This window comes from Vibrio ezurae NBRC 102218 (assembly GCF_000467185.1).
GTDB classification, from domain to species: domain Bacteria; phylum Pseudomonadota; class Gammaproteobacteria; order Enterobacterales; family Vibrionaceae; genus Vibrio; species Vibrio ezurae.
Map to the genome: position 1 here is coordinate 1 of NZ_BATM01000007.1, position 57,671 is coordinate 57,671.

50 protein-coding genes, 1 tRNA gene and 1 riboswitch are annotated in these 57,671 nt (G+C 44.0%); of the genes, 36 read left to right on the forward strand and 15 right to left on the reverse strand.

What is annotated here, in order from left to right:
- Both VEZ01S_RS03055 and VEZ01S_RS03060 read right to left on the reverse strand, forming a co-directional pair.
- The coding region (locus VEZ01S_RS03055; RefSeq protein WP_021712537.1) for a type II toxin-antitoxin system RelE family toxin at positions 1 to 275 on the reverse strand (275 nt) is incomplete at its 3' end.
- A complete protein-coding gene (locus VEZ01S_RS03060) occupies positions 265 to 516 on the reverse strand; it encodes a type II toxin-antitoxin system Phd/YefM family antitoxin (RefSeq protein ID WP_021712538.1) in 252 nt (83 codons plus the stop codon). The genes VEZ01S_RS03055 and VEZ01S_RS03060, both read right to left, overlap by 11 nt.
- A gap of 354 nt (positions 517 to 870) precedes the next feature.
- Between VEZ01S_RS03060 and VEZ01S_RS16310 the strand changes: the two genes are divergently transcribed.
- The 5 genes from VEZ01S_RS16310 to VEZ01S_RS03085 all read left to right on the forward strand — a co-directional run bounded on the left by VEZ01S_RS16310 (position 871) and on the right by VEZ01S_RS03085 (position 8,583).
- A complete protein-coding gene (locus VEZ01S_RS16310; protein WP_021712539.1) occupies positions 871 to 1,482 on the forward strand; it encodes an HNH endonuclease in 612 nt (203 codons plus the stop codon).
- A gap of 348 nt (positions 1,483 to 1,830) precedes the next feature.
- Positions 1,831 to 3,657 carry a GAF domain-containing protein gene (locus VEZ01S_RS03070; RefSeq protein WP_021712540.1) on the forward strand — a complete coding sequence of 609 codons (1,827 nt, stop codon included), beginning with the start codon at positions 1,831 to 1,833 and terminating at the stop codon, positions 3,655 to 3,657.
- A 6-nt stretch (positions 3,658 to 3,663) separates the two neighbouring features.
- Positions 3,664 to 5,805 carry an efflux RND transporter periplasmic adaptor subunit gene (locus VEZ01S_RS03075; RefSeq protein ID WP_021712541.1) on the forward strand — a complete coding sequence of 714 codons (2,142 nt, stop codon included), beginning with the start codon at positions 3,664 to 3,666 and terminating at the stop codon, positions 5,803 to 5,805.
- A complete protein-coding gene (locus VEZ01S_RS03080) occupies positions 5,798 to 7,795 on the forward strand; it encodes a preprotein translocase subunit SecA (protein WP_021712542.1) in 1,998 nt (665 codons plus the stop codon). The genes VEZ01S_RS03075 and VEZ01S_RS03080 overlap by 8 nt, the downstream gene beginning before the upstream one ends.
- A gap of 2 nt (positions 7,796 to 7,797) precedes the next feature.
- Complete coding sequence (locus VEZ01S_RS03085) at positions 7,798 to 8,583, forward strand: efflux RND transporter periplasmic adaptor subunit (RefSeq protein ID WP_021712543.1); 786 nt, start codon at positions 7,798 to 7,800, stop codon at positions 8,581 to 8,583.
- A 14-nt stretch (positions 8,584 to 8,597) separates the two neighbouring features.
- Here VEZ01S_RS03085 and rlmF read toward each other — a convergent pair whose 3' ends face one another.
- Positions 8,598 to 9,569, reverse strand: coding sequence for a 23S rRNA (adenine(1618)-N(6))-methyltransferase RlmF (rlmF, locus tag VEZ01S_RS03090; RefSeq protein WP_174371944.1), 972 nt, complete (start codon positions 9,567 to 9,569; stop codon positions 8,598 to 8,600).
- A gap of 156 nt (positions 9,570 to 9,725) precedes the next feature.
- Between rlmF and VEZ01S_RS03095 the strand changes: the two genes are divergently transcribed.
- Positions 9,726 to 10,598 carry a DMT family transporter gene (locus tag VEZ01S_RS03095; RefSeq protein ID WP_021712545.1) on the forward strand — a complete coding sequence of 291 codons (873 nt, stop codon included), beginning with the start codon at positions 9,726 to 9,728 and terminating at the stop codon, positions 10,596 to 10,598.
- 72 nt (positions 10,599 to 10,670) lie between these two features.
- Here VEZ01S_RS03095 and VEZ01S_RS03100 read toward each other — a convergent pair whose 3' ends face one another.
- Together VEZ01S_RS03100 and VEZ01S_RS03105 are read right to left on the reverse strand one after the other, a co-directional pair.
- Positions 10,671 to 11,561, reverse strand: a complete 891-nt coding sequence (locus VEZ01S_RS03100) for a hypothetical protein (RefSeq protein ID WP_021712546.1) — start codon at positions 11,559 to 11,561, stop codon at positions 10,671 to 10,673.
- A 60-nt stretch (positions 11,562 to 11,621) separates the two neighbouring features.
- A complete protein-coding gene (locus VEZ01S_RS03105) occupies positions 11,622 to 12,674 on the reverse strand; it encodes an aldo/keto reductase (protein WP_021712547.1) in 1,053 nt (350 codons plus the stop codon).
- Positions 12,675 to 12,775: 101 nt separating this feature from the next.
- Between VEZ01S_RS03105 and VEZ01S_RS03110 the strand changes: the two genes are divergently transcribed.
- The 5 genes from VEZ01S_RS03110 (at position 12,776) to VEZ01S_RS03130 (ending at position 18,383) form a co-directional block, all read left to right on the forward strand.
- The gene (locus tag VEZ01S_RS03110) at positions 12,776 to 13,750 is read left to right on the forward strand and encodes an endonuclease/exonuclease/phosphatase family protein (RefSeq protein ID WP_040890054.1); all 975 of its coding nucleotides are present in this window, start codon (positions 12,776 to 12,778) and stop codon (positions 13,748 to 13,750) included.
- A 172-nt stretch (positions 13,751 to 13,922) separates the two neighbouring features.
- A riboswitch (Fluoride riboswitch) is annotated at positions 13,923 to 13,990 on the forward strand.
- A 145-nt stretch (positions 13,991 to 14,135) separates the two neighbouring features.
- Positions 14,136 to 14,828 carry an iron-sulfur cluster assembly scaffold protein gene (locus VEZ01S_RS03115; RefSeq protein WP_021712549.1) on the forward strand — a complete coding sequence of 231 codons (693 nt, stop codon included), beginning with the start codon at positions 14,136 to 14,138 and terminating at the stop codon, positions 14,826 to 14,828.
- Positions 14,829 to 14,845: 17 nt separating this feature from the next.
- Complete coding sequence (locus VEZ01S_RS03120) at positions 14,846 to 15,829, forward strand: GGGtGRT protein (protein ID WP_021712550.1); 984 nt, start codon at positions 14,846 to 14,848, stop codon at positions 15,827 to 15,829.
- A gap of 389 nt (positions 15,830 to 16,218) precedes the next feature.
- Positions 16,219 to 16,818, forward strand: coding sequence for a LysE/ArgO family amino acid transporter (locus VEZ01S_RS03125; protein ID WP_021712551.1), 600 nt, complete (start codon positions 16,219 to 16,221; stop codon positions 16,816 to 16,818).
- 92 nt (positions 16,819 to 16,910) lie between these two features.
- Positions 16,911 to 18,383 carry an MATE family efflux transporter gene (locus VEZ01S_RS03130; protein ID WP_021712552.1) on the forward strand — a complete coding sequence of 491 codons (1,473 nt, stop codon included), beginning with the start codon at positions 16,911 to 16,913 and terminating at the stop codon, positions 18,381 to 18,383.
- Positions 18,384 to 18,447: 64 nt separating this feature from the next.
- On the opposite strand, the gene VEZ01S_RS03135 is transcribed toward VEZ01S_RS03130, so the two are convergent.
- Positions 18,448 to 20,007, reverse strand: coding sequence for a SulP family inorganic anion transporter (locus VEZ01S_RS03135; protein ID WP_021712553.1), 1,560 nt, complete (start codon positions 20,005 to 20,007; stop codon positions 18,448 to 18,450).
- Positions 20,008 to 20,305: 298 nt separating this feature from the next.
- Positions 20,306 to 23,365 carry a ribonuclease E gene (gene rne / locus VEZ01S_RS03140; protein WP_021712554.1) on the reverse strand — a complete coding sequence of 1,020 codons (3,060 nt, stop codon included), beginning with the start codon at positions 23,363 to 23,365 and terminating at the stop codon, positions 20,306 to 20,308.
- Between the two features lie 602 nt (positions 23,366 to 23,967).
- Here rne and rluC point away from each other — a divergent pair.
- Positions 23,968 to 24,909, forward strand: a complete 942-nt coding sequence (gene rluC, locus VEZ01S_RS03145; RefSeq protein WP_021712555.1) for a 23S rRNA pseudouridine(955/2504/2580) synthase RluC — start codon at positions 23,968 to 23,970, stop codon at positions 24,907 to 24,909.
- 25 nt (positions 24,910 to 24,934) lie between these two features.
- On the opposite strand, the gene VEZ01S_RS03150 is transcribed toward rluC, so the two are convergent.
- Positions 24,935 to 25,522 (reverse strand): Maf family protein, encoded by a 588-nt coding sequence (locus tag VEZ01S_RS03150; protein WP_040890057.1) that lies wholly within the window; start codon positions 25,520 to 25,522, stop codon positions 24,935 to 24,937.
- A 117-nt stretch (positions 25,523 to 25,639) separates the two neighbouring features.
- Between VEZ01S_RS03150 and yceD the strand changes: the two genes are divergently transcribed.
- The 15 genes from yceD (at position 25,640) to VEZ01S_RS03230 (ending at position 38,799) form a co-directional block, all read left to right on the forward strand.
- Positions 25,640 to 26,176, forward strand: coding sequence for a 23S rRNA accumulation protein YceD (gene yceD / locus VEZ01S_RS03155; protein ID WP_021712557.1), 537 nt, complete (start codon positions 25,640 to 25,642; stop codon positions 26,174 to 26,176).
- A gap of 5 nt (positions 26,177 to 26,181) precedes the next feature.
- Positions 26,182 to 26,352: a 50S ribosomal protein L32 gene (gene rpmF / locus VEZ01S_RS03160; RefSeq protein WP_004414666.1), complete on the forward strand. Its 171-nt coding sequence runs from the start codon at positions 26,182 to 26,184 to the stop codon at positions 26,350 to 26,352.
- Between the two features lie 9 nt (positions 26,353 to 26,361).
- Complete coding sequence (plsX, locus tag VEZ01S_RS03165) at positions 26,362 to 27,387, forward strand: phosphate acyltransferase PlsX (protein ID WP_021712558.1); 1,026 nt, start codon at positions 26,362 to 26,364, stop codon at positions 27,385 to 27,387.
- Positions 27,388 to 27,392: 5 nt separating this feature from the next.
- Positions 27,393 to 28,343, forward strand: a complete 951-nt coding sequence (locus VEZ01S_RS03170; protein WP_021712559.1) for a beta-ketoacyl-ACP synthase III — start codon at positions 27,393 to 27,395, stop codon at positions 28,341 to 28,343.
- Between the two features lie 66 nt (positions 28,344 to 28,409).
- Positions 28,410 to 29,333 (forward strand): ACP S-malonyltransferase, encoded by a 924-nt coding sequence (gene fabD, locus VEZ01S_RS03175; protein WP_021712560.1) that lies wholly within the window; start codon positions 28,410 to 28,412, stop codon positions 29,331 to 29,333.
- A gap of 24 nt (positions 29,334 to 29,357) precedes the next feature.
- Positions 29,358 to 30,092 (forward strand): 3-oxoacyl-ACP reductase FabG, encoded by a 735-nt coding sequence (gene fabG / locus VEZ01S_RS03180; protein ID WP_021712561.1) that lies wholly within the window; start codon positions 29,358 to 29,360, stop codon positions 30,090 to 30,092.
- Between the two features lie 161 nt (positions 30,093 to 30,253).
- Positions 30,254 to 30,487, forward strand: a complete 234-nt coding sequence (gene acpP / locus VEZ01S_RS03185) for an acyl carrier protein (protein WP_017051317.1) — start codon at positions 30,254 to 30,256, stop codon at positions 30,485 to 30,487.
- 101 nt (positions 30,488 to 30,588) lie between these two features.
- Positions 30,589 to 31,839, forward strand: a complete 1,251-nt coding sequence (gene fabF / locus VEZ01S_RS03190) for a beta-ketoacyl-ACP synthase II (protein WP_021712562.1) — start codon at positions 30,589 to 30,591, stop codon at positions 31,837 to 31,839.
- Positions 31,840 to 31,942: 103 nt separating this feature from the next.
- Positions 31,943 to 32,749, forward strand: coding sequence for an aminodeoxychorismate lyase (pabC, locus tag VEZ01S_RS03195; RefSeq protein WP_021712563.1), 807 nt, complete (start codon positions 31,943 to 31,945; stop codon positions 32,747 to 32,749).
- Positions 32,742 to 33,758 (forward strand): endolytic transglycosylase MltG, encoded by a 1,017-nt coding sequence (mltG, locus tag VEZ01S_RS03200; protein WP_021712564.1) that lies wholly within the window; start codon positions 32,742 to 32,744, stop codon positions 33,756 to 33,758. Before pabC ends, mltG begins: the two co-directional genes overlap by 8 nt.
- Positions 33,758 to 34,390: a dTMP kinase gene (gene tmk, locus VEZ01S_RS03205; protein WP_021712565.1), complete on the forward strand. Its 633-nt coding sequence runs from the start codon at positions 33,758 to 33,760 to the stop codon at positions 34,388 to 34,390. The genes mltG and tmk overlap by 1 nt, the downstream gene beginning before the upstream one ends.
- A 2-nt stretch (positions 34,391 to 34,392) precedes the next feature.
- Positions 34,393 to 35,355: a DNA polymerase III subunit delta' gene (holB, locus tag VEZ01S_RS03210; protein WP_021712566.1), complete on the forward strand. Its 963-nt coding sequence runs from the start codon at positions 34,393 to 34,395 to the stop codon at positions 35,353 to 35,355.
- 114 nt (positions 35,356 to 35,469) lie between these two features.
- On the forward strand, positions 35,470 to 36,240 hold the full coding sequence (locus VEZ01S_RS03215; RefSeq protein WP_021712567.1) for a TatD family hydrolase: 771 nt from the start codon (positions 35,470 to 35,472) through the stop codon (positions 36,238 to 36,240).
- 438 nt (positions 36,241 to 36,678) lie between these two features.
- Positions 36,679 to 38,115, forward strand: a complete 1,437-nt coding sequence (gene ptsG, locus VEZ01S_RS03225; protein WP_021712568.1) for a PTS glucose transporter subunit IIBC — start codon at positions 36,679 to 36,681, stop codon at positions 38,113 to 38,115.
- A 258-nt stretch (positions 38,116 to 38,373) separates the two neighbouring features.
- Positions 38,374 to 38,799, forward strand: a complete 426-nt coding sequence (locus tag VEZ01S_RS03230; RefSeq protein WP_021712569.1) for a hypothetical protein — start codon at positions 38,374 to 38,376, stop codon at positions 38,797 to 38,799.
- 207 nt (positions 38,800 to 39,006) lie between these two features.
- On the opposite strand, the gene VEZ01S_RS16710 is transcribed toward VEZ01S_RS03230, so the two are convergent.
- The 3 genes from VEZ01S_RS16710 to VEZ01S_RS03240 all read right to left on the reverse strand — a co-directional run bounded on the left by VEZ01S_RS16710 (position 39,007) and on the right by VEZ01S_RS03240 (position 41,635).
- On the reverse strand, positions 39,007 to 39,105 hold the full coding sequence (locus tag VEZ01S_RS16710) for a MetS family NSS transporter small subunit (RefSeq protein ID WP_017027744.1): 99 nt from the start codon (positions 39,103 to 39,105) through the stop codon (positions 39,007 to 39,009).
- A gap of 2 nt (positions 39,106 to 39,107) precedes the next feature.
- The gene (locus VEZ01S_RS03235; RefSeq protein ID WP_021712570.1) at positions 39,108 to 40,577 is read right to left on the reverse strand and encodes a sodium-dependent transporter; all 1,470 of its coding nucleotides are present in this window, start codon (positions 40,575 to 40,577) and stop codon (positions 39,108 to 39,110) included.
- A 473-nt stretch (positions 40,578 to 41,050) separates the two neighbouring features.
- The gene (locus VEZ01S_RS03240; protein ID WP_021712571.1) at positions 41,051 to 41,635 is read right to left on the reverse strand and encodes an outer membrane beta-barrel protein; all 585 of its coding nucleotides are present in this window, start codon (positions 41,633 to 41,635) and stop codon (positions 41,051 to 41,053) included.
- A gap of 231 nt (positions 41,636 to 41,866) precedes the next feature.
- Here VEZ01S_RS03240 and cydH point away from each other — a divergent pair, with 231 nt between their 5' ends.
- From cydH to mlc, 3 genes are all read left to right on the forward strand, one after another.
- A complete protein-coding gene (cydH, locus tag VEZ01S_RS16715) occupies positions 41,867 to 41,956 on the forward strand; it encodes a cytochrome bd-I oxidase subunit CydH (RefSeq protein ID WP_119005694.1) in 90 nt (29 codons plus the stop codon).
- A 21-nt stretch (positions 41,957 to 41,977) separates the two neighbouring features.
- On the forward strand, positions 41,978 to 43,132 hold the full coding sequence (locus VEZ01S_RS03245; protein ID WP_021712572.1) for a patatin-like phospholipase family protein: 1,155 nt from the start codon (positions 41,978 to 41,980) through the stop codon (positions 43,130 to 43,132).
- Between the two features lie 107 nt (positions 43,133 to 43,239).
- Entirely contained in the window at positions 43,240 to 44,454 is a 1,215-nt protein-coding gene (gene mlc / locus VEZ01S_RS03250; protein WP_021712573.1) for a sugar metabolism global transcriptional regulator Mlc, read from the forward strand.
- Between the two features lie 88 nt (positions 44,455 to 44,542).
- Here the strand turns inward: mlc and metG are convergent, their stop codons facing one another.
- Positions 44,543 to 46,594, reverse strand: coding sequence for a methionine--tRNA ligase (gene metG, locus VEZ01S_RS03255; protein ID WP_021712574.1), 2,052 nt, complete (start codon positions 46,592 to 46,594; stop codon positions 44,543 to 44,545).
- Between the two features lie 238 nt (positions 46,595 to 46,832).
- On the opposite strand from metG, the gene apbC reads away from it, so the two are divergent.
- The 3 genes from apbC (at position 46,833) to VEZ01S_RS03270 (ending at position 51,195) form a co-directional block, all read left to right on the forward strand.
- A complete protein-coding gene (apbC, locus tag VEZ01S_RS03260) occupies positions 46,833 to 47,897 on the forward strand; it encodes an iron-sulfur cluster carrier protein ApbC (protein WP_021712575.1) in 1,065 nt (354 codons plus the stop codon).
- Between the two features lie 142 nt (positions 47,898 to 48,039).
- Positions 48,040 to 48,681 carry a uridine kinase gene (gene udk / locus VEZ01S_RS03265; RefSeq protein ID WP_021712576.1) on the forward strand — a complete coding sequence of 214 codons (642 nt, stop codon included), beginning with the start codon at positions 48,040 to 48,042 and terminating at the stop codon, positions 48,679 to 48,681.
- Positions 48,682 to 48,843: 162 nt separating this feature from the next.
- Positions 48,844 to 51,195, forward strand: coding sequence for an AsmA family protein (locus VEZ01S_RS03270; RefSeq protein WP_021712577.1), 2,352 nt, complete (start codon positions 48,844 to 48,846; stop codon positions 51,193 to 51,195).
- Between the two features lie 96 nt (positions 51,196 to 51,291).
- Here the strand turns inward: VEZ01S_RS03270 and cobO are convergent, their stop codons facing one another.
- Positions 51,292 to 51,888 (reverse strand): cob(I)yrinic acid a,c-diamide adenosyltransferase, encoded by a 597-nt coding sequence (gene cobO, locus VEZ01S_RS03275; protein WP_021712578.1) that lies wholly within the window; start codon positions 51,886 to 51,888, stop codon positions 51,292 to 51,294.
- A 480-nt stretch (positions 51,889 to 52,368) separates the two neighbouring features.
- Between cobO and dcuC the strand changes: the two genes are divergently transcribed.
- Together dcuC and VEZ01S_RS03285 are read left to right on the forward strand one after the other, a co-directional pair.
- Positions 52,369 to 53,736: an anaerobic C4-dicarboxylate transporter DcuC gene (gene dcuC / locus VEZ01S_RS03280; protein ID WP_021712579.1), complete on the forward strand. Its 1,368-nt coding sequence runs from the start codon at positions 52,369 to 52,371 to the stop codon at positions 53,734 to 53,736.
- 59 nt (positions 53,737 to 53,795) lie between these two features.
- Positions 53,796 to 54,920: a M20 family metallopeptidase gene (locus tag VEZ01S_RS03285; RefSeq protein WP_021712580.1), complete on the forward strand. Its 1,125-nt coding sequence runs from the start codon at positions 53,796 to 53,798 to the stop codon at positions 54,918 to 54,920.
- Positions 54,921 to 55,063: 143 nt separating this feature from the next.
- On the opposite strand, the gene VEZ01S_RS03290 is transcribed toward VEZ01S_RS03285, so the two are convergent.
- Together VEZ01S_RS03290 and VEZ01S_RS03295 are read right to left on the reverse strand one after the other, a co-directional pair.
- Positions 55,064 to 56,161, reverse strand: a complete 1,098-nt coding sequence (locus VEZ01S_RS03290) for an alkene reductase (RefSeq protein ID WP_021712581.1) — start codon at positions 56,159 to 56,161, stop codon at positions 55,064 to 55,066.
- Positions 56,162 to 56,309: 148 nt separating this feature from the next.
- On the reverse strand, positions 56,310 to 56,897 hold the full coding sequence (locus VEZ01S_RS03295; RefSeq protein ID WP_021712582.1) for a YhgN family NAAT transporter: 588 nt from the start codon (positions 56,895 to 56,897) through the stop codon (positions 56,310 to 56,312).
- A 239-nt stretch (positions 56,898 to 57,136) separates the two neighbouring features.
- On the opposite strand from VEZ01S_RS03295, the gene VEZ01S_RS03300 reads away from it, so the two are divergent.
- Positions 57,137 to 57,212 (forward strand) — tRNA-Arg (locus VEZ01S_RS03300).
- Positions 57,213 to 57,671 lie beyond the last annotated feature (459 nt).

Sequence of the window (57,671 nt, forward strand, 5' to 3'; positions counted from 1 at the left end):
TTGATCGCTGTTTTGTAAACCTCATTCCGCTCTCGTTTACCGACAGCAACAACGGATACAATAATTTGCTCATCACGCACTTCATAGACCAGTCGGTAGCCCGCACTACGTAATTTTATCTTGTAACAGTTAGGCATGCCGTTCAGTTTTGCCGATGGTACGTGTGGATTTTCCAAGCGAGATGCGAGCTTTTTCTTAAACTGATCTTTTACTGTTGAGTCGAGTTTTTTCCATTCCTTTTGTGCCTCAACTTTAAACGTCAGCTTATAGCTCATCTAGCGTCACCTCAATCTCAGGTGAGTTCAGTCGCTCCTTAACAATCTGCGCAAGCTCTATATCTTCCAGTTTATCCATCAAAAGCTCATAAGCTTCTGCTGGGACACAATAAAAAGCAGGTTGATTACGATTTAATACAGCAACAGGAAAGCCATCTGCGCCTTCCACAACAGCCATCGGATTTTTCTTTAGTTCACTGATACTCGTAGAATTATCAGCAAGAATAGGTCGAATACTCATAACAATCACATCTCACATAACCTAGTAACAGTACCAATTATAGGTCACATGATTGCAGTGCTCAACTAAAAAGACCTGTTAAATGGTCTTTTGTCGTTATTAGATTAAAAGAGGGCAAAACAGAACAATCTGGGAAAATTCGACTGTTTGGTGTGATTTATTCTTAATAAGGTGCACTGTGAAAAATGATAACACGCGAACTCATTTTCATGTGATGGCAGAACGTAGATTATGATGTATATGCTTTATTTTTTATTGACTTATGGTAGGTTAATTGAAGCTTAGATCGTCAGGGAAAAGGGCTTGGCAATTATTTTTACCGCTTAACAAGACGTTGTTGTCTGTGAGGATTCGATGATAAAATTTGAAAAAGAGTTTATAGAATACCTAATGAGCAGGCATAAGGCTGTAAAAATAGATACGGCTTGTAGTTACCTTAGTTATTTAAGAAGAGTTGATAAGCAACTATACGGCATAAATTTCCATACAGAAGTTACGTGCTTAGATGATATTAAAAACTTGGTTTTGGGTTTGCGTGCTACTGGCATGCCTGAACGTTCAATAAATAATTGTGATGTTGCAATGCGAGCTTACCTGAATTTCATCGATGTGGTTATAAATAGTGAGAAACTGTTTCCTGAAGAATCAAATATCTATGTGGAGGGAACAACGGTAAGTGTAAAAGTAAATCGCTTTGAGCGAAACTTGAAAGCTAGGGTCGCATGTATTGGTCACCATGGAGTAACTTGTAAAGTATGTGATATTAACTTTAATTACACTTACGGTAGGATCGGAACTGGTTTTATACATGTCCATCACGTTAAACCGTTAAGTGAAATTAATCAGGAGTACATTGTTGACCCAGTAAATGATCTCGTGCCTGTATGCCCAAATTGTCATTCAATGCTTCATCGAAAAACACCGCCATATACGATATTGGAATTGAAGAAAATCATGGCGAAATAGGCAATTAACAAACGTGCATGCCTTTAAGATCTAAATATTGGCAATATTTCCTATCCTTGAAATATTTTGAAGTAGGATGTTTTTAGCGTGATATCTAGGGCAAGAGCAGTGACACTCACAACACATTTTTAAGAAGATACTTGAGTATCTAAAGCCGCACTCTAGCCCCAACCCACAGTAAAGCCTAATACCTTACATCATTTCCCCATCCACCTAGACACTTTTAATAAACAAGACTAACTTTATCAATGGGTTGGCGTCTGTGGGCGCGATATGTTTATTACCGTTTGAGCGAAGAGCACTGACTATCGGAATGGTCGACGCTGTGTGCTGACAAGGATGTACTGTATGACGCAACAAGTCGAAGCTGCGCCAGAGCAAACGCCGCACGATGCGGCAACGCAACAAAATGATTATTATCAGGAGTGGCTTGCCAAGCACAAAGCGGTGATTCCCGGTTTGCAGTCGGCGGTGATTTACCTTCCAATCAATGGCGAGTTAGTGCCTATTGCGGATTTTGAGCCGCAGCAAGCGGCTTTTAATCAGCTTAATGAATTGCTCGATAATCATAAAACCATCATCCAACCGCAAGTCACTCGACTGGCCACTATTTCTCCTGAGGGGGAAGCGTTTGGTCTGATTTATCCTATGTTAGATAAGCAAGGTGAGCTGATTGCTCTGGCTGGATTTGCGGTGCAGGTGAAAACGCAAACCGAACTTACCCAAGCTTTAACTGTATTGCAGTGGAGCGCCGCGGGAATTGAAGTGGCGGAGCATCAACTGCGTGCTCAGCAAGCGTTAGATGAACAAGAATCCTATTCCACTCGGGTTGAGCTTTTAGCGCGAGTATTGTCTGAATCCAGTTATGGCGCATCCGCTACCCGCGCCGTCACCGAAATTGCAGTACTGCTTAACTGTGACCGAGTTAGTCTTGGGCAGTATCAAAAAAATCGTTGCCGCCTAAAACACCTTTCGCACAGCGCCCAATTTGGCAAGAAAATGAACCATGTGCGCCAGATTGAACGGGTGATGGATGAGTGTATTGATCAAGGTAAGATCATCCACTTCCCTGAAAGTGATATCGATGAACACGCCATTACCCAAGCACACCAAACTTTATCTGAGTCGCAAGGCGATATTGGAGTGATGTCGGTGCCTTTGTATCTGCGCGGAGAAATTTATGGGGCTTTAGTGGTGGAAGGTAAGCCCGACCAAGTGTGGAGTAAATCAGAGTCGGAGTTTTGCCAAAGCATCTTTAGCCTGATTTTGCCCACGCTAGAAGATAAACGCCTCAACGATAGACCTTGGTATCGTAAATTATTTGATGGCACGCGACGTCAATTAGCTCGATTGTTTGGGCCTAATTACCTAGGCAGGAAACTGTTTATTCTTGGCGCGCTGATCATCGGCTATTTACTTGCCACCGTGACGGGCGAATATAAATTATCTGCCAATGCTCAAATAGAAAGTGCGGTGCAGCGAGCCATTGTTGCCCCTTATGACGGCTATATAAATCAAGCTTTGGTAAGGGCAGGCGATCGAGTGGCCCAAGGCGAGTTATTAGTACAGATGGACGACCGAGATTTACGTCTAGAGCGTCTTAAATGGCTCAGTGAAGAGAGCAAATTAGTGCGCCAGCGTCTAGAGGCATTATCGATTCGTGACCGCGCCAAAATCAATATCTTAAATGCCCAAGAAAAGCAGGTGCAAGTACAGCTGTCCTTGGTTGAAAGTCAGCTTCAGCGCGGTCAATTACTGGCCCCTTACGATGGTGTGGTGGTCAATGGCGACCTTAGCCAACGCTTGGGCAGTGCGGTCAGTAAAGGTGAATTATTACTTGAAGTGGCGCCCCTTGATAGTCATCGCATTAAACTGCAAGTGGCGGAAGACCAGATCGCGGAGCTTAAATTAGGACAGGCAGGCACCTTGTATTTATCGGCACTTCCAGAGCAAGGTTTTGAGTTTGTGATTAGCAAATTAACGCCCGTGACCGAAGCGGTCGATGGCGCCAGTTATTTTATTGTAGAGGCGCAATTACAGACGTTTTCTCAACAATTGCAACCGGGCATGGAAGGCATAGGTAAAGTCGCCATTAATGAGCAATTGCTGTTTCATATTTGGACTCGCGAAATGGCGCAGTGGTTAAGATTGCAGGCGTGGTCTTGGTGGGGGTAGCGGACTATGTCGCAAACGCTATTTAGCCCCGCTTGGTATAAAGTCGCTGACCTTAAGGTGCGCATTCGTAAACACGCTGATATTCATCGGCATGTGTACCGAGGCAAAGTGTGGTACGTATTGCAAGACCATGTCACAGGGCAGTTTCAGCGTTTTACTCCGCAGGCGTATCAATTAATTGGTTTAATGAATGGCGAGCGCACCCTACAACAAATTTGGGATATTGCCTGTCAGCAGTTAAAAGAAGAGTTACCAAGCCAAGATGAGGTGATCAATTTGGTTGGGCAACTCAACAAAGCCAACGTCATGCAAACCGATGTATTGCCGAGCATCAAGCATTTGTATCGTCGCGGTGAAACCGAGCAAAAAAAGAAGCTCCTGCAACAGCTCAAATCACCACTAAGTGTGCGTATTCCTCTGCTCGACCCTGAACGTTTTTTGTTTGCCACGCGCTTTATCGCTCGGGCTATATTTTCCTTCGGCGGAGCTTTGCTTTGGCTAGCGATTGTCATTCTAGGCATTGTGCTGGCTACGCTACACTGGACAGAGCTTACCAACAATTTAAGTGACCAAGTGTTGGGGCTTGAGAATCTCGTGTTGATGGCGCTGGTGTATCCCGTCATCAAATTGGCGCATGAATTGGGCCATGGCTGGGCGGTCAAACGTTGGGGTGGGGAAGTGCATGAAATGGGCGTGATGCTGCTTATTTTTATTCCTGTGCCTTATGTCGATGCGTCAGCGGCTTCCTCGTTTAGCAATAAATATCAACGCATGATTGTTGGCGCAGTGGGCGTATTTGCGGAACTGTTCATTGCCGCACTGGCAATGTTGGTGTGGGTGTTAGTTGAGCCGGGAGTGGTGCGTGCCCTTGCGTACAACGTGATGCTAATTGGCGGTGTATCGACGCTACTGTTTAATGGTAATCCACTCTTAAGGTTTGATGCCTATTATGTATTGGCAGATTTTCTGGAAATCCCTAATTTAGCCGCGCGTGGTAATGCGCAAGTTGGCTATTTAGTGAAACGCTATCTGTTTCGAATTAGTGCGGTGCGCAGTAATGCCTACAGCACGTCAGAATCTTTTTGGTTGGCGCTGTATGCGGTGACTTCCTACATCTATCGCTTGTTTGTGATGGTGGCAATCTCGTTATTTGTCGCCAGTAAATACTTCTTCATCGGTATTATATTGGCCATTTGGTCGGTGATGAGCAGTTTGATCATTCCTATAGTTAAAGCCATAGCTAAACCACGACAAGACCCTCTTATGCGAAGAAAAAGTCCCTATATTTATCTCGGTGGCGCTGCGGTTATTACTGCTATCGCCTTTTTACTGTTGTATGTGCCTGCGCCCTATAAAACTTATGCGCAAGGGGTGATTTATGTGCCGCAAAACGCCTACATAAGAGCGCAAACTAATGGCTTTGTTCGACAAGTCTTCTTAGAAGGCGGTGCGCAGGTAGAGCAAGGTACGGCTCTATTACAACTTGATGCGCCTGATTTGCAGGCCAAAGCTGAAATTTTAAAAGGGCAATTTGCAGAAGCAAAGCTTCGATATGACGCGAGCGTGAATAATCGCACCGAATCTGAAATCTTACTGCAAGAGCTCAAATATCTAGGGCAGGAATACCAAGACGTGCAAAGGCGTCTGCAACACCTTGATGTAATTAGCCCAGCCGCAGGTCAGCTTATTTTTGCCCAAAGGCATTTACAAGAAGGGCACTATTTTCATCGCGGTGAAATCATTGGCTATGTGGTTGATGTTGAGCATTTACCCATTGCGGCGATGATCTCTGAGGATGATATCGATAGAGTCAGCAACCAAACTCATGCGGTGTGGTTAAAACTGGCCTCACAGCTTGAGCCTGAATATGCCAGCGCCATTATTCGCCAAGCCCCTTCCTCTACGCATCTATTACCAAGCTCAGTGCTAAGCACCGATGGTGGCGGTTTGATTGTATTAGATCCTAATCGCACCACAGAACTAGAAAGCTACAAAAGTTATTTTCGGGTAGAACTGGACAGTTCAAATGCGCCCATTCAGCGTTATGATGAACGGGTGCATGTGCTGTTTGAGCATGACGCAGAGCCTATCGCTTATCGTTGGTATCGCTCTGTGAGGCGCTTATTGTTGAGGCAGTTTGATGTATAAGCGCCCGCAAAGAAGACCTAACTCGGTATTAGAGCGGCCGCAACGAGTATTGGATACGCAAAAACGTATGCAGCGCTGGTGGCGCACGTTAACCGCGTTTGGCAGTCGTCCGCTGCGCGCATCTATCTGGTTATATAAACCCTTGTTATGGCGCATTAAAGGCCGTGATAAAGCCTACCGAAAATTATCAGAAAGTGAGTTAGATCAGCAGATCAAAACCGTCCAACAATCGCTATTGCGCTTTGGGCTGACCAATGCTCTGACCGTTGAGGTCTTTGCGCTAGTACGAGAAGTCGCTGGGCGTGAATTGGGCATGTGGCACTTTGATAGTCAGTTATTGGGTGGGCTGGCGATTTTGCATGGCAATATCGGGCAAATGCAAACGGGCGAAGGTAAAACATTAACTGCAACTTTGCCGGTTGCAGCGGCTGCGCTTGCGGGTATTCCTACCCATGTTGTGACGGTGAATGATTATTTAACTGAGCGAGATGCGCAGTTGATGCTACCTGTTTATCAGCGTTTAGGCTTGAGCGTTGGGGTTGTGATACAAGGTCTGGACTTGAATGAGCGTAAACAAGAATACGCCCGCGATATCGTGTATTGCACAAATAACGAACTGGCTTTTGATTACCTCAAAGATGCGATTGCCCTTGAACAACATTCAGATGCTTTGCACTTGCACGCCCTGCGAAGTTTGCCATCACATCGCTCCGAGTTGCTGGATAGCTTGATGTTAAGAGGGCTTCATTTTGCAGTGGTTGATGAAGCTGATGGCGTATTTATGGATGAAGCGATTACGCCACTGGTGATCTCGGGTGATAGCGCGCCTAATCCTGATCAGCAGCAGTTATATTTACAAGCCTTTGAGATAGGGCAAATGCTACAACTTGACGTGGATTTTATGATTCGCCTGCCTTCTAAACAGATTGAGTTTACGCCACTGGGTGAGGAAAACATCGAACGACAAACGCAAGGATTAGGGGCGTTGTGGCAAGCAAGGTTAAGACGTTTAGAACTGGTGAAACAAGCCCTGACAGCCTTGCATTTGTTTATTCGAGATAAACACTATTTAGTAGATGAGGGCAAAGTGGTCATCATTGATGAGCACACCGGACGACGCATGCCCGATAGAACGTGGGAGCAGGGCTTACATCAATTAATTGAAATTAAAGAGCAGTGCGAACTTAGCGATCCACGGGTGACGTTAGCCAGTATCAGTTTTCAAAACTTTTTCCGTTTTTATCATCACTTGTCAGGCATGACCGGTACTGCCGATGAAGTGAAAAGTGAGTTCTGGCGCGTGTATGAACTGCCGGTGGTGGATGTGCCCACTCATAAAGCCAGTCAGCGCCGTCAATTTCGGCCTACGATTTTGCGCACTGAACAGCAAAAGTGGCAGTGCGTAGTGAGCAAGATTAAACAATTTCGTGAGCAGGGAGAGCGCCCAATATTGGTCGGTACACAATCGCTCAAGGACTCTGAATCCCTGTCTCAATTATTGTTAGCCCGCGGTATTGAGCATCAAGTGCTTAACGCTAGGCAAGATGAGTCTGAGGCGGAAATTGTCAAACTGGCCGGGCTGGCATCGAAAATTACGATAGCGACGAGTATGGCAGGTAGGGGCACCGACATTAAATTAGACAGCCAAGTGGAAGCGCAAGGCGGGCTACATGTGATGGTGACAGGTTTGCATGATTCTTCACGAGTAGATAGGCAATTAGAAGGTCGCTGTGCTCGGCAAGGGGACAGAGGCAGCGTCGAATTTATTCTGTCATTAGAAGAAGAACTGATTACCGCTAAGTGGGCAAAATTATTGGCGTTAATAAATCTAATTCCAATGCCCAACAGTTTGAAAAGTAAACTATTATTTAATGGCATTCGGCAGTGTCAAAAGCGCATTGAACGTCAGCAAGACCAGAGCCGTAAGCAATTGCTAAAACACGATGAACAACAGCAGGAAGTGTTGTCTTTCTCTCAAAATCAGGTGTAAACATGACAAGCTGTAAAACATGGAAGTTCGAGCAAACACATTTTGGCAAACGGGCACTAGCAAGCATATTGCTGCTGGCCTCTTTTACCTCTTATGCCAATAACGCAAACGATGCCAGCCATCCGCTGATTTCTCCTTTTAGCTGTTTACTCGAACCCAGCTCAGAGGTTGAGCTTAGCAGTGAAGTGCAAGGAGTTATCAAAGAGCTTAGGGTTAACCGAGGCGATAAAGTTAAGAAAGGGCAGGTAGTGATGAAACTGAACTCTACCGTTGAAATTGCCGCTGTGAATACGGTTAAGGCAAGGCTAGATTTTGCCAGTCGTAAGGTAGAGCGAAATGCTGATTTGTATCGCAAGAGTCTGATTTCTGACAATGAGCAAGACGAGATGTTGACCGAACAACGCTTGGCGGAGTTTCAGCTGAAAGAAGCTAAGGTTCGTTTAAGCCAAAGGCAAACCCGCAGTCCTATTTCTGGGGTGGTGATTGAGCGTATTAAAGATCCTGGTGAATTTGTCGACGAAGAACCGTTTTTGCGCATCGCGACCTTAAATCCTATCCATGCAGAAGTGGTGTTACCTGCTGAGCTGTATGGCAAAATCAGTAAAGGACAACAGGTGAATCTGTCGGCGCTAGGTAAAGATGCCACCTATCAAGGTAAGGTCTCGATTATCGACCCGATTATTGATGCTGCCAGTAATACCTTTGCAGTGACTGTGTCACTGAATAATGACTCGCAGAGTTTATTTGTAGGACAGCGCTGTGATGTTGAGTTTATCAGTGGTAGCTAGGCTCTAAAGCACGACTAATATCGCCATGCGATAAAGCGGCTGATTTTTTGCCCTTGTGACATTTCAACGACTTTGATCTCTTTGACTTTCAAGCTAGTAAGCTTCTTCTTCATGCTAGAGACGTTTTCTTTTTTAGAGATTAAAGTGCTAAACCAGCCTACTTGATCTTTAAATAACGCGCTTTCATTGGCCATGTTTTTGATGAAGGCTTCTTCTCCGCCGGGACACCATAGCTCGGCTTTTTGTCCGCCAAAGTTAAGCCCTTTTTGCTGAGGTTTTAGTGCAGAGGCTTTAGCATTCATGCTTTGAGCGCCACGTTTCACTCGGTTTTTGGCAAGGTTGCTGGCTTTTCTTTGCGTGCCTAACTGCGCCTCTTTTAGTGATTTATGAAAAGGAGGGTTACACATTGTTAGGTGGTAATACTCACCCTCTTTAATGACACCTTGGAAAATATGTTTAGCGTCGGTTTGCAATCTGGGCGTGATCTTTCCTGATAAATGTGGATTTTGCGCCACAATCTCACTGGCAACTTTAATTGATACTGGGTCGACATCACTGGCGGTAAAATGCCACTGATAATCGGTTGCGCCAATGATCGGGTAGATACAGCTGGCACCAGTGCCAATATCAAGCACCTTAATGGTCTCTGTCGTCCTTTCTAGCAGTTCGGCGAGGCGATGTACATAATCAGCACGGCCGGGGATAGGCGGGCATAAATAGCCTTGCGGAATATCCCAAACACGCACTTGATAGTGTAATGCCAATAGCGCTTTGTTGAGCATAAGCACCGAATCAGGATCGCTAAAATTAACGGTTTTCTCACCCTTTGGATTTAAAACAATTTTACTCTTTAGCGCAGGTAGTGCTTTAACTAACGCATCAATATTGTATCGACCATGATGTTTGTTTTTAGGGTGTAGCCCAGCTTTAACTGCATGCTTTGGTGGATGTGCTTTGTTTTTGTTCAAGGTGTCGATACTCAATATTAGGTGTTAGTCCAGCAGGGCATACCTTAACATAATGAGCCTATCGCATAAATGAGCGCAGATCTCTGTTTGCGTACTTGTCATACAAATTGGATTTATTCGCTAAACACTGGTATCTTCGCGCGTCTTTTGTTGGTTGTTATCTGTTAAGGTTCTATGCGCATTAATAATGTCTCTCAGGCAATTTTACTCTTAGTATTTGCTAATTTTTTAGCCTCATTGTCTGATGTCTCACTGAAAGTGCTCAATGGCGAAGTGCCGACGTTTCAATACGTCTTTATTCGTCAGGTGATGAGCTTGTTGATTATTGCGCCGTTATGGTGGCGACTGCCCAAAACAGAGCGTATGCAAGGGTGTGGCAAGATTAACTTTTGGCGCGCGCAGTTCATTTTAATTGGCAGTGGTTGCGCTATGGTAGCGATTACTCACTTAACCTTAGCCACAGCCAATGCGATGTTTTATGTCGCACCTTTGATGATGCTGCCTTTGTCGGTGGTGTTTTTACAAGAAGTACCACTGCTGAAAAAAATCATCGCCACAGGTATTGGCTTTTTAGGTGTGCTGGTGGTGTTAAGGCCTGAACATTTTCATTGGGCGGCGATTATTGCTTTAGGCAGTGCGCTGGCAATGGCGGTAGGTAATATTTTAATTAAGCGTTTACCCAAACAGCAGTCGGTGGTTTCGACGCTGTTTTGGACTACGGCATTAACGATACCGGGCGCTTTGTTATTGGCGTTGCCACAATGGTCTGAAATTCATATGCGTCATATCTTTTGGATCACTGCCATTAATGTGTTTGTGCTCAGCTACCATGCATTAGTGGTGATTGGTTATCGAAAAGCGCCTGCAAGCCAAATTGCATTGGCTGAATACTCAGGCTTAGTGTTTGTGACTCTGTTTGGCATTATGTGGTTTGATGAAATCCCCGATACCCTTACTGCCATTGGCATCGCAATGATTGTGGTGCCTTTAATGCCAATTCGTTGGAAAAGAAAAGCCAAGCCATTGGATGTAGTTTCTGAAGTCTAGCTTGAGGCTATTGAGCGTAAAAAATAACAAGGGCCCTAATTTATAGGGCCCTAAATGTATCACTCTATCGGGTTATACCACTGAGATACGACGAATCAATCCCCAATACAAATTCTTCAATAGCAACAAAAAGCCAATCGGTATCAAAATCGTTTTTAATACGAACATAGCAATCAGCTTTAATAGGTTGACCACTAAAGATTCAGTTTTCACTTTTAGCTCATCAAATTTATGTTGCAGATCTTTTTTAGTATCAGAGAAGCCATTGGTTACGCTGTCCCAGGTGTGCTTTACGCTGCCCATAAAGCTGTCGTCTTGTTCTGTGGTATCAGAAGAGGTACCGCTCATTAGATCTTGATTAAATTGATGTAAATCAGTGGCGATAAAGTCCGTTTGTTGCGTGATTTGCTCGGTCTGTTCATTGAGAAACAAGGTATCGGCCATGCTATTGAGGAGCAATGTGCCTACCAATAAAAAGCGCGTAAAACACAAAATAAAAAACGTTGGCTGGGTGTATTTGGTAAAGCGCGCCATTGGCACAACCCACAGCGTGACTAGGTAACTAATTGCACTTAACGCAATAGTGATGTTGACGATTTTATTGGTAAATACATCCAACAAAATACGTTGCAAGCCAAGGGAGGCAAGGGCTGTGGTGAGCACGCCGGAAGTTGATTGCAGTATCTCTGTGGCAGGCGAGAGGATTTCACCGACGCTTAGCGTTACCACGGGTACATTAATTTCTGTGCCTTGTAGCACTGAAATAATGGCGTGAATACTACGTACCGAAGCAAAGGCAATCAGCCCTTGGTCGATAGACTCATCGAGTTTGAGCAGGGTGTAGTGATCGGCAAGATTAAAGATAGCAACCAGAGTCAGAGCCACGGCAATAATACTCAGTAAAATGCGATGTGACTTAGCAGAAATGGGCGCAGGTGGCGGTAGGCTGATAGCGTTACTCATGAATAAATCTCGTGTAAAGGCTGGGCGTACCCAGCCATTCGGGTATTAATGGATAGGGATTTAATAAGGTGCAGGAAACTGTTTAATGACCTGCGTAATACGGGCTAGTGCTTGCTCATCAAGGGTAATATCAAACGCAGCAATGTTCTCTTTTAACTGAGACAAGTTAGTCGCGCCAATGATGCTTGAAGTCACGCCTTGCACGCTGTTACACCATGCCAGCGCCAACTGTGCGGGAGTGATATTTAAATCATGTGCAATTTGGCTATATTGCGCCACAGCTTGATGGGCAAGGTCGCTGCTTCGATAAATGCTGCTTGGGTTCATTAAGCTCCAGCGAGAGCCATCAGGGCGAGCGCCATTGGCATATTTGCCTGATAAAAGCCCAGTAGCCAGCGGTGACCAAGGTAAATAAGCGACATCATTGTGATGACAATGCTCAATTAAATACGGCCAGTCTTTTTGGCACAGTAAGCTAAATTCATTTTGAATAGAGACCATTTTTGGCAGGCTGTGCTGTTTGGCAAGCTCCAAATAAGTGCTGATTCCCCAAGGGGTTTCATCAGACAATCCGCAATGACGAATCTTACCTGCGCTGACACACTCTTGCAGGGCTTGTAAAATCTCCAACATCTGCGAACGCTGCGCGGTTACGTCTACTTCATCAAAGCTAAAGGTATTTGGCCACTGCTTGCCAAAGTGCGGTGAGGTGCGGTTTGGCCAGTGTAGTTGATAAAGGTCGATATAATCGGTTTGTAGGCGTTGTAGAGACTTTTCTACCGATTGAATCACCGCCTCTGCGGTGATTGGGCCGCCATCTCTTACCCAATGCATACCTGGGCCTGCCACTTTAGTGGCAATGATGGTGTTTTGGCGCTGCGCTTGATGACGTGAAATCCAGTCGCCAATAATAGTTTCTGTTTTACCGTAGGTGTCAGGGGTAGCAGGAATGGCATACATTTCTGCGGTATCGATAAAATTAATGCCTTGTTCTAGCGCATGGTTAATTTGCAGATCGGCGTCTTGTTGATTGTTCTGCACGCCCCAAGTCATGCTGCCTAAGCAGACACGTGATACTTGCAGGTCACTATGGCCAAGTTTGGCATACTCCATTTCGATCTCTCCTTATCCTGTTTATCTATTTAAGATACTCCATGAAACTCGCTGAAACCAGTAACTTGGGTTATCGTGAAGGTATGCGTTGTGCTTACCACATGGACAAAGACACTTTGGCATTACATCAATTCAAGATCAGCACCTTTAATTTGTTCAATTATCTTAGCCCGCCGGGGGCATATTACGATTTTGAAAATATCTACAGTACTGAGCAATGGCACGCGAAACAGCGTTGGACGTCTGAACAAATTACCCTTAGTGACGCGGACATCGTTGGGTTTCAAGAGATTTTTAGTCCAGCTCAATTGCAAGCACAGCTGGCAGAATTAGGGTACATGTATTTTGCGGTTGTCGATGAACCTAAAATAGAAAATGATTATATTTATTCCGATCCTATTGTTGGAATTGCGTCACGTTACCCGATAGTAAGCGCTAACCCAGTCGTTGGAGATAGGCTGGCGAGCGAAGAGCTTGGATTTGAGTTTAGTCGTGCCCCTCTTCATGCGGTGATTGAGTTGCCCGTTGTAGGAAAAGTAGATGTGTTTGTTGTGCACTTTAAATCTCAAAGGCCAAAACCACTGAGCATTGATAATACGCAGCTACTTGAAATAGAGCGCTGGCGCTCCACTATGCAGCGAGGTCTCGAAGCCCGTTTCTTAGGGGCATGTATGGCAGAGCGAAAATATCAAATGGGTTACCCCCAAATCTTGCTAGGGGACTTTAATCGCGAGCTTAATAGTGCCGAATTTTCAAGTTTGACTTGCAATGTGCCGTTGCAGGATAGCCTTGGCCACCCGAACATGACTTCTTTAAGCAATGCATATCTGCAAGATGCTAAGCAATTGTTACCTGCACCAATCTTACCTACGCCCACCCATTATTATGGGGCGAAAGGCAGTGTATTGGATTATGTGCTGTTATCGCACGAGTTTGACTACAACAGCGCCTCTTGTCTTTATGAGGTCACTGAGTATTCAGTGTCCGATAGCCATCTCATTAATCCTATTTATGCGATAGACCGCATGGCCAGCGATCACGCTGTAGTCACGATTACATTGACTCAAAAGCAGTAATTCTATTGGAAATGGGTCAATGCTGTTATTTTGGTGTTTTTATCCTATTGATAATTAAGGGCTTTAATTGAAAGTTTGTTTAAGCGCAAACTTTAGTGAAACTCTCTTTTCATACCAGTAATGTTAGGTTGCATGTGAATTTGTTGTGATCAAGCGCACCTTGACCTAGATTAATTGCACAGGTGATGGGGTTCCACCTACTTAACCGCCAAATCATTGGCTGATGACTCCTACTAAAATCGAAAGCAGTGACGTATTTATCTTAGGATAATTGTAGCTAGTACTATTATGGTGCTCGGTTTGGTAGGGTGTATCTTCAATTCTCATTCTGCCCATTCTTCACTGTTTTCCCAAGCTTAATTCATTTGTTAGAGCGGAAAACACTATGCATTACACAAACGAAATTCAATCAATGTGCCCAATTCAACGTGGCGACCTACATGCTTCTTCTCCAATCCCAGTAGAAGGCCGCATGATTAACCCTAAAGAAGTTATTGCAATTTCTGGCCTAAGCCACGGTGTGGGCGGTTGTGCTCCACAACAAGGCGCTGCAAAACTAACTTTAAACGTTAAAGAAGGCATCATTGAAGAAGTGCTAATCGAAACTATCGGTTGTTCAGGCATGACTCAATCAGCAGCTATGGCGTCTGAAATTCTTACAGGCAAAACAATTCTTGAAGCAATGAACACTGACTTAGTGTGTGATGCAATTAACGTAGCAATGCGTGAAATCTTCCTTCAGTTCACTTACGGTCGTACTCAATCTGCATTCTCTGATGGCGGTCTAGAAGTGGGTGAAGCGCTAGAAGATCTAGGTCAAACACTACGTAGCCAAGTGGGTACAAGCTACTCAACTAAAGCTAAAGGCGTTCGTTACATGGAAATCGCTGAAGGCTACGTGACTAAAATGGGTCTTGATGAAAACGATGAAGTTATCGGTTATCAATACATGAACCTAGGCAAGTTCATGAAAGCACTTGATGCTGGCGTTGATGCAGAAACTGCACTAGCTCAAGCAAGTGGTCAATACGGCCGTTTTGCAGAAGCTGTTAAAACTATCAACCCACGTCAACAGTAAGCGAAGAGGACTGAATCATGAACAACGCAACTCAAGCTCTATTAGCAGAAATGAACTTAAAATCTTTAGAAGAAGCGGCTGCTTATTGTAAAGAATTCGGCATTGATACCCGTGAACAAGTCATGGAAACTCAGCCTATCGCTTTTGAAAGTGCAGTAGACGCGTACACACTAGGTACGGCTTACGCATTATTCACAGACAGCAAATCTTCTATCGAAGCGGCAAATGCTATCGGTAAAGGTCTACAAGCATCTTGTAAACCAGGTAGCGTTGCTGACCAACGTCAAGTTGGTATCGGTCACGGTGCTCTAGCGGCTCGTCTTCTTGACGAAAAAAGCACATGTTTTGCTTTCCTAGCAGGTCACGAATCATTTGCGGCTGCTGAAGGTGCAATCAAAATCGCACTTAACGTAAACAAAGCACGTACTACTCCATTAAAAGTTATTCTAAATGGTCTAGGTAAAGATGCGGCTTACCTTATCTCTCGTATCAACGGTTTCACTTACGTGAGAACTCAATTTGATTACGATACTGGCGAGCTAAAAGAAGTAGAACGTCGTCGTTTCTCTCAAGGTCCTCGTGGCGAGATTGATTGTTACGGTGCGGATGATGTACGTGAAGGTGTGGCTATCATGCGTAACGCTGGTGTTGACGTAAGTATCACTGGTAACTCAACTAACCCTACACGTTTCCAACACCCGGTTGCTGGTATCTACAAATCAGAATGTAACCGTGACGGTAAATCATACTTCTCTGTAGCTTCAGGTGGCGGTACTGGTCGTACTCTACACCCAGATAACGTAGCCGCAGGTCCTGCATCTTACGGTATGACAGATACTATGGGTCGTATGCACGCTGACGCTCAGTTTGCTGGTAGCTCTTCTGTACCTGCTCACGTAGCGATGATGGGCTTCATCGGCATGGGTAACAACCCAATGGTAGGTGCGTCAGTAGCACTTGCTGTAGCAGTAGATGAAGCACTTAAAGCGAAACGCGCTTAAGCAAAAAATTCTGGAGGCTAGCAACTCTATACCTCTTATTTGTGTCATGGCATTGCGATGATACATGGCTAGCTTCTGGTTTAACGTCAATTTGGTTTATGAACTTATCCAAATTGACTATATGCCCAAATTTATAAGTGGATTTCTATCGCCGGATTGATACTTGTAATAACGGTTGGCTAATCACTACCTCCATACAGGGATAGTATTTAGTCAGCATTATGGATAAAAAGTGATACCGCTCATTACTTTTTACCTGTGGGCATTCAGAGCAAACTCATAGTCTTGGGTTTGCTCTTTTTCTTTTCTAGAGCCACCCTTCTTAAAATTGCCATTTATGCACTTGAACTGTAAAGTTACCCACCATTTTTATTGTTGTGGATACGGTCATGTCGCCTTTTTTCTCAGGTCTTGCTATCGGCTTTTCTCTTATTTTGGCTATTGGTGCACAAAATGCCTTTGTGATTAAACAGGGCTTAATGCGTCAGCATGTCTTTTGGGTGTGCTTGGTCTGCGCATGCTCAGACGCGCTGCTGATTTTTGCCGGTGTTGCGGGCTTTTCAGTGGTGGTAAACGCCTACCCGCAAGTAGAAGACATTGCCCGTTATGCCGGTGCCTTGTTTTTAGTCGTGTATGGGCTAAGCAGTCTTTGCTCGGCGGTTCGTAATAAACACACTCTTGACCCTACTGCAAAAGCGCCATCCTCGTTAGCGAAAACATTAGCCGTTTGTTTGGCATTCACTTGGTTAAACCCACATGTTTATCTCGATACCTTAGTTTTTCTAGGTTCTGTGTCTACCCAATATGGCGTAGATAAATATGAATTTGGCGCAGGCGCTGTGTGCGCTTCTTTTATTTTCTTCTTTGGTTTGGGTTATGGCGCAAGATTATTAACCCCTTACTTTAAAAAAGCCCATACTTGGAAGGTACTTGAAGGCGTAGTCGGGGTGACAATGCTACTGCTCGCCTTTGAATTATTGAGAAACTAATACTGAACGTGCGTAACCGGTCATGCTAGCGGGGAAACCTACTTGATGGCGGCGTTACTGTGGTTGGTAAAAGCACAGACCAAGGAGTGACGGTGGCAGAGCAGGAAGCGAAGTTCGTACAAGGTTCGACAATGAAGCACATACTGACTATGTCAGGTGCGGGTTCCATTGGACTCATGTCTTTATTTATTGTCGACCTGCTCGATATGATGTTTATCAGTATGCTCGGGCAGGTGGAACTGGCAGCAGCTGTGGGGTTTGCAGGGACCTTAATCTTTTTCTCAACCTCTATTTCTATTGGTACTTCCATTGCCATGGGGGCGTTAGTTTCAAAAGAACTTGGCGCAAAAAAGAGGCAAGGTGCCAAGCATCTAGTGATCAATATATTGGTGACTGCTTTTCTGGTCAATGCCGTTATTACTGGCATTATGACCTATTACATTCCTGAATTGCTGACGTTAATCGGTGCTAAAGGCGCGGCCTTTGAGCACGCTAAAGATTACATGTACATTTTACTGCCTAGCACCCCCTTAGTTGCCTTAGGTATGGCAGCAGGAGCGGCGCTACGTGCGGCAGGGGATGCCAAACGTTCCATGATGGCTACCATTTGGGGCGGGGTCGTCAACGCCATTTTAGACCCCATCTTTATCTTCGTATTTATGTGGAATGTTGAAGGCGCCGCATTAGCATCGGTGATCTCCCGCGCGACCGTATTAACCTTTGCTTTAGCTCCTTTGATTCGACAACACAACCTTGTTGGACGTTTTAACTATCGTCATTGGCTATTGAGTCAACGAGCTATCTTCGCTATTGCACTACCTGCCATTTTTACCAATATTGCGACGCCAGTAGGCAACGCCATTGTGACGAGTGCTATTGCACAATATGGTGAAGACTTTGTCGCTGGGTTTGCGGTAATGGGGCGATTAACGCCTGTAGTGTTTGCCGCTATTTTTGCTTTGTCAGGAGCGGTAGGTCCCATTATTGGACAAAATTATGGAGCCGTGCGCATCGACAGAGTGAAAGAAACGCTACGTAATTCGTTGCTGGTGGTGACGGTGTACTGTCTTTTGGTCAGTGTAGCGCTGTTCTTTTTGCAGTCGCAAATTGTAAATGCCTTTAATCTCACCGGTGATGCGGATCTGCTGGTTCGAACATTTTGCACTTACATTGCAATTACCTTTTTGTTTAATGGTGCGCAATTTGTCGCAAATACCTCGTTTAATAATCTGGGTAGACCTTTGTATTCCACCGCATTAAATGTGGGTAAAGCGACCTTGGGCACCATTCCTTTTGTCTATTTAGGTTCTTCGCTATTTGGCGCACTTGGGGTTTTGTACGGCCAAGCACTGGGGAATTTAGTGTTTGGTTTAATCGCCTTGGTCACTTTAAGATTTCATCTACAACAATTAGATACTGAAGTACCCATTGAGCAAAAAGAAAGTCTTGATGATGAGCTTGAAGAAGGATTGCATTGCATCAACATGCAGCCGTTTTGTACTCATGACGCGGTGGCAATGGAAGAGCTGGTGAAAAATGATGAGTTGCTAGCTGAGAAAAAATAGCCGCTAAAAAGAACAATGCCGATAGCACTCAAGTGATATCGGCATTATGTAGGGTTGCTAAAGTTTAACCGGCAAGAACATCGGTCGCGACTTTGTAGCTAGGATCTTCTTTAACGTTGATTTCAACTAGGCTACCGGCTTTGTCCAATAGTGCGCGGCAATCTTGGCTTAGATGACGAAGATGTAAGGTTTTACCTTCGGTGTTGTAGCGCTCTGCAAGGGTTTCGATAGCTTCGATGGCCGAGTGATCGGTCACGCGAGAATCCGCAAAATCAACAATCACATCATCAGGGTCATTCTTCGCGTCAAATAGCTCTAGGAAGTTCGCGACCGAGCCGAAGAATACAGGGCCGTGTACTCGGTATACTTTAGATCCTTCTTCGTTGACTTGGCTGCTGGCGTAGATGTGTTTAGCATGCTGCCATGCAAACATCAGTGCAGAGGCAATCACGCCGACTGCCACCGCTACCGCAAGGTCGGTCAGTACCGTGACAACCGTGACGAGTACGATGACAAAGAAATCTTGTTTTGGTACGCGACGAGCCAGTTTAAAGGTCGCCCATTCAAAGGTACCAATGACCACCATAAACATAACTCCAACCAGTGCAGCAAGTGGGATCATTTCGATCAAACCTGAGGTAAACAAGATGAACATCAGTAGCGCCAGAGCCGCCACAATACCGGAAAGTCGTCCACGCCCCCCGGAGTTTATGTTGATCATTGATTGACCAATCATGGCGCAACCACCCATAGCGCCAAATACTGAACAACTAAGGTTGGCAATGCCTTGACCAACACATTCACGGTTACTCTTTCCGCGAGTATTCGTCATTTCATCTAGAACTGTTAGCGTCAGCAGTGATTCTATCAGGCCAATCGCCGCTAAAATAATCGCGTAGGGAAGGATGATTTTTAAGGTCTCGAGAGTCAGTGGCACTTGCGGAAGCGAGAAGCTAGGAAGTGAGCCTGCTAAGGTGGCGTTAGCATCTCCTGACATGGAGCGTAAGAAGTCAACAACGGTACGGGTATCTAAGCCGAAGAAGTGAACAATAAGCGTTACACTGACAATCGCAACCAATGAAGAAGGTATGGCGGTGGTGATCTTAGGAAGAAAGTAGATGATAGCCATAGTTAGCGCTATTAAAGCAAACATCACCGTCATTTGATCGCTTGGTAACCAAGTCATGACTCCTGCCACATCTGGCGCTTTAAATTGACCGAGCTGCGCGAGGAAGATAACAATGGCAAGACCGTTGACGAACCCTATCATGACCGGATGGGGAACAATTCGTATAAATTTACCTAGCTTAAAGACACCAGCTAATATCTGTAAAAGCCCGGTCAGCATAATAGTGGCAAAGAGGTACTGCACCCCATGCACTGCGACTAAGCTGACCATTACCACAGCCATTGCCCCAGTAGCACCAGAGATCATGCCTGGTCGCCCGCCAAAGATAGAAGTTATCAAGCCTACAATAAAGGCGGCATATAGCCCAACCATAGGATCGACTCCGGCCACGAAAGCAAAAGCAACGGCTTCAGGTACTAAAGCCAGTGCTACGGTAAGTCCGGACAAAACGTCATTTTTGACGCTTTGCGCTGAAAACTGAGGAGATTCAAACATAGAAGGTTAATTTTTTCTTACAATTGTTAACAAGTCGCAGAATCCTAACGGAAACACGGATGAAGTGCAATTAATCGATAAGACGTAAAGTGCATAATTATACTCATCACACTAAGCCAGTGATCAGAAATAGTACAGGGGAAATGCTGAGAACAAGCTGGTATTTTCGGTAAGTCGTTATTTTATAATCAAAAATTCTAACGCAGTTATCGAGAACGATTGGTATTGGCTATCTTCTAAATATAAAAAAAGAGCCAACCTAAATAGGTTGGCTCTCGATTTTTTACAACGAATTAAATTAGAAATTCGGTTTCGTTGTCACAGCTGACGCTTGGTGAGTAGCGGCTTGGCTACCCGCTGCACGTCCTGCAAAAGGTTCATTACGGAAGCTTGCAGCATTGACCGTAATTTCCTGTACTTGCTGTGGACCAGGAGCGCTTGTCATTCCAGATTGCGCGTGGCCTTTAAAGCTCACTTTTGCAACAGGTTGTACTTGCGGTGCAACTTCTTCCACAACCGGTTCAGTGGTGGTTGCTGGTTCAACTTCAATCGTTGCCTCAACAGCAGCTTGCTCTGTGGTTTCTTCAACAACAGGGCTCACAACTTCAGGAGCAGTTGCTACGACTTTCGTTTCTGGCTGCGCAGTTTCAACAACTGGAGTTTCAGATACAGTTTCAGTCGTTTCAACTTTTGGCGTCTCAACAGCTGCCGGTGCTGCCACGGCCACTTCAGGAGTCGCTACAACCTCAGGTGTTGCTACAGCTTCAGGAGCGATCACTTCAGGAGCCATCACTAACGCAGGTTCAACAGCTTTCATGATGATCACTTTACCCATCGACATTTCAGGGAATGCAACACCGCTGGTGATACCTGTCGCAATGACTTCTTCAACCACACGTTGCTTTCTCTTAGGCTTAGGCAAGTCATATTTTGGCATTACTTTACCCATTGCCATCTCAGGAGAGGCAACACCGCCTTTGCGTAGACGGAAAGGGTTTGGTCTGCGATCGCGACCGCGACGACGACGTTGTCCACTGGCTCGTAGGTGACGAGGTGAGCGACGATTACGACGTTGCTGTTGTGGCGCTTCGTTTTGTTCAGACTTGTCCGCTTGTTCAGTTGCCGCAGTCTCAGTAGAAACTTGGCCTTTCGGTTGTTGTTTCTTAGCTGGCTTTTCAGCAACAGGTTTAGCCGCTTTAGCAACGTCAACATTTTGTTGGTTTGCATTCGCTTGCTGGTCTTTAACGCGCACCTGTTTTTTCATCTGACGACGTTGGCGACGTTGTTTAACCTGACTTGTCTTAGTTTCTTTTTCGCTCTTAGCAGTAGCTTCAGGCTCTTGCTGAGCTTGCTCGGCGATTTTCTTACCTTGTTCTTCTACCTTATTCGGTGTCTTTCTTTCTTTGCGAGGTTTGCGCTTGTTCTCTTTACGAGGCGCATCTTGCTGAGAAGACGGTGAATTCGAGGTATCTGCTGCAGTCTCATCGCGCTCAGTGTTGTTGCGGTTAGAGCGGTTATTGTTTCTGCGGCGATTGTCACGATTATTACGACGACGGTTGTCATTGCGATCGCGACGTTGTGGTTTTGGCTTTTCTTCAACAACAGGCTCTTCTTTCACTTCTTCTGAGTTAAAGAATTTACCGATAGCAGCAAAGATACGAGAGAATAACCCCGGTGCTTTTGGTGCCGATGTTGTTGGCTTAGCCGCTGCTGTAGGAGCTGCTTTAGGTGCAGGTGCTGCTGATTGCGTTGGAGAAGCAAAACCTTGTAGTACAGGCTCTTCGATGCGTTTTGGCGCAACTTCTACTTCACCCGCTTCGCGAGCTTCTGCTTCTTTCATTGCATCTAGCTTTTTAGGCAATAGGTATGAAAGTAGGCTTTGTTCTTCACCTTCACGAACACGAACGATTTCGTAGTGAGGCGTTTCCATATCAGAGTTAGGAACAATAAGTACCTTAACTTCTTGGCTACGCTCAATATGATTAACGCTGCGGCGTTTTTCGTTGAGTAAGTATGATGCGATAGGTACAGGCACAACCGCCAGCACTTGCGCAGTGTTGTCTTTTAACGCTTCTTCTTCGATAAGACGAAGAACAGACAGTGCTAGAGATTCGTTATCACGAACCACGCCTGTACCTGAACAGCGAGGACAAATATGGTGGCTAGCTTCAGCAAGAGACGGGCTCAAGCGTTGGCGAGACATTTCTAGAAGACCGAAGCGTGAAATGCGACCAATCTGTACGCGGGCACGATCTAAACGAGCGGCTTCACGTAAGCGGTTTTCCACTTCACGTTGGTGACGAACAGGGGTCATATCGATGAAATCGATAACCACTAGACCACCAAGGTCACGTAGACGTAGCTGACGAGCAATTTCATCGGCTGCTTCTAGGTTAGTGTTAAGAGCGGTTTCTTCGATATCACTGCCTTTGGTTGCGCGGGCAGAGTTAATATCGATAGACGTTAGTGCTTCTGTTGGGTCAATAACAATTGAGCCACCAGAAGGTAAGCGTACTTCGCGTTGGAACGCAGAGTCGATTTGAGTTTCAATTTGGTAGTGACTAAATAGTGGCACTTCACCGTCGTATTTTTTAACACGATTGACGAAGTCAGGACGTACCAATTGAATGTGTGCTTGAGCACGTTCAAAAATAGTGTTGCTGTCGATCAGGATCTCACCAATATCGCGACGTAAGTAGTCACGAATAGCTCGAACGATAACGTTACTTTCTTGGTGGATAAGGAAAGGTGCTTGATTTGCATCAGCCGCTTCTTTTACTGCTCTCCAGTGATTAAGTAGAACATTTAAGTCCCACTCAAGCTCTTCAGCGCTTTTACCCACACCCGCTGTACGAACAATTAAACCCATGCCTTGTGGTAGCTCTAAAGTGCTTAGTGCTGCTTTAAGTTGAGTGCGTTCGTCACCTTCGATACGACGTGAAATACCGCCAGCTCGAGGGTTGTTAGGCATTAATACTAAGTAGCTACCTGCAAGAGAGATGAAAGTAGTAAGAGCTGCGCCCTTGTTACCACGTTCTTCTTTCTCAACTTGAACAATAACTTCTTGGCCTTCTTTAAGCACTTCTTTAATGCTTGGACGACCTTGGTAGGTGTAGCCTGCAGGAAAGTAATCGCGTGCTACTTCTTTAAGAGGGAGGAATCCGTGTCGTTCTGCGCCATAGTCAACAAATGCTGCTTCCAAGCTTGGCTCAATGCGAGTGATACGTCCTTTGTAGATATTCGCCTTCTTTGATTCGTGGCCAGGACTTTCGATATCTAAATCGAACAGTTTCTGTCCATCAACGAGGGCGACACGCAACTCTTCTTTTTGAGTTGCGTTAATTAACATTCTTTTCATTCGAATTCTCGTCGTGTTTCTCTGATTATTTTATTTGTGATTGTCGCAATTGTTCCTATCAATGGTGCCTGATCCCATGGTCGATCGGTGCAGCCTCACGGCTGGAAGGGATGCTCGGGGACACTTTAGCCATCACATTTTCCTCTTCAAGAAAACGTGATCTGCGAAAATTTTGCAGTCGAACTCTGCATTGATAGGTAAAAGTTGTGCGACATGCTTGTTCAGAATCAATGTCTTATGCCTTACGCTGCATGGAATAATGAACAATCAACTTTCATTTCTTGTCAATTTGCGCCCTAGTTAAGTGTAAAAAACAACCAAGGGAACACATTGATTGACGAACTATAACAGTGTCACTAATACACAGCAATCAACAAACAGATAAAGGATACAAAAAAAACTAAAAAACGGCGTCTTAAGACAGTTAATTGTATGATTATCTTGAATTTAATTAATGTGAACAAAAATTACAAAACTGTGACTGCACAATGTTGTACACAGGTTCTTAAATCCTTAGTGAACAAAAGTCGTTCATAGTCGACTTAACTAGTGTAGAGCAGAAATATGTGATTTAGAACACTTTAGAATGTTACACTAGGCAAATGAGTGAAATTAGAACCCCAGTCCAGTTTGTCGATATTGATTCTGACATGGCCGGACAGCGCATCGATAACTTTCTGCGCAACCAATTAAAGGCTATTCCGAAAAGTATGGTGTATCGCATCATACGTAAGGGAGAAGTGCGCGTGAATAAAAAGCGCATCAAAGCCGAATACAAACTTCAAGCCGGTGATCTGGTGCGTATTCCGCCAGTGACCATTCCTGCAACTGAAGAAACACCTGCGTTAAGTACCAAACTGAATAAAGTGTCAGAACTTGAGCACTGCATTTTGTATGAAGACGATCATCTGCTTATTTTGAACAAACCGTCGGGTACGGCTGTTCATGGTGGCAGTGGTTTGAAGTTTGGTGCTATTGAAGCGCTGCGAGCTTTACGACCAGAGGCAAGGTTTTTAGAACTTGTGCATCGCATTGATAGAGACACTTCCGGTATTTTATTAGTCGCCAAGAAACGCTCGGCATTGCGTCATCTACAAGCGCAGTTTCGCGAGAAAACCGTGCAGAAGTATTATTTTGCCTTGGTGATGGGGGAGTGGAAGAACAGTATTCGTAAAGTGACTGCGCCACTTCTTAAAAATGAAGTGAACAGCATTGTACGTGTGAACCCAAATGGTAAGCCGTCAGAAACGCGCTTTAAAGTGATTGAGAAGTTGAATAACTCAACCTTAATTCAAGCAAGCCCAATTACTGGCCGTACCCATCAAATTCGTGTGCACGTTCAATATACGGGTCATCCGATTGCTTGGGATGATCGTTATGGCGACCGCCGCTTTGATGCCTTTACCGCTAAAGTAGGGTTAGACCGCTTGTTTTTACATGCCGCCAACATCAAGTTTACCCATCCAGGTACCGAAGAAGAGATGGATATCTCGGCACCTATGGAAAGTAAACTGACGCGTGCGATTGAGAAACTGCGGGTCTAGACGTCACATAACGGACTATTCGCGCTTAACCTAAGATAGAAACACCTTCATTTTCTAATAAGTCGATAAGCTCAATGAGCGGTAGACCGATGAGGGTGTTAGGATCTTTGCCTTCGAGTGCACTAAATAGAGCGATGCCTAAACCTTCGCTTTTAAAGCTACCGGCACAATTTAATGGTTGCTCTAATTCAACGTAACGTTTGATTTGAGCGTCGGATAATGTTTTAAAATGCACTTTAAAGGTATCGACAACGACTTGAGTGCGACTACTTTTAGTGTTGTGCAAGGCAAGTCCAGTATAAAAGGTAATGGTTTGGCCGCTTTGCTCGGTAAGCTGTTGTATCGCACCTGCTGTGGTATGCGGTTTACCCACAATGCGACCATTAACCACACAAACTTGGTCAGAGCCAATCACTAGGTGCTGACCATCAGGAAGAGTACAAGACTTGGCTTTTCCTTCAGCCAGTCTTGCGACAAGCTGCTCAGGTAATTCATTATCTAGAGCCGTTTCGTCAAAGTCAGGGCTGACTTGTATAAAAGAAACCGATAATTTACGCAGAATCTCTGCTCGATAAGGGGATGTCGAGGCTAATACAATTTGATATTCGTTCATGAATTCCAGTTCGATGTTTGAATTGTTTGGCATAGAATAATCGACGTACAAAAATTGAGTAAGTTTTTTCTGTTTTCCTTTGACTAAATTTGATTTGAGAGATAATATTCGCGCCCTATGCAAAAGGTAAAAATACCGCGAACGGTTGACCCGAGTAAAGCAGCTCAGAAACGACTAGACTATGATGGCATTATCCAAGTCAGTCTGCTCAAGCGCTTGGCCGAGTCGGTCGAAGGCGTAAAACGCAACGCAGAAGTCACATTGTCATTTGACTTAGATGAACAACGATTGGTCGTTATCTCTGGTAAAGCTAACGTCGAAGTCGATTTAGAGTGTCAACGCTGCAATGAGAACTTCACACATTATTGTGAAGTCCAATTCGTCTATACCCCTAATAAGGGTGAAAAGACCGAAGAGGAAGCCCCGGAAGAGTACGATTTGGTAGATCTGAACGAGTACGGTGAATGCGATCTCATACAGTTAGTTGAAGACGAGTTCATTCTAAACTTACCTCAAGTAGCAATGCATGATGTATCTGAATGTAGCGTAAATACACATAACTTGGTTTTTGGTGACATTCCTGAAGAAATTGAGGAAGAGAAACCAAACCCGTTCGAAGTTTTAAAAAGCTTAAAAGCAAAGACAAAGGAGTAGGGTCAATGGCCGTACAAAAGAGCAAAAAATCACGTTCAATGCGTGGCATGCGTCGTTCACACGATGCGCTAACTACAGCTGCACTATCTGTAGACGCAACTTCAGGTGAAACTCACCTACGTCACAACGTGACTGCTGAAGGTTACTACCGTGGCAAAAAAGTAATCAATAAGTAAGGTTACTTTTTGCGAACGATTACCGTTGCACTGGATGCAATGGGTGGGGATTTCGGTCCCCATATTACAGTGCCTGCCGCCGTGCAGGCATTGTCTATTTTTCCAGAGCTAAAAGTTATTTTAGTGGGTGACGAATCCGTCCTCATTCCCCACCTCTCTACATTGGGATCTTACCCCAATGACCGCATTCACATCGAACATACTGATCGAGTGATTGCAGACACCGATAAACCCTCATCCGTTATGCGCCGTAGCGCAGGTACCTCTATGCGTCGCGCAATCGATCTGGTTGAAGAGCAGACCGCACAAGCCTGTGTCAGTGGTGGTAATACGGGTGCCTTAATGGGGTTATCTCGCTATCGCCTAAAACTTTTGCCGGGTATCGAACGACCTGCACTGGTTTCGGCATTGCCAACACGCAACGGGGAAAAAGTATGGCTACTTGATCTTGGGGCGAATGTCTCGGTCAATGCGAACACTTTGTTTCAATTTGCTGTGATGGGCTCGGCCTTGGCCGAAGAGCATTTGCATCGTTCACCACGAGTGGCGATTTTAAATGTGGGCGAGGAGGATATTAAAGGGAATGATCTGGTAAAAGATTGTGCTGAAATGCTACAAAAGACTGAATCTATTAATTACATTGGATTTATCGAAGCAGATCAGCTATTACAAGATGAAGCAGACGTCGTTGTTTGTGATGGATTTGTAGGCAATGTCTGTTTAAAAGCATCTGAAGGGGTAGCCAATCTGTTCCTAGATAGGTTAAAACATCATATGCTGGCCTCTAAGTTTAGAGCTTGGATATCAAAAATTATATTCTCTGAGCTGTTTTCTGAGCTAAAACAACTGAACCCCGACCAGTATAACGGGGCAAGTTTGCTAGGATTGCGCGGCATTGTCATTAAAAGTCACGGAAGTGCGGATAAAACTGCTATCATCAATGCAATCATAGAGGCAGTTCACGAGGTCAAACGTCAAGTACCCAGTCGTATAAGTGACCGTTTGGAAACCGTTTTACTCGAGAGGCAAAATTAGTCTTCATGTATAGCAAAATATTAGGCACAGGCAGCTATCTGCCTTCCCAAGTGCGCACCAATGCAGATTTAGAAAAAATGGTTGATACTGACGACGAGTGGATTGTTGCTCGTACTGGTATCAAAGAACGTCGTATTTCAGCACCGGATGAATCCGTTGCCGATATGGGCTTTATTGCAGCAAAAAATGCGATTGAGATGGCGGGTATCGATAAAGCCGATCTTGATCTTATTATTGTTGCCACTACCAGTGGTAGTCATGCCTTCCCATCATCTGCGTGTCAAATTCAAGGAATGCTCGACATTCCTGGCTGTGCTGCTTTTGATATAGCGGCAGCATGTACTGGCTTCGTGTATGCGTTGTCGGTCGCTGACCAGCATATCCGTTCTGGAATGTGTAAAAACATTTTGGTTATCGGTGCTGACGCTCTATCAAAATCAGTAGATGAAATTGATCGCTCAACCGTTATCTTATTTGGTGACGGCGCAGGTGCAGTGGTATTAGGTGCCAGTGAAGAACAAGGCATCTTATCTACGCATCTTGGCGCGGATGGTCGTTACGGTGAATTACTGAGCCTTGAAATGCCAGTTCGTGGTGGTGAAGTCGATAAATGGCTACACATGACGGGCAATGAAGTATTTAAGGTAGCGGTAACTCAGCTTTCTCGCTTAGTCACTGATACGCTGAAAGCCAACAACCTACAGAAACAGGATTTAGATTGGCTAGTACCACATCAAGCCAACCTAAGAATCATCTCTGCGACCGCTAAAAAGCTGTCGATGCCGATGGATCAAGTGGTGGTAACCCTTGACCGTCATGGTAACACCTCAGCCGCTACGGTTCCGACTGCACTTGATGAGGCGGTACGTGATGGCCGAATTAAACGCGGTCAGCTGATGTTACTAGAAGCCTTTGGTGGTGGTTTCACTTGGGGTTCTGCGTTGGTTAGGTTCTAACCAAAACGCAAATGATTAATTTAAAGAAGTGCCATTGCACTTCTTTTTAAATATTTAGGACGAATTATGAGCAAGTTTGCAATCGTATTTCCAGGTCAAGGCTCTCAAAGCCTTGGTATGCTAGCCGATCTTGGTGAGCAATTTGATGTTGTTAAACAAACCTTTGCTGAAGCATCAGAAGTATTAGGTTATGACCTATGGGCACTGATTCAAGAAGGCCCAGTAGAAGATTTAAACCAAACTCACCGCACTCAACCTGCATTGTTAGCGGCATCTGTTGCCATTTGGCGTGTATGGAATGAGCAAGGCCTTGCCACTCCTGAACTGGTTGCAGGTCATAGCCTAGGTGAATACTCAGCTTTGGTTTGTGCGGGCGTAATCGATTTCAAACAAGCGATTAAATTGGTTGAGCTGCGCGGTCAATTAATGCAAGAAGCGGTACCGGCAGGTACTGGCGCAATGTACGCAATTATCGGTCTAGCGGATGACGCGATTGCGAAAGCGTGTGAAGAAGCAGCGCAAGGCGAAGTCGTTTCTCCTGTGAACTTTAACTCTCCAGGTCAAGTGGTTATCGCGGGCAATAAAGCGGCGGTAGAGCGTGCGGGCGCATTATGTAAAGAAGCGGGCGCGAAACGTGCACTGCCTTTACCTGTGTCTGTGCCTTCACACTGTGCACTGATGAAGCCTGCGGCGGATCGTTTGGCTGAAGCACTGAAAGATCTTGAGTTTAATGCACCATCGCTACCTGTGATCAACAACGTTGATGTTGCTGCCGAAACCGATCCTGCAAAAATTAAAGACGCGCTTGTACGTCAACTCTATTGCCCAGTACGTTGGACTGAAGGCGTAGTGAGCATGCATGAGCAAGGCGTAGAGAAACTCTTTGAGTTGGGCCCGGGTAAAGTGCTGACGGGTTTGACTAAACGCATCGTGAAAAGCCTAACGGCTGCAGCAGTGAATGACACAGCATCACTAGAAGCTGCGAAATAAGATTCTTAACGGAGACAATAAATAATGAACCTTGAAGGAAAGATCGCATTAGTGACTGGCGCTAGCCGTGGTATTGGCCGCGCTATCGCTGAGACACTAGTGGCTCGCGGCGCAACGGTTATCGGTACTGCAACGAGTGAAAACGGTGCGGCGGCTATCAGTGAGTACTTAGGCGAGAATGGTAAGGGATTGGCACTAAATGTAACAGACCCTGCCTCTATTGAAGCGGTCCTTAAACAGATTACGACAGATTTTGGTCCTCTTGATATCCTGGTAAACAATGCGGGCATTACTCGTGACAACTTGCTAATGCGCATGAAAGATGACGAGTGGACTGATATCATGGATACCAATCTGACTTCAATCTTCCGTTTGTCTAAAGCCGTTCTACGTGGCATGATGAAGAAAAGATGCGGCAGAATCATCAATGTAGGTTCAGTTGTTGGTACAATGGGCAACGCTGGACAAACAAACTACGCAGCCGCTAAGGCTGGCGTAATTGGTTTTACTAAATCGATGGCGCGTGAGGTTGCTTCTCGCGGAGTAACAGTCAATACTGTAGCACCAGGTTTTATCGAAACTGATATGACAAAAGCACTAAACGATGAGCAACGTGCGGCGACACTGTCTTCTGTACCTGCTGGTCGCTTAGGTGATCCTCGTGAAATCGCAGCTGCTGTGGCATTTCTTGCCTCTCCAGACGCCGCGTATATAACAGGTGAAACATTACACGTCAATGGCGGCATGTACATGGTGTAATTTTGTGCATTATTTGACGTGATCTAAGTCAAAAGTGCCATTAAAATCGGGTAAATGGAAAAATTGTGGTTTGACCAGCAAGGATGCCCTTGCAACTTTTTACCTTTTGAATAAACTACGCAAAACATCGCATTCAGCGACTTATGTATAGGAAATAAAAAATGAGCAATCTTGAAGAACGTGTAAAAAAAATCATCATTGAACAACTAGGTGTTGATGAAGCTGAAGTTAAGAACGAAGCATCTTTCGTTGACGATCTTGGTGCTGACTCTCTTGACACTGTTGAGCTAGTAATGGCTCTAGAAGAAGAATTCGACACAGAGATTCCTGACGAAGAAGCAGAGAAAATCACTACTGTTCAAGCTGCTATCGATTACGTAACTAGCGCTCAGTAATTCTCTTCTCAGGCGGTTAATTTCTTTGACCGCCTGATTCTTTACAGCTTCCTTATCGTTGTATCTCAATCTCTCATTCATCTAACCCCGGAGTAAAAATCGTGTCCAAGCGTCGTGTAGTTGTCACTGGCATGGGTATGTTGTCACCGGTCGGCAACACCGTAGAATCTTCTTGGAAAGCCCTGCTATCAGGTCAAAGCGGTATCTCGAATATCGAACACTTTGACACCACCGAATTTTCAACACGCTTTGCAGGTCTTATCAAAGACTTTAACTGCGAAGAGTACATGTCTAAAAAAGATGCTCGTAAAATGGATTTATTCATCCAATACGGCATTGCAGCAGGTATCCAAGCTCTAGATGATTCTGGCCTAGAAATCACTGACGAAAATTGCAGCCGAGTAGGTGTCGCGATTGGTTCAGGTATCGGTGGTTTAGGTCTAATTGAAAACGGTATCCATACTATGAACGCGAAAGGCCCACGTCGAGTGAGCCCATTTTTCGTTCCATCAACCATCGTAAACATGGTTGCAGGTAATCTTTCTATCATGCGTGGCCTTCGTGGTCCTAACATTGCTATCTCTACTGCTTGTACTACAGGTTTGCACAACATCGGCCATGCGGCTCGTATGATTGCTTACGGTGATGCAGATGCAATGGTTGCAGGTGGCTCTGAAAAAGCGTCAACTCCAATGGGTATCGCAGGTTTTGGTGCAGCGAAAGCTCTATCAACTAACAACGAAAACCCTCAAGCGGCATCGCGTCCTTGGGACAAAGATCGTGATGGTTTCGTATTAGGTGATGGCGCGGGCATGATGGTACTTGAAGAGTACGAATCAGCGAAAGCTCGTGGTGCAGAAATCTATTGTGAACTTGTAGGCTTCGGCATGAGTGGCGATGCGTATCACATGACCTCTCCAAGTGAAGACGGTTCAGGTGGCGCTCTAGCAATGGAAGCCGCTATGCGTGATGCAGGTGTGACGGGTGAGCAAATTGGCTACATCAACGCACACGGCACTTCAACACCAGCAGGTGACGTAGCAGAACTTAAAGGCGTAAAACGTGCTTTAGGTGATGCAGGTGCCGCTCAAGTACGTGTCTCTTCTACTAAATCTATGATCGGTCACCTACTAGGTGCGGCAGGTTCAGTTGAAGCTATCATTACTGCATTGGCGCTTCGTGACCAAAAAGTTCCGCCAACAATCAACCTTGATGAAATTGACGAGCGCGCAGAGGCGCTAGGCATTAACCTAGTACCAAACGTGGCTCAAGATGTAGAGATGGAATACGCTCTATGTAATTCATTTGGCTTTGGTGGCACTAACGGTTCATTGATCTTCAAGAAGATTTAATTATCGTAGCAACCTATAATTGGTTAAAATGTTGAGGTCAGACTCAGTTTCAAATGAAACTGGCTCTGGCCTTTTTTATTGTCGATGATCTTTGGAATCAAGCATGTATTGGATAAATGGTGTCGTTAAGGATACGGTTCCGGTTAGTGATAGAAGCTTCAATTACGGCGATGGTGCCTTTACCACCATCAGAACGTTAGAGGGCAAGCCGCAGCACTGGGCTGCACATCTGGCGAGAATGCAAGCCTGTTTAAGCGTATTGCAAATCACTCAACCAGATTGGTCTTTGGTTTTGCAATGGGTGGAACAGGCGGCGGTCAAAGCTGGCGTTGCGGGAATTAAACTGCATGTTAGCCGAGGTTCCGGTGGCCGAGGTTATAGCCCAGTAGGGGTACAAGACACGCAAGTGACCATCAGTGACTTTGCCTATCCTACGCATTATAGAAACTGGCAATCTCATGGCGTTGAATTAGGAATCGCAAAACCAAAACTGGGCATCAATCCATTATTAGCTGGGCATAAGCACAATAATCGTTTAGAGCAAATTCTTGTTAAAGCGGATATAGAACAACAAGGTTATGTCGATGGCATAGTGCTTGATCTCAATGATCATGTTATTGAAACTACGATGGCAAATGTATTTTGGGTCACGAAAGGTCAGTTATATACCCCAAGCATCACTAGCAGCGGCGTTGCAGGTGTAGCGCGACGTTGGATACTTGAAGATGCGGCTCAGCGTGGCATTTCTGTTCTATCAAAAAACTTTAACATAGAGCATTTGTTAGACGCAGACGAAGTGTTTATGTGTAATTCCATATTGGGCGTTGCACCTATTATAAAAATCACCCAAAAATGTTTTGCTATCGGTATAATGACACGCGATTTCCAGGAGAGGATTAATAGTGCTTAAAAAAATAATAACCCTATGTGTTTTGTTCGTTGTGTTAGCCAGTGCTGGTCTATTTTATGTATGGAATCAACTGAATAGCTACATGAATCAACCATTGCAGATAGAGGAGCCAACGTTAATTACTATTAAGTCTGGCACTTCATTTAATTCGTTATTACGTCAATTTGAAAATAGCCAATGGGTAGACGCGAGTGAGTTTTCACGTTTAGCAAGTCGTGCTCATCCTGAGTTGACCAAGGTCAAAGCGGGCACATTTGAACTCCAACCAAGCCAAACGTTGCAACAAGCGTTGGTTAGCTTGGTAAATGGCTCTCAGATTGAATTTAGCATTACTTTTGTCGAAGGTAGCACGTTTAAAGATTGGAGAGCGCAATTTGATAAAGCGCCTCATTTAATACATAGCACCAAAAATATGACAGAAGCTGACATTGCTCAGGCATTAAATATTGATCGAGAAAAGTTAGAAGGCTTGTTCTTAGCGGAAACTTACCGCTATACGGTAGGGATGTCTGATCTGGATGTCATGCAGCGTGCTCATAAACAGCTGAACAAAGTGTTAAATGAATATTGGGCGCAGCGACAAGACGATTTACCGCTAAAAACCCCTTATCAAGCATTGACGCTCGCATCGATTATTGAAAAAGAAACAGCGGTTCCGGAAGAGCGCCCTTTAGTCTCTTCTGTATTCGTCAATCGCTTAAAAATCGGTATGCGCCTGCAAACCGATCCAACAGTCATTTATGGTATGGGCGAGAATTACGATGGCAATATTCGTAAGCGAGATTTACGAACGCCAACCCCTTACAATACTTACACCATTTATGGACTGACTCCGACTCCTATCGCCATGGTGGGTGAAGAGGCCATCGCCGCCGCCGTCAACCCTGACGACAGCAACTATCTCTATTTCGTCGCCAGTGGTCATGGTGGACATGTCTTTTCTAAGAACCTAAAAGATCACAATCGCGCTGTACAAGCATATTTAAGAAAATTAAGGGCTCAACAATAATGAAGCAAGGTAAATTCATCGTCATTGAGGGCTTGGAAGGTGCAGGTAAAAGCACGGCAATTGCTAAGATCATGTCGCAGCTTAAAGGCGCTGGCATTCAAGATATCGTTTCGACCAGAGAGCCCGGCGGTACGCCACTTGCTGAAAAAATGCGCGCTTTGGTTAAAGAAGAGCATGAGTCTGAACCATTGCATGACACCACCGAGTTATTGCTAATTTATGGCGCGCGAGTTCAGTTGGTTGAAACAGTGATTAAACCAGCGCTCTCTAAAGGGCATTGGGTGGTGGGCGATCGTCACGATCTGTCTTCACAAGCTTATCAAGGTGGCGGTCGACAAATTTGTGCGGCTACCATGCAGTCGTTAAAACAAATTAGCCTAGGCGAGTTTAAGCCAGACTTGACCTTATATATGGATATTGAACCAAGTTTAGGTTTAGAGAGAGCTCGCGGTCGAGGTGAGCTTGATCGCATCGAAAAAATGGACATTTCGTTTTTTGAACGAGCCCGCGCGCGATATTTAGAATTGGCTGCTGCCGACGAGTCAATTGTGGTGATTAATGCAGGGCAAGCGATAGAGCAAGTCGCCTCTGACATTGAATCAGCACTGCAACAGTGGTTAGGAAAACAATAGCGATGAATAATGTTCAATACCCTTGGTTGCAAGAAACGTGGAAACAGTTGCAATCGAGTCTAGAACAAAGGGTATTGCCCGGTGCTTTGCTCTTTAGTGCAACGCAAGGCTTAGGTGAAGACTCAATCATCAACGCATTGGTTAAAGTACAGCTGTGCAACAATAGCGACGTTGAGGCGTGCGGCTTTTGTCATAGCTGTGAATTGTTCCAAGCCGATACTCATCCCGATTTTCATCGAATTACGCCCCTTGAAGGTAAAAGTTCTATTTCAGTGGATCAAATTCGTGAAGGGAATCGCTATGCACTTGAGTCATCTCAACTTGGCGGTAAAAGAGTGATTGTCATTGAACCTGCTGAAGCGATGACAGAGCAGGCGATGAATGCCTTACTCAAAACTCTAGAGACCCCGCCAAGCAGTTGTGTGTTTATTTTAAGAAGCCATGCTCCCCACCGATTATTACCGACGATTAAAAGCCGTTGTCAGCAGTGGCATATACCAACGCCAGACCTGAAGCTCTATCAGCTTTGGTTAGCAGAAAATAACATCCATCAAGTGCCTGAGCTGTATTATCAAGTCTGTCTTGGCGCGCCGCTGACACTGAAAGAGTTTATTGAGAAAAAGCAGAATGTGGAATTTGATGCCACAATTACTGCACTGGCTGACTTTTTAGAGCTGGAGTTTAGTTTACCTAAATCATTTGTGGATGCTTGCGCAACTCAGACGTTGATCAAACTTAATCAACTCTCATTGGCGCTAATTGAGCTGCAAAAAGGGTTCTTTGTACCGCAAGCAACGGTCGATAATCATCGTGGATTAAAGCGCTTACAGTCGCTAGTGGATTATTCCGTTGCGTTTGATATGTCTCGTCGCTTAGCTAAATTGATAGAACAATTGACGATCCATACCGGACTGAATAAAGAATTGCTATTGAGTCAGTGGTTAATAGAGTCGAAGACCTCTTAGTTTACAAGAGGCGTTTTATACCAACCGTACTCAATAACGGATCATTGACTTAGTGTGATTGGTATTAATGAATGTTTTTAGCGCGCTTAATGCGCGTTTTTTTATAGGTGTTATATGTTTGTAGATTCCCATTGCCATCTTGATAAATTGAACTATCAAGACTTACATACCAATGTGGCCGATGTTGTAGCCAAAGCAGAGCAAGCTAATGTAAAGCAGTTACTTTCTGTCGGAGTAACGTTAGAGGCGTTCCCAAAGATGATGGAGTTGATTGCTCCGTTCCCTCAAGTACATGCATCAGCAGGCGTACATCCTCTCGATGTTGAAAGTGATTTTGATTTAGCACAGTTGAGCGCTTTTGCTAAGCAGGACAAAGTGGTTGCGATTGGCGAAACGGGGTTGGATTTTCATTACAAACCCGAGACAAAAGCTCTGCAAATTGAGCGATTCGAGCAACAGGTAGAATTGGCGGTCGATGTAAATAAACCATTGATTATCCACACTAGACTAGCTCGTTCTGAGACTTTGTCTATACTCAGAAATGGACATGCAGAACGTTGTGGTGGCGTGATTCATTGTTTTACTGAAGATCGCGCGTTTGCAGAGGCCGCAATGGAGCTGGGTTTTTATATTTCCATTTCGGGGATCGTTACTTTTCGCCAAGCAACAGAGCTCAAAGAGGTGGTCAAAACGCTGCCCCTTGAACGTTTGCTTATAGAGACAGATTCTCCGTATTTAGCGCCTGTACCGCACAGAGGTAGTGAAAATCAGCCTGCGTATGTGGTTGAAGTGGCAAGCTATATTGCTCAGCTAAAAGGGATCTCGTTAGGAGAGGTCGCAAGTAAAACGACACAAAATTTCTCGGATCTTTTTTTGAGCCGCTAAATTAGTTTTTGGTTGGAACTACTACTGAAGATTGAAAAGTGCTCCGCTCTGAGATATTTTTACTGATTATGTTGCCAGTTATTATTTGTGTTGAAAATCTGTGTCACAGAGATGAAGTAGGATAATTTCTGTTTAAAAAATAAGTGATATCTACACGGCAGCAAAATTATTTTTAAGTGTTGTCTGTGTTTTTCGTTATAAATTCAGTGGCTTAGGTTGGTTTGTGTGACATTTTTAAGAGCAATGCAAATGTGATCCATAGCCACTTTTAGCAACTTGTATTTTGTGAGGTGAAGAAACTTACAGGGCATATCTATATATTTAGAGACGAAAAATAGAGTCGAGTTCGATTGTATTTCGAGAGTAAGGTTTATCATTTTGACTGCGGGGGTAAGTCGATAAACCTTAAAAATACTAATAAATATCAGGAGCATGAACATGTTTAAAAATCTTTTTGCTAGTTTGCAGAAAGTCGGTAAATCACTGATGCTGCCAGTATCCGTACTGCCAGTTGCAGGTATCCTACTTGGTGTGGGTGCAGCCGACTTAAGCTTTATTCCAGCTGTGGTTTCTTCTTTAATGGAGAAAGCGGGTGGGTCTGTATTTGATCAAATGCCACTGTTGTTTGCGGTTGGTGTCGCACTTGGTTTTACCAATAACGATGGTGTAGCAGGTCTAGCATCCATTGTGGGTTACGGCATTATGGCCGCAACGTTGAAGGTGATGTCAGATGTGTTGGGTCTTAGTGATCCCATCAATACTGGGGTACTTGGTGGTATCTTAATCGGTGCTTTGTCTGCATGGGCATTTAAACGCTTTTATCGCATTCAGCTTCCTGAATATCTCGGTTTCTTCGCCGGTAAACGTGCAGTACCTATCATCACTGGTTTTGCGGCTATTGTGTTGGGTATTCTTCTTTCTTTTGTATGGCCTCCAATTGGTGGTGCTATTTCATGGTTCTCACACTGGGCAGCCAATCAGAACCCACAATTAGCATTTGGTATTTACGGCGTTATCGAACGTTCATTGATTCCATTTGGCCTACACCATGTATGGAACGTACCGTTCTTCTTCGAAGCAGGTAACTGTGTTAATGCCTCAGGTGAAACGCAGCACGGAATTTTAACGTGTTACTTAGTCGCAGATGATGCGTCTCGCGCAGCAGGTCATGGTTTTGGTCAGCTTGCGGGTGGCTACATGTTCAAAATGTTCGGTTTACCGGCAGCGGCTATTGCAATGGCGCATTGTGCTAAACCTGAGAACAGAACGAAAGTCATGGGCATCATGTTGTCAGCGGCGTTAACTTCTTTCTTGACGGGTATTACTGAGCCGATTGAATTCTCATTCTTGTTTGTTGCTCCAGTATTGTACGGTATCCATGCACTACTAGCGGGTTCTGCATACGTAGTATCAAATACCCTTGGCTTTGTTCACGGTACGTCTTTCTCACACGGTTTGATTGATTTCCTAGTGTTGTCTGGTCATGCTCAGAAAATGGGCCTAATGGTGGCTGTGGGTATTGGTTATGCGGCTATTTATTACTTTGTATTCCGTACAGTGATTCTGGCTATGGACCTTAAAACTCCAGGTCGTGAAGACGAGACTGAAGAAGAGGGTGAAGCAATTACTGGTACAGAGCTTGCGGGTGAACTGGTTGCAGCGTTCGGTGGCAAAAATAATATCACGGGTCTAGATGCATGTATTACTCGTTTACGTGTTGCGGTTGCCGACACGGAGAATGTTGATCAAGACAAACTGAAACAGTTAGGTGCGGCAGGTGTTGTCGTGGTTTCTGGTGGTGTGCAAGCGATTTTTGGTACTAAGTCAGATAACCTTAAGACGGATATGGATGAGTGGATTCGTAACAACGGATAAGCACTTAATCTAACTCAATAAAAAGGCTAGGGCATAAATATGCTCTGGCCTTTTTTTTTGAATGCGCAGTCGACTTTTTTGATGTCGGTTGTTAGTTCATACATCAAGATAGTGCTAAGTAATACAATAACCATTGTTCGCTAGAACCAAAAAATGTGTTACAAAACGCACTTCAACACATTTCATGTTTTTTTACTGACAAAAGGGCAAAAAATCAGGGTAATATAGCCTGAGTTGCATACGGGTGAGGAGTTTAAAGTGAATCTTGGGAAGTTAGCGTTAGTTACTGTTGTGCTTACCGGGCTAGCAACTTACGTGGGAGCAGCTAAAGCTGCGACTTCTAATGGCAGTGCTGTAAAGTTAGGTATGGGATTAGATCAGGGGCTGAGTGTTGTCGTCAATTTTGAAGACCGATATAACTTATCGGTAGGGAACGACGGCATGGCATTCGATTATCATTTTTCTAAAGGCAGCTTTAGTGATGATATTCCTTTTACTTGGTTTGTAGGCGCTGGTGCATGGTATGAGTGGAACGACGATTTTGGTCTGCGTGTGCCGCTTGGCTTAGATTGGAATTTTGCACCGAATTGGAATGCTTATGGGCATATCAACCCAGAGTGGCAATTGCAACAAAAGTCCAGATTACAGTTTGGCGCGGGTATTGGTGTTACATACCGTTTCTAGCGATAAAGAATGAATCGCATATATTATTAATTTTCGTTCTCGTAACCGGCCTCAAGGGTCGGTTTTTTATTGCCTAATTTTTTAACACGCTATTTCTGATCACTTACTTAGTGTGATTGGTATAAGTGACTACAACAGGCATTGATAAGTAGTAAGTAATAAAAAGCCGAGCACTAAGGCTCGGCTCTTATACATAGCTAACTATGCTTATTGTTGTTTCTTCATTGCCTTACGGATACAGATAGCTGCGCCACCCCAAGTAATCCCAAGACCAAGAACCATCATAATGATTGCGCTAGTAGTCATAATTACGCTTCCTTCTTGCTTAGTACGTTGATTGCAACACCGATAACGATAAGTAGAGCCAATAGTCCCCAACCTAACATCAGTAGATCAGATTGTGCGTAACCGCCGTAGCCATCTGTTAGTGTGGTTTTCAATGTATTGAAAAGAGTAATCGCTAGAATTGCAGGGCTTACTACTTTCAGACAAAGGTCATACCAAATGCCAATTTTGAAATCTGATACAGAGTTAACATAGTTACGAATCGTTGCCGCTTTAACCACCCAGACGATAAGCAGTACTTCAATGAAGCAGCTTAGAACGATACCAATTTGGTTGGTAAAGTAATCGACCAAATCAAGCAGTAATAAACCGCCGTTTGTCGCAAATGCCAGAGAAACAATTGCACCGATACCACAAACTAGAGTTGCCGCTTTCTTACGACCAACCTTAAATTTATCAATGATTGCAGATGTTACCGCTTCAATGATTGAAATATGAGAACTTAGACCTGCGATAGTCAGCGCAAGGAACAACAGTGGGCCAAGAATGTATGGCGCTGGTAGTTCGTTAATTGCTGCTGGCAAAGTAACAAAGGCAAGACCGACACCCGCTGAAACAACATCAGTCAGTTCTTTACCCTGCTGATGAGCCATAAAGCCAAGCACAGAGAAGATCATGATACCCGCTAGGATTGAGAAACCACAGTTAATCAATACCGTCATAAAGGCGTTGTTGTTGATATCTGATTTCTCAGGCAAGTAGCTTGAGTACGCGAGCATGATGGCAAAACCGATACTTAGGGTAAAGAAGATCTGGCCGTATGCTGCAGCCCAAACTTTCATATCCATGATTTTGCTAAAGTCTGGTTCAAACAGGTAGTTCACACCGTTCAACGCGCCTGGTAGGAAAACCATGCGGACGATAAGTACAATCACCATGATAAACAATACAGGCATCATGATTTTTGCAGCACGCTCAATACCAGACTTAACACCACCTACGATAGCAGCGTAAGTAATCGCCCATGCCAGAAGCATAGTACCGGCAATTTTCCATTGAATAGAACCTAAGTTAGACGGTGAGTTGTCACCTAGATTTAGGTATTGGCTAAAGAAAAATGCGTTGGTATCAGAGCCCCAACCTTGGTGGAATGACATACCAAGGTATGAAATAGACCAACCAATAACGGCTACGTAATAAACCGCGATACATGCAGCAATACCAACTTGGAACCAGCCTAACCACTCAAATTTAGGGTTAACGGCTTTAAGTGCTGCAGGTGCAGAACCACGGTATTTTTGACCTAATTTGAATTCCATAATCATAAATGGAATACCGGCTGTCAGCATGGCAAAAATGTAAGGGATAAAGAATGCGCCACCGCCGTTTTCATATGCCATATATGGGAATCGCCATATATTGCCTAGACCGATTGCTGAGCCTACTGCGGCCAAAATAAATCCTGTACGGGAACCCCATTGTTCTCGTTTCATAACTACTCCTTGTAGCGATTTTGTAAGAATGACATAGCTTAATTTTAGAGTGAGAGTCTCTTTCTCTGCTTTTAGTGCTAGTTGTAAACCGAAAGACTGTAATTTACTTTCTATCTAGTGGTTTACTCTGATTCTTAGTTGTTAAATAGGTGTTTTATGTTGTGTTTTTTGTTACTCAGACTCTAAAAGTAGAGGAATATTCTGAGTGATAAAGGGAGATTACCGTGAGATATTCTGTCTGGCAAGATAAAATAAAATGGAATTTCAAGAATGAAGATCTCATTTTTTCTGGAAAATCGAAATATTCTGAACTATCTCACTGAATATTTGTAAATATTCACCCAATTAATGTGTTTTTGGTTGATTGAGTAGTTGAAATAACTAATTGAACGGTTAAGAGCGAAAAACCAGTAATCTTTCGGCTCTTAACATTTTATGGTGATTTTATATGCTTTTTTTGTGCATATATAGAGCTAGAAGCTAATCGTGAAGCCTACATTGGCTTGCAGTTGATTCATCCAATTACCCGAGAAAGCCACTTTACAGTTGCTTCCTGATGCGCTGGAATCACAAAGTGTCAAAGACTCGCTATCGACTAGCGTCCCCATGTAACGCAGCTGCCCTTGCAGAGCAAAGTACTTGGTTATCTTGTATTCTACTCCGCCGTAGACACCCAACGAGAACTTGTATTCCGTATCCGCGCCTTGAATATCAATTTGTGTACCACCCAAGCCTAAACCTAGGTACGAGTTCCAATTATCGACAGGATAGTAGACCGCACTTTGAAAATGCAAATAACGTAACGTCGTGTCTACGTCCAGTTTATCTATGCTCGATTGCTGCTCAGAATACAGTAGACCCAGTCGACCTTTGTCCACATTGGTTTCAATAGCAAGGTTGTAGTTGACGTTTCTGTCGATATCAAAACTTTCATCGCTATCTGAATCTAACGATCCTCCCATACCATAGCCAACCATCGGAGTGATATAAATGTCTGCTTGGGATGCGGCCGAGTAACTGCACGCTACTATTAATAGGGATAGGCATCTTTTATTCATGGTGTGTCGTCCTTGTCGATCTAGAGGCATCGTGGCTCAATCTGCTACTACTTCTATAGAAGAGAAAATATGGCTTACTATTATTGTAGAGTAATTGTGACAGTAACTACATAATTCTGCACGGGTTTTCGCAAAGTCTTGAGCAAGGTATGTTCGGGTGCTAATACTAAATGTAGCATCGGGATTTTACTGCCAATAACAGATGCGTATCAATAGATAAAAAGGTGACTAATGAATACGGAATTGAAGTTTACCCTAGTGGTGGTTGTAACCAGCCTTGCCTTACTACTTGCCTATGGTTTAGTGGCAATTTTTAGCTGATCGTTAGCAGGTGCTAATTGGATGTCCAACAGTGGCTTAATTTGGAGTAGCGGCACAGCATATAATCCTGAATTGTTAGCCCAATATATAGGAGGGAAGAGTGCGCTAGTAGCGCAGGGCGGAGGACAAAGAAGTGTATTTACCGCAGGCGTATTAGATGCATTTCTGTATTCTAATTTCGACCCTTTTGATGAGTTTTATGGCACGTCAGCAGGCGCTCTTAATCTTTGCGCCTATCTATGCCGACAACCTGGCTTAGGAAAGTCATTTCTACTTGATCTTACGACTGATGATCGTTTCTTCAATTTATTCAGTTTTATCCGGCAAAAGCACTATATCGGCCTTGATTGGGCACTGAACCAAATTTGTTCTGCTCCCTATAAACTGGATATTGATATGGGACTCAGTGTCCTAAAAGACCGTGGGGCGTACGCTGCGGTCACGCGAGCCGATAACTTTCAAGATCATTACTTACCGTTATTGGGCAATAATTGGTTTGATGTCATCAGAGCCACCTGCGCAATTCCCAACTTGGTCTCAAGGCCCATTGAAATATCGGGTAAGGCATTTGTTGATGGAGGAGTATCGGCCTCTATCCCTGTACAAGAGGCTTGGAGAAGGGAAGCAAGAACCATCATAGTGATACGCACCGAATATCCAGAACCTACCGTAAGTGACGAACCGCTAGAGCCCATTGACAAAGCGGTGTGGTATAAGAGCCCTATAGATCATATCCAAAGTTTTTGGAGTGAGCAGATAGACAAAGGTAAAAAAAGTGTTGATGAGTTTATTGAGGAGCGATTACTGCAAAATCGCACCGATATAACGAAACAACATTTAGATTTGCTCAATGGTGGTCGTTGGCTGTTTGGGGCCGATAATGTGTATCGGTTATCGCACTTATTAGGGAACCGCCTTGATGCCGGGCTTGCGGATATGATCATGGTGCATTATCAAACCTATGCGTTGACTCAGGAGTTTATCGCGGCACCTCCCGAAGATTGTTTTGTCTTACAAATTATTCCTGATCAACCGTTACGAAGTTCATCATTGATGAGCAACCCCGATGAGTTATTGTTTGATTATCAACAAGGATTAAATGCGGGCTATCGTTTTGTGAGTGAGTATCAAAACCTATTGGCAATGCACTGCAAGGAAAAATCTGAGCCTTTTTAGTAATAATTGATTACAAATAAGTGAGGCGCCTCACGACATATATACACAACACTTCACATTTACTTCACCCTGTAAAATAATAGAGTCTCTAGATTAGGGAGACTCTCATGTATACCGCACAACCAAGTCACATTGATCATATTAAACAGATAAACGCCGGTAAGGTGTATCAGCTGATTGATCAGTTTGGTCCTATTTCTCGAATTGATCTCTCTAAGTTGAGTGGTCTTGCTCCAGCAAGTATCACTAAGATTTCTCGTGAATTGATTGAAGCACATTTGATTCACGAAACCGTGGTACAAGAAGCGACTAGCCGAGGTCGTCCAGCGGTGGGCCTACAGACCAATAATGAAGGTTGGCAGTTTTTGTCCCTTAGGCTTGGGCGTGGCTACTTAACTATTGCACTGCATGAACTCAGTGGCGAAATCATCTCTGAAAAATACATTGATATAGAAGAGCGCGATCAAGATGCCGTGCTAGCGCGTCTACTCAAAGAGATTTATCAATTCTTTGAAGAAAAATCCGATATCCTTGAGCGTATAACCAGCCTAGCGATTACTTTGCCAGGGCTTGTCCATTCTGAAAGTGGTCTGGTTTTGCAAATGCCTCATTATGATGTGAAATACCTAGAATTAGGCCCTGCTATTTATAAAGCGACGGGCTTACCTGTCTTTATTGCCAATGACACTCGTGCTTGGGCGCTGGCTGAAAAGTTATTTGGTAACTCACAGCAAAATAAAAACTCTGTGCTTATCTCAGTACATAATGGTATTGGCGCAGGTATTATTTTAGAAGATCAGGTGCTACAAGGCCGATTAGGGAATGTGGGTGAGCTTGGGCACTTACAAATCGATCCCAATGGCCATCTTTGTCATTGTGGCAATCGTGGCTGTTTAGAAACACTGGTTAGCTCTAGTGCGCTTATTCGCCAAGCCACTGAAGCGATAGAATCAGGGGAAGAGACCTGCTTAAACTTAGAGTCACTGTCGGTGATCAATATCTGTATGGCCGCCAATCAGGGTGATCCTATTGCACTTAACATCATTCAAAATTTAGGTAAGCACTTAGGTTACGCGGTCTCACTTGTGGTGAATATGTTTAACCCTGAAAGAGTACTCATTGGGGGGGATATTAATGTGTCTAAGGGCATTATTATCCCACAGATACAAAGTTGCTTAGAGGAACAAACGTTACCTATCTATCGTAAAGATTTGGAGATTTCACCGAGTCGATTTATTAAAAATGCTACGATGCCGGGCGCTGCTTTGGTTAAGCAGGCTCTGTATGATGGGGTATTGTTGATGAAGCTTATTGAAGGTTAGTGATAAATAGACTAATTGGAAAATAAAGAGATAAAAAAATACCGGCTCATTGAAAGCCGGTATTTTTATATTCAGTAGCAGTAATGGGTTACATTACGCGCATACCAGGTTGTGCGCCTTCGTGTGGCTCTAAAATCCAAAGATCTTTACCGCCAGGGCCTGCCGCTAACACCATGCCTTCCGACATACCAAACTTCATTTTACGAGGTTTAAGGTTGGCAACCATTACGGTATGTTTACCAATCAAATCTTCAGGGTTATAAGCCGATTTAATGCCAGCAAATACCTGACGAGTTTCGCCCCCTAAGTCCAATACCAGTCTTAGTAATTTATTTGCTTTTGGCACAGATTCACACTCAACAATCTTCGCGATACGCAAATCGACTTTCGCAAAATCATCAAATTCGATTTCGTCAGCAATTGGCTCTTTGCTTAGCTCAGTTTCGGTTTTCGCTTGCTCGGCTTTTTCCTTCGCTGCTGCTTCGGCCGCTGCATCTTCTTTTGACGCTTCTACCATAGCTTCAACTTTTTTCGGGTCAACTCGATTAAACAGTGCTTTGAACTTGCTGATTTCATGGTTGGTCAATGGAGTTGCTACGCCATCCCAAGTCAATTCTTGGTTTAAGAAGGCTTCGGTGCGCTCTGCTAACTCAGGCATCACTGGTTTCAAGTAAGTCATCAGTACGCGGAACAAGTTAATACCAACCGAACAGATGTCTTGTAGTGCTTGATCTTGACCTTCTTGTTTTGCCACAACCCAAGGGGCTTTCTCATCAACGTATTGGTTTGCTTTATCGGCAAGAGCGGTGATTTCACGAATCGCGCGGCTAAATTCACGAGTTTCGTAAAGCTCAGCAATACGTTCAGCGGCATCTGCAAACTCTTGATATAGAGCAGGCTCTGCAAATTCTGTAGAGAGTTGACCTGCAAAACGCTTAGTAATGAAACCTGCGTTACGAGAGGCAAGGTTAACAATTTTGTTTACTACATCAGAGTTTACGCGCTGAGTGAAGTCTTCTAGATTTAAATCAAGATCATCAATACGGCTGTTGAGTTTCGCGGCGTAGTAGTAGCGTAGACATTCTGGGTCTAGGTGATTTAGATAAGTGCTGGCCTTGATGAACGTGCCTTTTGATTTAGACATTTTCGCGCCATTAACAGTGACATAGCCGTGTACAAAAATGTTGTTAGGCTTACGGTAACCCGCGCCTTCAAGCATTGCAGGCCAGAATAGGCTGTGGAAGTACACGATATCTTTACCGATGAAGTGATAAAGCTCAGTAGTGCTGTCTTTTTTCCAGTATTCATCAAAGTCAAGGTCGTCACGTTTGCCACATAGGTTTTTGAACGACGCCATGTAACCTACAGGTGCATCTAGCCACACGTAGAAGAATTTGTTTTTCTCTCCAGGGATTTCAAAACCAAAGTAAGGAGCATCACGAGAGATATCCCATTGTTGCAGCCCAGATTCAAACCATTCTTGCATCTTGTTAGCCGTTTCACTTTGCAGTGAACCAGAGCGAGTCCACTCTTTTAGCATGCTTTCAAGTTGTGGCAAGTCAAAGAAGAAGTGCTCAGAATCTTTCATTACCGGAGTCGCACCAGAAACCGCAGATTTAGGGTTGATAAGCTCTGTTGGGCTGTAAGTTTCCCCACAGTTATCGCAGTTATCACCGTATTGGTCTTCTGATTTACATTTCGGGCAAGTGCCTTTTACAAAGCGATCTGGCAAGAACATTTCTTTTTCAGGATCAAACAACTGAGAAATAGTGCGGCTAGAAATAAAGCCATTTTTTTTCAGTTCTAGGTAGATGCTTGAAGCCAGTTCGCGGTTTTCTTCACTGTGGGTGCTGTGATAGTTATCAAAGCTAATGTCAAAACCGGCAAAATCTTTTTGGTGTTCTTCACTGACACCAGCAATCATTTCTTCTGGTGTAATTCCCATCTGCTGAGATTTAAGCATGATTGGCGTACCGTGGGCATCATCAGCACAAACAAAGTTTACTGTGTTACCGCGTAGGCGTTGGTAACGCACCCAGATATCAGCTTGGATGTGCTCTAGCATATGACCTAAATGGATAGAACCATTGGCATAGGGTAGTGCACAAGTGACGAGCATTTTTCTTAATTCAGTAGTCATACTTAACTTTTCGCAGATAGGATAAATTTCTAGCCGCTAATATTACCGTAAGCTAGCGGTAACGAAAAGGATCTCGCTGATAAATCACACTGACTTTATTTTGCAACTCGCGCAGTGGGCGGATATTGGTCGCATTTTTGTTAAATTGCCCCGGTTATTTCTGGTCATTTTCACTCATGGGTTAAACGGAGCCAACAATAACGCTAATATGTATGCATATTAGCAAAAGGACGTATTGATGAATAACGACATACACACTTGGTTGAATCAGTTTCAGCATCCACTTTTAACCAGTCAATGGGCCGCAACTCAGGGCGTGGTCACTGTGGGTCACAAAGAGAAAACTATCGATGTAGAGATCCCGTTTTTGGTGGAATCGCTCACCCAAGCCGTAGGTCATTGGATATCTGAGAACGATGCACCGCAAGGATGGGAAGAATATACGTTTTATGTTTCAGCGCGTGTGCGTCCCCTGCAAAGTAAAATCCCTAGCACGTTGACGTCAATTAAAAACATCATTGCAGTGACATCGGCAAAAGGTGGGGTAGGGAAATCCACCACCACTGCAAATTTGGCGTTAGCGATCGCAGCCCAAGGGGCCAAGGTAGGCATACTGGATGCGGATGTCTATGGGCCGTCCATTCCACTCATGTTTGGAACAAAAGGGCAAGCGTTAGAAGTGGTTGATAATAAATGGATGAAACCGTTACAAGCGCACGGCGTTTTTACTCAATCTATTGGCTACTTGATCTCTAGTGATGACGCAGCGGTGTGGCGAGGCCCGATGGCATCAAAAGCATTAATGCAACTATTAAAAGAAACACAGTGGCCGGAACTGGATTATTTGATCATAGACATGCCACCAGGAACGGGTGATTTGCAGCTAACGTTATCACAAGATATCCCCCTCACCAGTGCATTGGTGGTCACCACTCCGCAAGACTTGGCATTAGCGGACGCGGTGAAAGGGATTGCCATGTTTGAAAAAGCAGACGTGGGTGTATTGGGCATTATCGAAAATATGAGTTATCACATTTGCAGCCATTGTGGTTCCCATGAAGATATCTTTGGTAGTGGTGGCGCGGTTAAATTGGCCACTGAAAAAGGAATTTCAGTGTTGGCACAATTGCCACTGCACGCCAACATTCGTCGCGATATCGATTTGGGGACTCCATCGGTGGTCAATCCAGAATCAGCTGCGCAAGCACAGGGCTATTTCGATCTTGCTGAGCAGGTCGTAAGTCGACTATTTTGGTATGGAGTGCCGCAAGCTGAGCGTATTAGTTTTGTTGAAGTAACATAATTGTGGGAATCGTGTGTGGCATTTGATGCATATCGTTCAATTTATGTGCAACCTTGAGAGATTGTGAGCTTATTTCTGGTATCGAAGTTTATCAATCCCTATAATTTGGTCAGTTTAATATCTGTTTTGCTAGGATCAGTTAATGTCTGAAAATAATCAATGTGTCATCATCGGTATCGCTGGTGCATCCGCATCGGGTAAGAGCCTGATTGCAAGTACTATATATAACGAACTGCGTGCTAAGGTAGGCCCAGATCAAATCGGTGTTATCACGGAAGACAGATACTACAAAGATCAAAGTCATTTGAGCATGGAAGAGCGTGTAAAAACCAACTACGACCATCCACAGGCTTTAGATCATGATTTATTGTGTGAACATTTAAATCAACTGGTTCAAGGGAAGGCTGTTGAAGTACCTGAGTACAGTTATACTGAGCACACTCGTACCAGCAACACCAAAACAATGAACCCGAAAAAGGTCATTATTCTTGAAGGCATTTTATTGCTGACCGATCAGCGATTGCGCGATCTTATGCATGCGAGTGTATTTATGGATACACCGCTGGATATTTGTTTACTGCGCCGTGTTAAGCGTGATGTAGAAGAGCGTGGACGTACAATGGACTCTGTGCTTGATCAATACCAAAAAACAGTACGCCCAATGTTTTTACAGTTTATTGAACCTTCGAAACAGTATGCCGACATCATTGTCCCACGTGGCGGGAAAAACCGAATAGCGATTGATGTGTTAAAAGCGCATATTGCTAAATTACTGAAATCTTAGTAATTTAGTTAGTAGCTGTCAGTTTTAAAAAATTATTTTGGCTGTCTACATACAAGCGCCAGATTATGGTTAAGAATTAAATGGCACAGAGGTGCCATTTTTTGTGTTTGGCGTTTACGTTATGGACAAATGCTGAGTCAATTAGGTTACAGGGAAGAAAAGATGAAGAAGCTTTCACTATTTATTGTCACCCCTATTATTTTGGTGGTGTTAGCGGTCGTAGCGCTACTTGTGTTTGTCGATCCAAATCAGTTTAAACCTATGCTTGTCGAGCAAACTAAAAAGCAAACGAATCTTGATCTAGCCATTGAAGGGGACATAGGTTGGCAGTTTTTTCCTTCGATAGGCTTCTCGTTAGGTAAGACGACGTTAAGTAACCCCGAAGGTTTTGGTTCGCCCAATATGGTGAAGGTAGATGAAGTCGCATTAGACATTTCGGTACTTCCTTTACTTAGCAAAGAATTACAAGTGGGCAATGTGACGTTATCGGGGGCGCATATATATATTGAAACCCGCGCCGATGGCAGCAGTAATTTAGACGCATTGACCGCAAGTACAGACTCTACTGAACAAGACACACAAACCACACCGCCAGACTCTTCAAAGCAAGACCCTACAACCTCAGCTACAGACCAAAATAGCACCCCGTGGGTTATCTCTTTAAAAGGTGCAAACATCAAAAATGCACAGCTAGAGATCAAAGACGATAAAAATCAGCTCTATACCAAATTGGAAAAAGTGAACTTAAAAGTATCTAGCTTTAAATTTGATCAATGGACGCCGATGACATTTAGTTTCTCTGGGGTGAATAATCAGCAAAAATTTGCGCTATCGGGTAAAGCCGAGGCGAAAACAGATGCGCGCTTTACTGACTATCAAGTTAGAGACGTTGTGCTGGAAGGGAGCTTTTCTCAACCCGACGTGGATATAGACAGCTTTGAAGTGAAAGTAGATAACTTTAAGTTGGACGCATGGTCAAATATCTCTCTATTGGCTGAAGGGCAAGTGGCCGGCAATCAATTCGATATCACCAGCACCACCAAAGCAATGCTACAAAGTGATTTATCGACGTTTATTATTCAAAACTTAGCCTTAGCGACACCGCTAAAAGGTAAGGATCTCAATCTTGAGTCTATCACCCTTGGTTTATCTTCATTTAGGCTAGGCCAACGCGGCGCATTCCAAGTCGCGGTTAAAGGACGTGCGTCGGATATTGATGCGAACATCGTCACCATGGGTAACTTAATGGTCGATCAGAACATTGAAAAAGTCATTGTTGATGGGTTAACGGTGAAAGGCAAAGTGGCGGGTGATGCTTTGCCACAAAATCCGATTCGTATCACTGTGGATTCGGATGTTGAATTCGATCTGCTCAAAAACAAGCTTTCTCTTTTGTGGCGAAAAGTGTCGTTTAATACGCTGCAATTTGATGGCACGACAGATGTTGAGTTAACGACCATCCCTAAAGTTCGCTTTAAAATGCACAGCCCTAATATCAATGTCGATGAGTGGAGCGGTGGCAGCAACAATGATGCCACTGACGCTAGCGCGGCAGCTCAACCATCGTCAGATTCATCTGAAGTGGCAACAGAAAGCGTGGCGAGTGAACCTGATTTATCAGTATTAAAAACGTTGGATGTCGCAGGTAGTATGAGTATCGATAAGCTACAAGCCAGTAACGCTAAGTTGCAAAAGGCGTTTGCCGATATTGCGATTAAGGACGGAGTGTTTAACTTACGTTCGCTAAAAGCCAATTTATATCAAGGCAGTATTCAGGCGAAAGCGCGAGTCAATGCTAAACAACCCGTTGCCAGTTACGACATTGATGCCAAAGTGAATAACGTCAAGGTTGGCCCATTGCTGGTGGATGTTGCGGACAATAATACGCTAGAAGGGACCGGCAATATTGATCTTAACCTTACGGGTAAAAGCTTAATTCCTGATGAGCTTAAAAAACACTTAGCGGGCACCGTTGCCGTTAAGTTTGCCGATGGCGCCATTAATGGCATTAACGTGGCGCAGATCATTCGCACCAATTACGCCAAGTTCAAGGGTGAAAAAGTACCGGCAGAAAACGAGCCTAAAAAGACCGACTTTAGCGCTATGGATGCGTTAGTGAAATTAAATAAAGGGGTGGCTACGTTATCAAATGTTGCCGTTGCCTCGCCATTACTGCGCATTAAAGCTACCGGTAATGCCAATTATTTAAGTGAAACCATGGACATATTATCGAAAACATCCATTGTTGGGTCCTTAGAGGGGCAAGGTGGTGGCAGTATTGATGATCTTGCCGACGTGACGATTCCTTTGCGCTTACAAGGCAGTTGGACAGACCCTAAAGTGAGTCTAGATTTAGCCGCGCTACAAAAACAAGAGCTTGAGCGCAATAAGAAAAAGCTAGAAGAGAAAGCGAAGAAAGAAGCTGAGCGAGGTTTGAAAAAACTGTTTGGTGATAATGCGAGTAATGATGACACCAAGAAAATGGCGGATTCTTTACTGAAAAAATTATTCTAGCAAAGGCAAGGCACAACAGCCTTAGAGCCACGCTAGCCATTTAGTAGGAAGAACAAGAACCAGAGATAAGCAATGCTTATCTCTGGTTTTTTATTTTTACCAGTCAATCCCTTTACGTGCTTTGATTCCTGCGTCAAATGCATGTTTTACATTGCGTACTTCAGACACGGTATCGGCAAGTTCAATAAGGGAGCGGTGCGCTGCTCGACCTGTGATAATTACAGATTGATGGCTAGGACGCTGGTTAAGCGCCGTCAGCAGCTCCTCTAGGTCAATGTAGTCATAGGTGACCATGTACGTCAATTCGTCCAGCAGAACCACATCTAAGTTTGGATCTTGCAGCATCTTTTTACACTCTTGCCATACTTGTTGTGCGGCATCGGTATCGGCTTGTTTATTTTGAGTTTCCCAAGTAAAACCTGTTGCCATTACATGAAAGGTCACTCCTAGCTTTTCAAGAAGGTTCTTTTCACCGTTCTCCCAAGTGCCTTTGATAAATTGCGCTACACCACAATTAAATCCATGTCCAACGGCTCGTGCAACAGTACCAAAGCCAGAAGTGGATTTTCCTTTTCCGTTACCCGTGATGACGAGCAATAGCCCTTTTTCTTCGGTTGCGTTGGCGATTCTCTCATCGACTTGCTGTTTGAGTTTTTGTTGACGCTGTTGATGACGATCCTGATCTTGAGCCATGATTGTTCCTATTATTTCCCTGATAGATAACCATGATACACGCAGTGTTACCCAGACAGAAAGAGGAGATTTTCAATTAGTCACGGGAGTTAGTCACTGGAATTAATGCATTTGAGTGCATAATCTTTTATTTAAATAGAAAGGGAGTCATTCATTAATAATATTTAAATTAAGTTATGCATATGATTGTTTATATTATGCGTATACATGCTCATCTATTATAGTAAAATTATGTTGTGATGATTAAATGCATTAGTGTTGTTTTTATGATCCGTATTAATCTTAAATGTTTTTGCCTTTGGTTTGTTCGGTTAACACAATGAAATAAAGGTGTTTCCATTGAATAATAAACGACTATAAAGGTAACAAAATGAAAATTTATTATTCATAAATATATCTAAGATTGATCTAATCCTCTTTTTAAATAGTTTAGCTTTGATAACTTAGTTGCCAAATTCGATGTTATTAAGGTTTACTAATATGCTAGAGCTCCTTATTGGTTTGGTCATTACCATAATCGTTGGTTATTTTATAATCAAAGGTTATCGAGCGGCCGGTGTTTTATTAACGGCGGGTATTTCGTTACTTTTGCTGACCGGTTTCTTAGGTCATACCGTATTGCCTGCGAAAGTGGCTTCGACAGGAAATACGTTTACTGATGCCCTAGAATTCGTGAAATACATGCTTCAGTACCGAGGTGGCGGCTTAGGTCTACAAATCATGTTGTTGTGTGGTTTTGCTTCTTATATGACCCATATTGGTGCTAACAATGTAGTCGTGAAACAGTTTTCTAAACCTCTTTCCTTTATTAAATCGCCTTATATTCTATTAGTTGCAGCTTATATTGTGGCATGTTTAATGTCATTAGCGGTAAGTTCGGCAACGGGGTTAGGCGTGTTATTAATGGCGACATTATTCCCTATGATGACGGCAATGGGTATTTCTCGCCCAGCCGCGGTTGCCGTGTGTGCATCTCCTGCCGCTATTATTTTATCTCCAACATCAGGGGATGTGGTCGTGGCAGCAGCAAAATCAAATATGCCACTTGATGTATTTGCATTTAATACGGTTTTGCCTGTTTCATTCTGCGCAATTATTGTAATGGCTGCGGCGGCATTCTTTTGGAATAAGTATTTAGATAAAAAAGAAAATACTCCGATGGAAAAAGTCGATCTTTCTGAAATGAAAGTGGATGCGCCTGCCTTTTACGCTTTATTGCCTTTCTTACCTATCTTCGGTGTCTTTGTATTTAACGGCCGTACCATTCCGGGCTTATCCCTTGATATTTATACCATAGTGGTATTGTCTATCTTTATTGGCGCTGTCGTTCACTACATTACGCGACGCTTTGACGGTAAACAGGCGCTTGAAGATCTTGAGTCGTGTTACGCGGGTATGGCGGATGCATTTAAAGGTGTGGTCATGCTATTGGTGGCAGCAGGCGTGTTTGCGCAGGGTTTAATGTCGATTGGCGCAATTGACCATCTCATTCATTTGGCCGACCACGCAGGGGCAGGTGCCATTGCATTGATGCTATTGCTCACGGGCTTAACTGTAGCAGCGGCTATTGCGACAGGTTCTGGTAATGCTCCTTTCTACGCGTTTGTAGAATTAGCCCCCGCTCTTGCGGCAAAAATGGGTGTTAACCCAGCGTTCCTAATCATTCCAATGCTACAAGCGTCTAATCTAGGCCGTACTATTTCTCCAGTATCTGGCGTGATTGTAGCAACTTCAGGTATGGGTAAAATCAGTCCATTTGAGGTGGTAAAACGCACTAGTGTCCCTGTGCTATGTGGCTTAGCCACCGTGATTATCGGCACCATTTATTTAGTGCCAATGACGGTTTAATCCGTAATATCAGTCATTAACAAAAGCTCTCGGTCATGGGAGCTTTTTTGAGGTGTAATATGACCATTTCTGTAAATATTGAAACCTATATCGAGCAGCTTGCGAGCCTAGTCAATATTGATTGTGGCAGCCACAACCTACATGGTATTGCCAAGGTTGCTGATGTGTTAACATCAATGTTTGAAAGCATTGGTTTTCATGTACAAAGACATACCGTACACGATGATGCTGGTCCTTGTTTAGAAATCACCAATAAGCCGAATGCGGAGCATTACGATGTGATGTTGTGCGGGCACATGGATACTGTTTTTCCTGATGGTACCGTTGCGAAGCGTCCGTTGACCCGTGATGAAGAAAAGATTTACGGCCCAGGTGTGACGGATATGAAGTCCGGTATTTTGAGCGCATGGTATGCATTGCAAATGATCTCTGATGAACAAAAACAGAAGTTAGCCATTGTTGTCGCATTAAACAGTGATGAGGAAATTGGTTCTCGTTATTCTCGTCACTGGGTTGAATCATTAGCGTTAAAAAGCAAACGAGTGTTGGTGTGTGAAGCCTCACGAGCCAACGGTAACTTAATTCGTTCGCGCAAAGGTAATGCAAAGTACGAGCTTACGTTTAATGGCGTGGCCTCTCATGCAGGCTCCGCGTTACAAGATGGCGTATCGGCAATTTATGAGCTAAGCCACTGGTCGTTAGCCATTAAGGATATGGTCAACCTAGAGACCGGCACAACGATGAACGTGGGGACCATAACAGGAGGGGTAGCCGTTAACGTGGTGCCTGACTTTGCTCAAGCGATTGTTGATTTGCGTTTTTGGAGCAACGAAGAAGCAGAAGCTATTCACAATACATTGCTGAAAATGGCGCAGTCCCCTTTTGAAGAGGGCGCGAGTGTCGCAGTGAAACGTCTGGCGTTTAAACCGGCCATGATTCCAACCGATGAAACCGAGCAGTTGATCCGTCTGATCAGCGCCGAGGCTGATAAGTTAAATCTAGTGTATGCATGGGAAAATGCAGGGGGTGGCTCCGACGGTAACTTTACTGCCAATATGGGCATTGCCACTTTAGATGGCTTTGGTCCATCTGGTGCGGGGCTGCATTCGGATAAAGAATACCTATTGATTAATACCATTGCCCCTCGTCTTGAATTATTGGTGAATGTACTTAATAGGTTCTAATACCAATAGCAGTCAATAACGGGTCATTCTCGCTTGTTAAAATACGCGATAACGACTTATCGAAATATTTTGCTGATTTAATAGAAAAGGCCTCTTATTCTGCGCAGAATAAGAGGCCTTTTTGTGTCAGTGCGATAAGCGTTTTATTCGCTAAGAGTAGGGTAATCAGTTAAGCCTTTTTCACCGCCACCAAATAAAGTATCAGGGTTGTGTTGAGCCCACTGTGCACCGGTTTTTATGCGCTCTGGTAGATCTGGATTAGCAATAAATGGGCGACCAAAACCAATCATATCGGCAAGCCCTTCTTCAATAGCCGTAGCGCCTGTTTCGGCTTTATAGCGGCCCGCGTAAATAAGCGTATTTTTAAATGCCTTACGTAGCGCAACTTTAAAGGATTTTGGTGTATCTGGAGCATCATCCCAATCCACTTCGGCAATATGAAGATAAGTAATATTGTGCGAATCGAGTAATTTTGCCGCTTCTGTGTAAGTGTGCTCAGGGTTCGCATCAACGGTACCGTTTAGCGTGGTAAGTGGTGCAAGGCGTACACCCACACGATCAGCGCCAATAGCATCGACCAACGTACTCACCACTTCATCAAGAAAACGAAGACGATTTTCTAGGCTACCGCCGTATTCATCGGTGCGGTTATTCGATTCCGAATCGATAAACTGGTTAATCAAGTAACCATTTGCAGCGTGTAACTCGACCCCATCAAAGCCTGCTTCCAAAGCGTTTAATGCCGCTTGATGAAACTCTTTTACTACGGCTTTGATATCGCTGGTGGTCATTTCGCGAGGTTCTGTCACTTCGACAAAACCGGGCTCATCCGTGCCATTGTCGATAAAGACTTTGACGTTTTCAGCTTTAATAGCAGAAGAAGACACAGGCTGCTCACCGCCAATGTTGTCAGGGTGTGTGACACGGCCAACATGCCAAAGCTGCGCGTAGATAGCGCCGCCTTTCGCGTGTACGGCATCGGTGACTTTTTTCCAGCCTGCAATTTGCTCAGGGCTATAGATACCCGGCGTCCAAGCATAACCTTTACCCATAGGCGAGATTTGCGTGCCTTCAGAGATAATAAGCCCTGCTTGTGCCCGTTGAGCGTAGTAGGTTGCCATCATCTCATTGGCCACATCGCCCGGTTGTGAGGCTCTAGATCGTGTCATCGGTGGCATGACAATACGATTTTTTAAGGTAAGGTGGCCAAGTTGGATAGATTGAAATAGTGCAGAACTCATAGAAAACCCTTAACGGTATCTGGAAATTGAGTTCAGACTATCAGCCCGCACTATTACAATAAAGTACAAAACAGACAAAATACTTTTGAATGTTTTGCAATAATCGACCATGTATTTTGGGCTAGCGTGCGGTATTAGAGGCGAGCACTTAGCCCAAATAGCTTTGAACACCGTTTAAGAACATCTGCACTGCAATCATCAGTAGCAACATTCCCATTAATCGTTCAATCGCTTGTAGACCTTTTTCACCCACAATGCGTTCAAACAATTCAGAGAACATCAGAATCACCGCAGATGCGAGCCAAGCGACAAATAAAGCCAATGACCAATCGAGCATTCGGCTTGGATCTTTGTGAGCGAGCAATATTAATGTGGCGATGATTGATGGGCCCGCCATTAAAGGAATCGCTAAAGGTACAATTAATGGCTCTTCACCAGCACCAAGACTGGCCCCAAGTCCACCCTCTGGAGGAAAAATCATTTTTAAACTGATCAAAAATAAAATAATGGCACCAGAGATAGACACCGCTTCTTTATTTAAGCTCAAGAAGGTTAATATATTATCCCCGGCAAATAAGAAAAGAAACATCACTAGCAGCGCAATAACCAGCTCACGAACCAATACTATACGACGTCGTTTTTTATCTATGTGTTTTAAAAGAGAACTAAAAATAGGCAGGTTGCCCATTGGGTCCATAATAAGAAAAAGCATGACCGCAGCAGATATAGTATCCATTTGATGTCCTGAAAAGAGTGGTGGCCCATGAAAGGTCGTGATTATGAAACAGGAACTTATCTTCTGTACAGAAGAATCAGTGACAATTTCCCTATACCTCACTGAATTATTAATTTTATCGGCGAATCAGCCAAAATAATCCATTATTGACACTCTTTTATCAGTATTAGTTTAAAAAATAAGCCGATGTTTATTGGAAGATTGTTCCAAGCCATAAGCTATGATAAAAAGAGGCTCACGTCCCCTTAGTTCAGCTGGATAGAACAAGGACCTCCTAAGTCTTAGACACAGGTTCGAATCCTGTAGGGGACGCCACTTCATATATACTTATCTTAAAATTCAATATCTTAGATTCTATTCTTTTCTCGATTGGGTGCTTTTGGGTGCTTTTCTCGTTTCGGCTTACTTTAACACTCTAGCCTTAATATTAGCAGTTTTTTGTCGTGCCAAATCTTTATTGTTTAGTGTTCGACCAAGAAACTAAAGGTTGTGCTTTTTTATTCCTCACTTTTTAGCCCAAAAGAGAGTCTATTATCAGCTAATCCGTAATTCTACAAACTAGCAATACCAATAGCTTATTTATGCCCCGAGGTTTGTTTCAGCGTATTCGTTCCTGAAACTAATCTAAATATCCTGTCAGGTTGTATGCGATGAGCAAGAACAAGTTGACCGAAAAAGAGGTGCTAGAAGGGATGACTCTTTATAATACCCATTCAAAGTTAGACCTACTTTATTCTGAGCCTTAGGTTCATCTGGTGATACAGATGGTTCACT

Excerpts from the sequence above, each read along its gene's own strand:
- VEZ01S_RS03170 (WP_021712559.1), top strand. The coding sequence starts at position 27,393 with ATGTATAGCAAAATATTAGGCACAGGCAGCTATCTGCCTTCCCAAGTG.
- VEZ01S_RS03270 (WP_021712577.1), top strand. The coding sequence starts at position 48,844 with ATGAAGAAGCTTTCACTATTTATTGTCACCCCTATTATTTTGGTGGTG.
- VEZ01S_RS03060 (WP_021712538.1), bottom strand. The coding sequence starts at position 516 with ATGAGTATTCGACCTATTCTTGCTGATAATTCTACGAGTATCAGTGAA.
- ptsG (WP_021712568.1), top strand. The coding sequence starts at position 36,679 with ATGTTTAAAAATCTTTTTGCTAGTTTGCAGAAAGTCGGTAAATCACTG.
- metG (WP_021712574.1), bottom strand. The coding sequence starts at position 46,594 with ATGACTACTGAATTAAGAAAAATGCTCGTCACTTGTGCACTACCCTAT.
- VEZ01S_RS03135 (WP_021712553.1), bottom strand. The coding sequence starts at position 20,007 with ATGTTTGAATCTCCTCAGTTTTCAGCGCAAAGCGTCAAAAATGACGTT.
- VEZ01S_RS03215 (WP_021712567.1), top strand. The coding sequence starts at position 35,470 with ATGTTTGTAGATTCCCATTGCCATCTTGATAAATTGAACTATCAAGAC.
- VEZ01S_RS16310 (WP_021712539.1), top strand. The coding sequence starts at position 871 with ATGATAAAATTTGAAAAAGAGTTTATAGAATACCTAATGAGCAGGCAT.
- rluC (WP_021712555.1), top strand. The coding sequence starts at position 23,968 with ATGAGTGAAATTAGAACCCCAGTCCAGTTTGTCGATATTGATTCTGAC.
- VEZ01S_RS03290 (WP_021712581.1), bottom strand. The coding sequence starts at position 56,161 with ATGAGTTCTGCACTATTTCAATCTATCCAACTTGGCCACCTTACCTTA.
- VEZ01S_RS03125 (WP_021712551.1), top strand. The coding sequence starts at position 16,219 with ATGTCGCCTTTTTTCTCAGGTCTTGCTATCGGCTTTTCTCTTATTTTG.
- VEZ01S_RS03070 (WP_021712540.1), top strand. The coding sequence starts at position 1,831 with ATGACGCAACAAGTCGAAGCTGCGCCAGAGCAAACGCCGCACGATGCG.
- VEZ01S_RS03245 (WP_021712572.1), top strand. The coding sequence starts at position 41,978 with ATGTCCAACAGTGGCTTAATTTGGAGTAGCGGCACAGCATATAATCCT.
- cobO (WP_021712578.1), bottom strand. The coding sequence starts at position 51,888 with ATGGCTCAAGATCAGGATCGTCATCAACAGCGTCAACAAAAACTCAAA.
- rpmF (WP_004414666.1), top strand. The coding sequence starts at position 26,182 with ATGGCCGTACAAAAGAGCAAAAAATCACGTTCAATGCGTGGCATGCGT.
- VEZ01S_RS03105 (WP_021712547.1), bottom strand. The coding sequence starts at position 12,674 with ATGGAGTATGCCAAACTTGGCCATAGTGACCTGCAAGTATCACGTGTC.
- apbC (WP_021712575.1), top strand. The coding sequence starts at position 46,833 with ATGAATAACGACATACACACTTGGTTGAATCAGTTTCAGCATCCACTT.
- VEZ01S_RS03110 (WP_040890054.1), top strand. The coding sequence starts at position 12,776 with ATGGACAAAGACACTTTGGCATTACATCAATTCAAGATCAGCACCTTT.
- tmk (WP_021712565.1), top strand. The coding sequence starts at position 33,758 with ATGAAGCAAGGTAAATTCATCGTCATTGAGGGCTTGGAAGGTGCAGGT.
- VEZ01S_RS03240 (WP_021712571.1), bottom strand. The coding sequence starts at position 41,635 with ATGAATAAAAGATGCCTATCCCTATTAATAGTAGCGTGCAGTTACTCG.
- VEZ01S_RS03115 (WP_021712549.1), top strand. The coding sequence starts at position 14,136 with ATGCATTACACAAACGAAATTCAATCAATGTGCCCAATTCAACGTGGC.
- yceD (WP_021712557.1), top strand. The coding sequence starts at position 25,640 with ATGCAAAAGGTAAAAATACCGCGAACGGTTGACCCGAGTAAAGCAGCT.
- VEZ01S_RS03075 (WP_021712541.1), top strand. The coding sequence starts at position 3,664 with ATGTCGCAAACGCTATTTAGCCCCGCTTGGTATAAAGTCGCTGACCTT.
- dcuC (WP_021712579.1), top strand. The coding sequence starts at position 52,369 with ATGCTAGAGCTCCTTATTGGTTTGGTCATTACCATAATCGTTGGTTAT.
- VEZ01S_RS03235 (WP_021712570.1), bottom strand. The coding sequence starts at position 40,577 with ATGAAACGAGAACAATGGGGTTCCCGTACAGGATTTATTTTGGCCGCA.
- pabC (WP_021712563.1), top strand. The coding sequence starts at position 31,943 with ATGTATTGGATAAATGGTGTCGTTAAGGATACGGTTCCGGTTAGTGAT.
- fabD (WP_021712560.1), top strand. The coding sequence starts at position 28,410 with ATGAGCAAGTTTGCAATCGTATTTCCAGGTCAAGGCTCTCAAAGCCTT.
- fabG (WP_021712561.1), top strand. The coding sequence starts at position 29,358 with ATGAACCTTGAAGGAAAGATCGCATTAGTGACTGGCGCTAGCCGTGGT.
- acpP (WP_017051317.1), top strand. The coding sequence starts at position 30,254 with ATGAGCAATCTTGAAGAACGTGTAAAAAAAATCATCATTGAACAACTA.
- VEZ01S_RS03285 (WP_021712580.1), top strand. The coding sequence starts at position 53,796 with ATGACCATTTCTGTAAATATTGAAACCTATATCGAGCAGCTTGCGAGC.
- VEZ01S_RS03150 (WP_040890057.1), bottom strand. The coding sequence starts at position 25,522 with ATGAACGAATATCAAATTGTATTAGCCTCGACATCCCCTTATCGAGCA.
- udk (WP_021712576.1), top strand. The coding sequence starts at position 48,040 with ATGTCTGAAAATAATCAATGTGTCATCATCGGTATCGCTGGTGCATCC.
- VEZ01S_RS03295 (WP_021712582.1), bottom strand. The coding sequence starts at position 56,897 with ATGGATACTATATCTGCTGCGGTCATGCTTTTTCTTATTATGGACCCA.
- mlc (WP_021712573.1), top strand. The coding sequence starts at position 43,240 with ATGTATACCGCACAACCAAGTCACATTGATCATATTAAACAGATAAAC.
- VEZ01S_RS03085 (WP_021712543.1), top strand. The coding sequence starts at position 7,798 with ATGACAAGCTGTAAAACATGGAAGTTCGAGCAAACACATTTTGGCAAA.
- VEZ01S_RS03100 (WP_021712546.1), bottom strand. The coding sequence starts at position 11,561 with ATGAGTAACGCTATCAGCCTACCGCCACCTGCGCCCATTTCTGCTAAG.
- VEZ01S_RS03120 (WP_021712550.1), top strand. The coding sequence starts at position 14,846 with ATGAACAACGCAACTCAAGCTCTATTAGCAGAAATGAACTTAAAATCT.
- rne (WP_021712554.1), bottom strand. The coding sequence starts at position 23,365 with ATGAAAAGAATGTTAATTAACGCAACTCAAAAAGAAGAGTTGCGTGTC.
- cydH (WP_119005694.1), top strand. The coding sequence starts at position 41,867 with ATGAATACGGAATTGAAGTTTACCCTAGTGGTGGTTGTAACCAGCCTT.
- holB (WP_021712566.1), top strand. The coding sequence starts at position 34,393 with ATGAATAATGTTCAATACCCTTGGTTGCAAGAAACGTGGAAACAGTTG.
- VEZ01S_RS03080 (WP_021712542.1), top strand. The coding sequence starts at position 5,798 with ATGTATAAGCGCCCGCAAAGAAGACCTAACTCGGTATTAGAGCGGCCG.
- VEZ01S_RS16710 (WP_017027744.1), bottom strand. The coding sequence starts at position 39,105 with ATGACTACTAGCGCAATCATTATGATGGTTCTTGGTCTTGGGATTACT.
- VEZ01S_RS03095 (WP_021712545.1), top strand. The coding sequence starts at position 9,726 with ATGCGCATTAATAATGTCTCTCAGGCAATTTTACTCTTAGTATTTGCT.